37 protein-coding genes and 1 pseudogene are annotated in these 41,168 nt (G+C 72.9%); 20 read left to right on the top strand and 18 right to left on the bottom strand.

Features of this window, described 5'->3' with window-relative positions; genetic code table 11:
• Positions 1 to 471 (bottom strand): alpha/beta hydrolase (locus VIM19_19700; protein ID HEY5187068.1); only part of this gene is annotated, 471 nt, incomplete at its 3' end.
• Between the two features lie 35 nt (positions 472 to 506).
• Here VIM19_19700 and VIM19_19695 point away from each other — a divergent pair.
• Both VIM19_19695 and VIM19_19690 read left to right on the top strand, forming a co-directional pair.
• Positions 507 to 923, top strand: coding sequence for an OB-fold nucleic acid binding domain-containing protein (locus VIM19_19695; GenBank protein HEY5187067.1), 417 nt, complete (start codon positions 507 to 509; stop codon positions 921 to 923).
• The gene (locus tag VIM19_19690) at positions 920 to 1,594 is read left to right on the top strand and encodes a DUF3159 domain-containing protein (GenBank protein HEY5187066.1); all 675 of its coding nucleotides are present in this window, start codon (positions 920 to 922) and stop codon (positions 1,592 to 1,594) included. The genes VIM19_19695 and VIM19_19690 overlap by 4 nt, the downstream gene beginning before the upstream one ends.
• Here VIM19_19690 and VIM19_19685 read toward each other — a convergent pair.
• Together VIM19_19685 and VIM19_19680 are read right to left on the bottom strand one after the other, a co-directional pair.
• A complete protein-coding gene (locus VIM19_19685) occupies positions 1,575 to 2,240 on the bottom strand; it encodes a TrkA family potassium uptake protein (protein ID HEY5187065.1) in 666 nt (221 codons plus the stop codon). The two genes, VIM19_19690 and VIM19_19685, sit on opposite strands and share 20 nt — an antisense overlap.
• Entirely contained in the window at positions 2,240 to 2,908 is a 669-nt protein-coding gene (locus tag VIM19_19680) for a TrkA family potassium uptake protein (GenBank protein HEY5187064.1), read from the bottom strand. Before VIM19_19680 ends, VIM19_19685 begins: the two co-directional genes overlap by 1 nt.
• Before the next feature lie 119 nt (positions 2,909 to 3,027).
• Between VIM19_19680 and VIM19_19675 the strand changes: the two are divergent.
• Positions 3,028 to 5,033 (top strand): annotated as a pseudogene (locus tag VIM19_19675) (APC family permease).
• Complete coding sequence (locus tag VIM19_19670) at positions 5,030 to 6,259, top strand: TRAM domain-containing protein (GenBank protein HEY5187063.1); 1,230 nt, start codon at positions 5,030 to 5,032, stop codon at positions 6,257 to 6,259. Before VIM19_19675 ends, VIM19_19670 begins: the two are co-directional and overlap by 4 nt.
• On the opposite strand, the gene VIM19_19665 is transcribed toward VIM19_19670, so the two are convergent.
• Together VIM19_19665 and VIM19_19660 are read right to left on the bottom strand one after the other, a co-directional pair.
• The gene (locus tag VIM19_19665) at positions 6,226 to 8,568 is read right to left on the bottom strand and encodes an amino acid permease (GenBank protein ID HEY5187062.1); all 2,343 of its coding nucleotides are present in this window, start codon (positions 8,566 to 8,568) and stop codon (positions 6,226 to 6,228) included. The genes VIM19_19670 and VIM19_19665 overlap by 34 nt on opposite strands.
• Positions 8,569 to 9,054: 486 nt before the next feature.
• A complete protein-coding gene (locus VIM19_19660; protein HEY5187061.1) occupies positions 9,055 to 9,183 on the bottom strand; it encodes a hypothetical protein in 129 nt (42 codons plus the stop codon).
• A gap of 659 nt (positions 9,184 to 9,842) precedes the next feature.
• Between VIM19_19660 and acnA the strand changes: the two genes are divergently transcribed.
• The 8 genes from acnA to dxs all read left to right on the top strand — a co-directional run bounded on the left by acnA (position 9,843) and on the right by dxs (position 21,108).
• Positions 9,843 to 12,539: an aconitate hydratase AcnA gene (gene acnA, locus VIM19_19655; GenBank protein HEY5187060.1), complete on the top strand. Its 2,697-nt coding sequence runs from the start codon at positions 9,843 to 9,845 to the stop codon at positions 12,537 to 12,539.
• A gap of 26 nt (positions 12,540 to 12,565) precedes the next feature.
• Positions 12,566 to 13,951: an FGGY family carbohydrate kinase gene (locus VIM19_19650; GenBank protein HEY5187059.1), complete on the top strand. Its 1,386-nt coding sequence runs from the start codon at positions 12,566 to 12,568 to the stop codon at positions 13,949 to 13,951.
• Positions 13,948 to 14,313, top strand: coding sequence for a hypothetical protein (locus VIM19_19645; protein ID HEY5187058.1), 366 nt, complete (start codon positions 13,948 to 13,950; stop codon positions 14,311 to 14,313). Before VIM19_19650 ends, VIM19_19645 begins: the two co-directional genes overlap by 4 nt.
• Before the next feature lie 247 nt (positions 14,314 to 14,560).
• Entirely contained in the window at positions 14,561 to 15,676 is a 1,116-nt protein-coding gene (locus tag VIM19_19640) for a substrate-binding domain-containing protein (protein HEY5187057.1), read from the top strand.
• A gap of 100 nt (positions 15,677 to 15,776) precedes the next feature.
• The gene (locus VIM19_19635) at positions 15,777 to 16,622 is read left to right on the top strand and encodes an ATP-binding cassette domain-containing protein (GenBank protein HEY5187056.1); all 846 of its coding nucleotides are present in this window, start codon (positions 15,777 to 15,779) and stop codon (positions 16,620 to 16,622) included.
• A gap of 2 nt (positions 16,623 to 16,624) precedes the next feature.
• On the top strand, positions 16,625 to 17,884 hold the full coding sequence (locus VIM19_19630; protein HEY5187055.1) for an ABC transporter permease: 1,260 nt from the start codon (positions 16,625 to 16,627) through the stop codon (positions 17,882 to 17,884).
• Between the two features lie 25 nt (positions 17,885 to 17,909).
• On the top strand, positions 17,910 to 19,124 hold the full coding sequence (locus VIM19_19625) for an ROK family protein (protein ID HEY5187054.1): 1,215 nt from the start codon (positions 17,910 to 17,912) through the stop codon (positions 19,122 to 19,124).
• A 52-nt stretch (positions 19,125 to 19,176) separates the two neighbouring features.
• Positions 19,177 to 21,108 (top strand): 1-deoxy-D-xylulose-5-phosphate synthase, encoded by a 1,932-nt coding sequence (dxs, locus tag VIM19_19620; GenBank protein HEY5187053.1) that lies wholly within the window; start codon positions 19,177 to 19,179, stop codon positions 21,106 to 21,108.
• Between the two features lie 55 nt (positions 21,109 to 21,163).
• Here the strand turns inward: dxs and VIM19_19615 are convergent, their stop codons facing one another.
• From VIM19_19615 to VIM19_19585, 7 genes are all read right to left on the bottom strand, one after another.
• Positions 21,164 to 22,000: a hypothetical protein gene (locus VIM19_19615; GenBank protein HEY5187052.1), complete on the bottom strand. Its 837-nt coding sequence runs from the start codon at positions 21,998 to 22,000 to the stop codon at positions 21,164 to 21,166.
• Positions 22,001 to 22,078: 78 nt separating this feature from the next.
• Complete coding sequence (locus VIM19_19610) at positions 22,079 to 24,190, bottom strand: 3-hydroxyacyl-CoA dehydrogenase NAD-binding domain-containing protein (protein ID HEY5187051.1); 2,112 nt, start codon at positions 24,188 to 24,190, stop codon at positions 22,079 to 22,081.
• Entirely contained in the window at positions 24,187 to 25,389 is a 1,203-nt protein-coding gene (locus tag VIM19_19605; GenBank protein ID HEY5187050.1) for a thiolase family protein, read from the bottom strand. The genes VIM19_19610 and VIM19_19605 overlap by 4 nt, the downstream gene beginning before the upstream one ends.
• 46 nt (positions 25,390 to 25,435) lie before the next feature.
• Entirely contained in the window at positions 25,436 to 25,942 is a 507-nt protein-coding gene (locus tag VIM19_19600) for a GNAT family N-acetyltransferase (protein ID HEY5187049.1), read from the bottom strand.
• A complete protein-coding gene (locus tag VIM19_19595; protein HEY5187048.1) occupies positions 25,939 to 27,204 on the bottom strand; it encodes an HRDC domain-containing protein in 1,266 nt (421 codons plus the stop codon). Before VIM19_19595 ends, VIM19_19600 begins: the two co-directional genes overlap by 4 nt.
• Positions 27,205 to 27,255: 51 nt before the next feature.
• Positions 27,256 to 27,837 (bottom strand): response regulator transcription factor, encoded by a 582-nt coding sequence (locus VIM19_19590; GenBank protein HEY5187047.1) that lies wholly within the window; start codon positions 27,835 to 27,837, stop codon positions 27,256 to 27,258.
• A gap of 139 nt (positions 27,838 to 27,976) precedes the next feature.
• The gene (locus VIM19_19585) at positions 27,977 to 28,564 is read right to left on the bottom strand and encodes a DUF3000 domain-containing protein (GenBank protein HEY5187046.1); all 588 of its coding nucleotides are present in this window, start codon (positions 28,562 to 28,564) and stop codon (positions 27,977 to 27,979) included.
• 84 nt (positions 28,565 to 28,648) lie between these two features.
• Here VIM19_19585 and VIM19_19580 point away from each other — a divergent pair, with 84 nt between their 5' ends.
• Complete coding sequence (locus tag VIM19_19580; protein HEY5187045.1) at positions 28,649 to 29,500, top strand: DMT family transporter; 852 nt, start codon at positions 28,649 to 28,651, stop codon at positions 29,498 to 29,500.
• Positions 29,501 to 29,514: 14 nt separating this feature from the next.
• Here the strand turns inward: VIM19_19580 and VIM19_19575 are convergent, their stop codons facing one another.
• Positions 29,515 to 29,715 (bottom strand): hypothetical protein, encoded by a 201-nt coding sequence (locus tag VIM19_19575; GenBank protein HEY5187044.1) that lies wholly within the window; start codon positions 29,713 to 29,715, stop codon positions 29,515 to 29,517.
• A 90-nt stretch (positions 29,716 to 29,805) separates the two neighbouring features.
• Here VIM19_19575 and hemE point away from each other — a divergent pair, with 90 nt between their 5' ends.
• Positions 29,806 to 30,876: a uroporphyrinogen decarboxylase gene (hemE, locus tag VIM19_19570; protein ID HEY5187043.1), complete on the top strand. Its 1,071-nt coding sequence runs from the start codon at positions 29,806 to 29,808 to the stop codon at positions 30,874 to 30,876.
• Between the two features lie 87 nt (positions 30,877 to 30,963).
• Here hemE and VIM19_19565 read toward each other — a convergent pair whose 3' ends face one another.
• Positions 30,964 to 31,863 carry a DUF4349 domain-containing protein gene (locus VIM19_19565; protein ID HEY5187042.1) on the bottom strand — a complete coding sequence of 300 codons (900 nt, stop codon included), beginning with the start codon at positions 31,861 to 31,863 and terminating at the stop codon, positions 30,964 to 30,966.
• Between the two features lie 120 nt (positions 31,864 to 31,983).
• Here VIM19_19565 and hemG point away from each other — a divergent pair, with 120 nt between their 5' ends.
• Together hemG and hemQ are read left to right on the top strand one after the other, a co-directional pair.
• The gene (hemG, locus tag VIM19_19560) at positions 31,984 to 33,417 is read left to right on the top strand and encodes a protoporphyrinogen oxidase (protein ID HEY5187041.1); all 1,434 of its coding nucleotides are present in this window, start codon (positions 31,984 to 31,986) and stop codon (positions 33,415 to 33,417) included.
• Positions 33,410 to 34,123 (top strand): hydrogen peroxide-dependent heme synthase, encoded by a 714-nt coding sequence (gene hemQ, locus VIM19_19555; protein HEY5187040.1) that lies wholly within the window; start codon positions 33,410 to 33,412, stop codon positions 34,121 to 34,123. The genes hemG and hemQ overlap by 8 nt, the downstream gene beginning before the upstream one ends.
• A gap of 3 nt (positions 34,124 to 34,126) precedes the next feature.
• On the opposite strand, the gene VIM19_19550 is transcribed toward hemQ, so the two are convergent.
• From VIM19_19550 to VIM19_19540, 3 genes are read right to left on the bottom strand one after another with little or no spacing between them, the layout of a single operon-like run.
• Positions 34,127 to 34,768 (bottom strand): GerMN domain-containing protein, encoded by a 642-nt coding sequence (locus tag VIM19_19550; protein HEY5187039.1) that lies wholly within the window; start codon positions 34,766 to 34,768, stop codon positions 34,127 to 34,129.
• Positions 34,765 to 36,141: a HAMP domain-containing sensor histidine kinase gene (locus VIM19_19545; GenBank protein HEY5187038.1), complete on the bottom strand. Its 1,377-nt coding sequence runs from the start codon at positions 36,139 to 36,141 to the stop codon at positions 34,765 to 34,767. Before VIM19_19545 ends, VIM19_19550 begins: the two co-directional genes overlap by 4 nt.
• Positions 36,138 to 36,851, bottom strand: coding sequence for a response regulator transcription factor (locus VIM19_19540; protein HEY5187037.1), 714 nt, complete (start codon positions 36,849 to 36,851; stop codon positions 36,138 to 36,140). Before VIM19_19540 ends, VIM19_19545 begins: the two co-directional genes overlap by 4 nt.
• 181 nt (positions 36,852 to 37,032) lie before the next feature.
• Here VIM19_19540 and VIM19_19535 point away from each other — a divergent pair, with 181 nt between their 5' ends.
• From VIM19_19535 to VIM19_19525, 3 genes are read left to right on the top strand one after another with little or no spacing between them, the layout of a single operon-like run.
• Positions 37,033 to 37,377 carry an STAS domain-containing protein gene (locus tag VIM19_19535; GenBank protein ID HEY5187036.1) on the top strand — a complete coding sequence of 115 codons (345 nt, stop codon included), beginning with the start codon at positions 37,033 to 37,035 and terminating at the stop codon, positions 37,375 to 37,377.
• Position 37,378: 1 nt separating this feature from the next.
• Positions 37,379 to 38,044: a hypothetical protein gene (locus tag VIM19_19530; protein HEY5187035.1), complete on the top strand. Its 666-nt coding sequence runs from the start codon at positions 37,379 to 37,381 to the stop codon at positions 38,042 to 38,044.
• Positions 38,045 to 38,081: 37 nt separating this feature from the next.
• Complete coding sequence (locus VIM19_19525; GenBank protein ID HEY5187034.1) at positions 38,082 to 39,473, top strand: FAD-linked oxidase C-terminal domain-containing protein; 1,392 nt, start codon at positions 38,082 to 38,084, stop codon at positions 39,471 to 39,473.
• A gap of 3 nt (positions 39,474 to 39,476) precedes the next feature.
• Here VIM19_19525 and msrB read toward each other — a convergent pair whose 3' ends face one another.
• Positions 39,477 to 39,890, bottom strand: coding sequence for a peptide-methionine (R)-S-oxide reductase MsrB (gene msrB, locus VIM19_19520; GenBank protein ID HEY5187033.1), 414 nt, complete (start codon positions 39,888 to 39,890; stop codon positions 39,477 to 39,479).
• A 61-nt stretch (positions 39,891 to 39,951) separates the two neighbouring features.
• On the opposite strand from msrB, the gene ligD reads away from it, so the two are divergent.
• On the top strand, positions 39,952 to 40,992 hold the full coding sequence (gene ligD, locus VIM19_19515) for a non-homologous end-joining DNA ligase (GenBank protein ID HEY5187032.1): 1,041 nt from the start codon (positions 39,952 to 39,954) through the stop codon (positions 40,990 to 40,992).
• Positions 40,993 to 41,168: the final 176 nt, after the last annotated feature.

Here is a 41,168-nt window from a genome sequence, read left to right as displayed (position 1 = left end):
CCCCGGCGAGCGGGCCGTCGCGCGCAGCGCCTGCACCAGGGCCGCCTGGCCGTACCCCGGCCAGGCGGCGGCCAGCTCGACGCCGACCCAGCCCTGGCCGGCCACCCGTGCGACCGCCGCCGCCAGCCCCTGCTGCTCGATCTCATGGGCGGCCAGGTCGGACAGCCGCGCCACGGCGTCCGGCGGGCCGGTCCAGGCGGGCAGCAGGAGCAGGACGCCGGCCAGGTCGGCCCGTTCCGCCGCGAGCAGGGCCGCTGCGTGCGCCCCGAGCGACACCCCACCGACCAGGGCGGCGGAGGTCGACTTCACGGCGGTGCGCAGCCCGGCGAGCACGACCGACACGTCACCGGACCGCTCGTCGAGGGCGACCAGCTCGAAGCCGGCTTCGTCCAACGCCTGGCCGAGCGCACGCCGGACGAAGTCGGTGGAGGAGCCGGAGCCGTGAGCGATCACAGCGGAGGGGCGCGGCACCCGCACCATGCTTCCACCACAGGTAGCCTTCGGGGATGGCCCAGGACGCGACCGGCGGCCCGGCCGGGGCGGCAGAGGTCGGGCCCGACGCGTCGCCCGGCCGGCTGCGTCGCGCGCTGTCCCGGTTCACCACCACCAGCCAGGAGCTGCACGACCGTGAGCTGCGCGAGGAGCACCGGGCCAGCGGCGCCACGCCCATCGGCGAGAGCCAGGTCGGCGAGCGCACGACGGTGGCGGGCACCGTGCGGAGCATGATGCTGCGCCCTCGCGGCGGTGTCCCCGCCCTGGAGGCCGAGCTGTACGACGGGAGCGGGTCGGTCACCTTGATCTTCCTGGGGCGGCGGCAGATCCAGGGCATCGACTGCGGGCGGCGGATGACGGCCAGCGGCCGGGTCACCTCGGTGGCCGGCCGTCCGGTGATCTTCAACCCATCCTACGAGCTGCGCCCGTGAGCGGCGGCGTGCGGGACCGGATGCCCTCCGACGAGGAGGGACTGCTCGAGCTGCTCGGCGGCCCACGCGGGCTGATCGACGCCGGCGTCCCCGGGGCGGTGTTCGCGCTGGCCTTCTCGCTGACCGGGCGACAGCTCGGGGTCTCGTTGGCCGCGGCGGTGGGGTCGGCCGCCGTGCTGTTCGTGCTCGCCCTGATCCAGCGGCGCTCGGTCCAGCAGGCCGTGGTGGGGCTGCTCGGCATCGCGGTGATGGCCGCGTTCGCGGCCCTGACCGGTCAGGCGAAGAACTTCTTCCTCCCCTCGGTGCTCAAGAACGGTGCCTACGCCGCGGTCTACCTGGTGTCGGTGCTGGTCCGCTGGCCGCTGCTGGGGGTCATGGTGGGCCCGCTGTTCGGCGAGGGGTTCGCCTGGCGCGACGACCCGCCGCGGATGCGGGCGTACTCGATGGCCAGCCTGGTGTGGGCCGGGATGTTCGCGAGCCGGCTGCTCGTCCAGCTGCCGCTGTACCTCGCCGGCCAGGTGGGCGCGCTCGGTGCCGTGGCCATCCCGCTCGGCCTGCCGTTGTTCCTGCCCACGCTGTGGATCACCTTCGCGATCCTGCGCCGGACTCCGCCGACCCGTCAGCAGCCGGCGGGGGAGCCAGTGCCGCCCGCTATCCCGGATGCGGACTGAGCAGCTGCTGCAGGAGCTCCTCGGACTCCGAAGCCGCGACGAACAACAGCTCGTCACCGGCCTCCAGCGGGTCGTCCGGCGCCGGTGAGATGACCCGACCGTCGCGCAGAATCGCCACCAGGGCTGAGTCCACCGGCCACGGCACGTCCGTCACCCGGTCCCCGACGTGCGGCGACCCGGTCGGCAGGGTGATCTCGACCAGGTTGGCGTCGCCCTGGCGGAAGGTGAACAGCCGCACTAGGTCGCCGACGCTGACCGCCTCCTCGACCAGCGCGGACAGCATGCGCGGGGTGGACACGGCGACGTCGACGCCCCAGGCCTCGTTGAACAACCACTCGTTCTTGGGATGGTTGACCCGGGCCACGACACGCGGGACGCCGAACTCGGTCTTGGCCAGCAGGGCCACCACCAGGTTGACCTTGTCGTCACCGGTTGCGGCGATCACCGCCTGGCAGGTGCTCAGCCCGGCCTTCTCCAGCACGGTGAGCTCGCAGGCGTCGGCGACCAGCCACTCGGCCCGGGGCAGGCTCTCCGGGCGGATGCACTCCCGGTCCCTGTCGATGAGCAGCACCTCGTGGCCGTTCTCGGTGAGCTCCGCGGCGATGGAGCGGCCGACCTTGCCGGCCCCAGCGATAGCGACCCGCATCAGTGCTCCTCCGTGGGCGGCGGTCTGTCGAGCTTCGCCTGGGCCGCCTGCAGCTGGTCGTCGCGGACCAGCACGTGCACCACGTCTCCCTGTTGCAGCACGCCGTCCTCCGAGGGCAGCATGCCCTCGCCGAGCCGGTTCACGAAGGCGATCCTGGCCGGGGTGGAGCGCTCGATGCGGCGCAGCGGCTGGCCGATCCAGGACGGGTCGACGTGCACCTGGGCCAGCCGGATCTGCCCGCTGGAGTCGAGCCACTCGGGCTGGGCGCCCTGGGGCAGCAGGCGGCGCATGATCTGGTCCGCCGTCCAGCGGACCGTGGCGACGGTGGGGATCCCGAGCCGCTCGTAGACCGCGGCGCGACGCTGGTCGTAGATGCGCGCGGCCACGTTCTCCACGCCGAAGGTCTCCCGGGCCACCCGGGCCGCGATGATGTTGGAGTTGTCGCCGCTGCTCACGGCCGCGAAGGCGGAGGCGCGGTCGGTGCCGGCCTCCTGGAGCACCTCGCGGTCGAAGCCGATCCCGGTCACGGTGCGGCCACCGAAGTCGGAGGACAGCCGGCGGAAGGCCTGCGTGTCGGCGTCGATGACGGACACGGAGTGCCCGGCAGTGTCGAGGGCCTCGGCGAGGGTGGACCCCACCCGCCCGCACCCCATGATCACGATGTGCACGGCGTCCAGCGTGCCACATCTGGCATGGGCTCTGCGCACGGCCACGTGCCTGGGCCCTAGCATCGTGGCCCGTGACGGCTCTCGGCGACTCGTTCAAGCGGATCCTGGTCGGCCGAGCCATGCGCTCGGACCGGCTGGCCGAGACGCTGCTGCCGAAGCGCATCGCCCTCCCGGTGTTCGCCAGCGACGCGCTGTCCTCGGTGGCCTATGCCCCCGACGAGATCTTCCTGACCCTCTCGGTGGCCGGCCTGACGGCCTACGCGTTCTCCTGGCAGATCGGGCTCGCGGTCGTCGTCATGCTCACCGTGGTCGCTTCGTACCGGCAGACCGTGCACGCCTACCCGAGCGGGGTCGGGGACTACGAGGTGGCCACGGTCAACCTCGGCCGTAACTCCGGGCTGGTGGTGGCCAGCGCCTTGCTCGTGGACTACGTCCTGACGGTGGCGGTGTCCGGGTCGTCCGGGGTGCAGAACGCGGCGGCCGCCGTCCCCTGGGTGCAGGGTCGCGAGGTCTACGTCGCCGTGGTCTTGGTGCTGCTGCTCATGGCGGCCAACTTGCGGGGTGTGCGCGAGTCCGGCGCCCTCTTCGCCATCCCGACGTACGCGTTCATGGTCGGGGTCATCGGGATGGCGCTGTACGGGCTGTTCCGGGACTTCCGCGGCGACCTGCCGCTGGCGGAGAGCCCGATCTACACGCTTAAGCCCGAAGCGGTGCTGAGCAACGGGTTCACCGGCTTCGCCGCCGCGTTCCTGCTCATGCGCGCGTTCTCGTCCGGCTGCGCAGCCCTCACTGGCGTCGAGGCGATCAGCAACGGGTCCCGGCCTTCCGGCGGCCGAAGAGCAAGAACGCGGCGACCACGCTGATGCTGCTGGGCGTGATCGCGGTGTCCATGCTCATGGCGATCATCGAGCTGGCCAACCGGATGCAGCTGCGGTTCGCCGAGGACCCGGCCAGCCAGCTGCTGCTGTCCGGCAAGCCGGTCGGCGACTCGTACACGCAGAACACAGTGATCGGACAGCTGTCCAAGGCGGTGTTCACCGGGTTCCCGATCGGCTTCTACTGGGTGACCGCGGTGATCGCGATCATCCTGGTGCTCGCCGCGAAGACGGCGTTCAACGGGTTCCCGGTGCTGGGGTCGGTGCTGGCCCGCGACGGCTACCTGCCGCGCCAGCTGCACACCCGCGGCGACCGGCTGGCCTTCAGCAACGGCATCATCCTGCTGGCCGGGTTCGCGCTCGTGCTCATCGTCGCCTTCGACGCGCAGCTGACCCGGCTCATCCAGCTGTACATCGGCGGCGTCTTCGTGTTGTTCTCGCTCAGCCAGCTGGGCATGGTCCGGCACTGGAACCGGCTGCTGCGGACCGAGACCCACGAGGCGGCCCGGCGGCACATGGTGCGCGCACGGGCCATCAACGCGTTCGGCCTGGTCATGACCGGCACCGTGCTCATCGCCGTGCTGGCCACCAAGTTCGTCCGGGGCGCCTGGATCGCGATCCTCGCGATGGCCGTCATCTTCGTGCTGATGCAGGGCATCCGGCGGCACTACGTCCTGGTGGCGGAGGAGCTCGCGCTGACCGAGGACGAGACGACGGCGCTGCCCAGCCGTATCCATGCCGTCGTCCTGGTGTCCAAGCTGCACAAGCCGGCCATGCGGTCGCTGGCGTACGCGCGCGCTTCGCGGCCGGCCACACTCGAGGCGCTGACCGTCAACGTGGAGCCGGCCGAGACCGCCGCGCTGCAGGGGGAGTGGGAGCGCCGGCAGATCCCGGTGCCGCTGCGGGTCCTCGACTCGCCGTACCGGGAGGTCACCCGCCCGATCGTCGACTACGTCCGCGGGATCCGCCGGCAAAGCCCGCGCCACATCGTCGACGTGGACGTGCCCGAGTACGTCGTGGGCCGCTGGTGGGAGACCCTGCTGGCCAACCAGAGCGCGCTGCGGCTGAAGATCAGGCTGCGGTTCACCCCGGGTGTCGTCGTCTCGGTGCCGTACCAGCTGCGCTCGTCCGCAGCGGCGGCGGCCCGGCCGGAGGACTTCGGCGCGGGCGCGGTGCGTCGGGGCGAGCCGCCCGCCGCCGTGGCCGAGCAGACGCTCGAGGACGTCGTGGAGCGGGAGAGCCAGCCCTGAGCGGCACCGATGACCTGGCCGGAGCCGAGCTGACGCTCGACGTCGGCCCGGTCGCCCACGGCGGGCACTGCGTGGCCCGGCACGACGGCCGGGTGGTGTTCGTCCGGCACGCGCTGCCCGGTGAACGGGTGCGGGCCGTGGTCACCGATGGTGGTGCGTCCTCGCGGTTCCTGCGGGCGGACGCGGTGGAGGTGCTCGTGGCCTCTCCCGACCGGGTCGCCCCCCGGTGCCCGCACGCCGGGCCGGGCGGCTGCGGCGGCTGCGACTTCCAGCACGTCTCGGTGGCTGCCCAGCGCAGGCTCAAGGCCGCGGTCGTGGCGGAGCAGCTGCAGCGGCTGGCCGGGATCGATCGGGCCGTCGCGGTGGAGCCGGTCACCGGGGACGACGACGGGCTCGGCTGGCGGACCCGGGAGCGGTTCGCCATCGACCCCGCCGGCCGGGCCGGGCTGCGCCGGCACCGCTCGCACGAGGTGCTGCCGCTCGGCTCCTGCCCGCTGTGCCATCCGCTGGTGGCCGAGACCGGGGTGCTGGACCGAACCTGGCCGGGCGTGGCTGAGCTCGAGGTCGCCGTCTCGGTGTCGACGGGGGAGCAGCTGGTGCTCGCCGACGGAGCCCCGACCGGGCGCGGCCGGCTGACCGAGCGGGCCGCCGGCCGGGACTGGCGGGTCACCGGGGGCGGCTTCTGGCAGGTCCACCCGGGGGCGGCCGACGCCCTCGTGGGCGCGGTCCGGTCCCTGGCCGCGCCGGCCGCGGGGGAGCGCGTCGTCGACCTGTACGCCGGCGTGGGCCTGTTCGCCGGGGCGCTGGCCGAGGGCGTCGGTCCCGGCGGCCGGGTCGATGCCGTGGAGTCCGCGCTGGGTGCCGTTCGGGACGCCCGCCGCAACCTGCACGACCTGCCCACCGTGCGGCTGCACCACGACCGGGTGGACGGCTGGCTGCGGCGCGGAGAGGTCAGTCGGTGCGACGTCGTCGTCCTCGACCCGCCGCGGACCGGCGCCAAGCGGGACGTGGTCGAGCGCATCGCCCGGCTGCTCCCCCGCGCGGTCGTCTACGTGGCGTGCGACCCGGCTGCGCTGGCCCGGGACGTGGAGACGTTCGGCCGGCTGGGCTGGCAGCTGGCCGGGCTGCGGGCGTTCGACCTGTTCCCGATGACGCACCACGTCGAGTGTGTCGCGCTGCTGACGCGGGACGGTCAGCGCGGCGGTGGGCCGGCCAGCAGCTCGTAGCTGGGGTTGGCCATGGCCAGGTGCCCGTCGGCCTCGCCGACCATCCCCTCGAGCTCCACCTTGGACCCCGGGGCGATCCCCGCGATGCTGCGTCGTCCGTAGAACAGCACGGTGATGCCGCCGGTGCCGTCCCAGACCTCGACGGCGAGAGCGGGCGCGCCGGAGAGCGGGGTCACCCGCACCGACCGCACCCGGCCCTGGATCCGGGCCCGCTGCCGCCAGGTCAGCTCGACGATCGGGGTGATGCCGTCCCCGTCGCGTCGCGGCGGGGCTGACGGCACCGGCTCCCTGGCCAGGAAGGCACCGCGGGTGCTGCTGGGCAGTGGCGAGCCCGCCGCCACGGCGACGGCGACCTCCGGTGGCTTCTGCAGCGCGCTGGCCACGTTGAACGGCACGATCGTCGCGGACACGTTGGGGACCTGGCTGACGGCCTGGGCGATGTCGTCCGCTGTCCGGTCATGCAGCAGCCGGCCGAGCAGCGGCGCGTAGCTGCGTCGCGGCATCAGCAGGGTGACCTCGGAGGTGCCGTCCGCGGCCGCTCGCAACGCCAGGGTGAGCGCCGCGTGGATCAGCCGCCGGTCGGGGCACTCGATCAGCTCGAGGGGTACCTCGGCGGCGTCGGTCTCGGTCCACACCTGGCGCAGCCGCTCGGCGTGCTGTCCGTCGATCACGAAGTGCACCGCGTGCAGCTGGGTGGGCTTGAGCGAGCGGGCGTAGCGAAGGGCCCGGATGGTCGCCAGGTCCAGGGAGTCGACGAGCACCAACACGATGTGCCGGCTGAAGTTGGCGGCGGCCGGCGCGGTCCGGGCCGCCTCGAGCGCCCTGGCCTCGGCCCGGTACTCCCGGTTCAGCCGGATCAGCACCATGGTGAGGATCGGGAAGAGCAGCACGACCAGCCAGGCGCCCTCGGTGAACTTGGTGACCACGAAGATGCCCACCACGAGCACCGACAGCGTGCCCGAGGCCAGGTTGATCGCCACCTTGCCCTTCCAGCGGCCGGTCCGCTCCCGATGGAAGTGCCTGGCCATCCCGAAGCCGGCGAAGCTGAACCCGGTGAACACGCCGATCGCGTAGAAGGCGACCAGCTTGTCGACGTGCGCCTTGGTCGCCAGCAGCAGTGCGATGGACGTCGCGGCCAGCACGATGATCCCGTTGGAGAACGCCAGCCGGTGCCCGCGCTTGGTGAGCTGGCGGGGCAGGAACGAGTCCTCGGCCACGAAGCTGGTGAGGAACGGGAAGCCGTTGAACGAGGTGTTCGCCCCGGTGTACAGGATGAGCATGGTGGCCAGCTGGACCACGAAGTACATCGCGTGGCCGAGCGGCCCGCCGCCCAGGGCGGCGTGGGCCACCTGTGAGATCACGGTGGGTGTCCCCTTGCGGTACGGCATGGCGTGCGTGTAGTGCGCCAGCCAGGAGACCCCGAGTACCAGGCTGCCCAGGATGGTGCTCATCACCACGAGGGTCCGGCGGGCGTTCGGCCCCTCGGGGCTGCGGAAGGCGCCGACCCCGTTCGAGATCGCCTCCAACCCGGTGAGGGACGAGCCGCCGTTGGCGAACGCGCGCAGCAGGTAGAAGACGCCGAGCAGCGAGAGCAGCGCCGTCGTGCTGCTGACCGACACCATGCCCGGCTCGTTGGTCGGGTTGCGGGGCAGCTGGCCGAGCAGTTCGCGGGTCAGTCCCACGATGATCACCACGGCCATCGAGCCGGCGAAGAAGTAGGTCGGGAACGCGAAGGCACGACCGGCCTCGCGGATCCCTCGCAAGTTGCCGTAGAAGATGAGCAAGACGACGCCCACGGTGATCTCGACGGTCCAGCGGGCGAGCGACGGAACCGCCGAGGCCAGCGCCGCGGTACCCGCCGCGGACTGCACCGCCACCGTGACGATGTAGTCGAGCATGAGCGCGACCGCGGCGACCTGGGCCACGGTAGGACCGAAGTTGTCCCGCGCCACGACGTACGAGCCACCGGCCTTGGTGTAGACCATGACGACCTCGCGGTACGACAGGGTCACCAGCAGGAGCACGCCGAGGATCACGCCGGTGAGCGGCATCAGAATGGTGAACGCCGCGATTCCGAAGATCGGCAGCAGCACGATGAGCATCTCCTCGGAGCCGTACGCCGAGGATGAGATGCAGTCCGAGGACAGCACGCCGAGGGCCAGGGGCTTGGACAGCCGCTCCTCGTTCAGCTGCTCGTTCACGAGCGGCTGGCCCAGCAGCAGGCACTTGGCCCGGTAGCTCCACGACTCCCGGACGACGGACTGGGTGGCGCTTTGAAGGGGGAGGACCGCCTGCGGTTCCGGGCTCATAGGCGCAAGCCTAGGTTCGCCCCCCTCCCCCTCCTGCATGAAGGTGCCCTTCTGTGCGCACTGCCGCACAAAGCCACCCTTCATCCCGCCCACGCAGTGCCCAGCCGGCCGCCGCTGCCCGGCGCCGAGGGGTTGTCGTCGTCCATGAAGGGTGGACATGTGCGGCCACACGCGCAGAAGGGCATTCCTGACGGAGCTCAGTGAGTCAAGACTGTTGGCCACGTTTGGGTTTGGCCGGTGGGGGCGGCTTCTGGGCGCGTCGAGCTAGGGGGCGGGGTCGACACGGAGCGCCCGGAGCCCGAAGGGCGAGGACGAACGGTGTTGACGCTGTCCCTGCTCGGCGCAGACTCAATGAGCCGGCACCGGTCGATGCGGGTGGTGTGTCTCGCTCCAACGATGAGTCTTCTGGATCGGGGCACCCGGGTGGGTGCCAGGCATTCGTTCGCCCCGAGCGGAGTTCCCTGGTGGCATGGAGCGATGCGGCGGTCACGACGTGCGCGGGGTCAATCTGACGGTGACGCTGTAGTCGGCGTCGTGCCGCTCCGCGGCCTCGACCACCGGCCGCTGGGAGCCGGCGGAGTCGACCCGGTCCACAGCCGGCAGGAGTCCCGGCATCCGGCCGGGATCGCGGCCACGCACTCGTCGATGAACGAGCCCATCGCGCGGGCGTCGTGGGCCGAGCCCTCCCGTGCCCGCAGCGCCAGCACGTCACTGGTCTCCCCGCAGACCCCGACCAGCGGTGACAGCGACGTCTGCCCCCCAGCAGCACCTCGGTCAAGGTCCGGTAGCAGGCCCCGCCGGTGTAGCCGCCCGGCCGCAACCGACGCTGGTCGGCCTCGCCGACCACGTTGACCCGGTCCAGCAGCGGGCCCCACAGCGCCGCCCCCGCCACGCCGGTCACAACGTCGGCCGACGCCGACACCACCGGGGCCGGGACCGACCGGGCCGGACGCGCCAACACGACATCACAGGAACCTCGAACAACACCCTCGGTATCGTTCACCCCGAAGGTGCCCTTTCTTGCGGCGAATCGCGACTTCAGCAATCACGATTATCCGTTGCAGGAAGGGCACCTTCGCGTCACGACACCCTCACCCCGACCCACCCCGCTGAAAGATCAGGGTCAGACAATCCGAGAATCCTCGGATCACCCACCGAGCGGGAGGCCCGCCCCGCTCCGTCATCGCATCACCTTCATGCGGGGGAGGGGAGGTATCTTGATATCGAGATAGTCGTGCACGAGATACTGGGCGGCGCGGGTCGGCTGGGGCAGGATGGCGGCACATGGGAGACGGGAGTCTGCGGTGAGCATCGACAGCATCGACAGCTTCGGGAGCAAGGGGTCGCTGCAGGTCGGCGACGCGTCGTACGAGGTGTTCCGGCTGGCCGCCGTCCCGGGGGCGCAACGGCTGCCCTACAGCCTCAAGGTGCTGCTGGAGAACCTGCTGCGGACCGAGGACGGCGTGAACATCACCGCCGACCACGTCCGGGCGCTGGCCGCCTGGGACCCCCTCGCCGAGCCGGCCACCGAGATCCAGTTCACCCCGGCCCGGGTGATCATGCAGGACTTCACCGGCGTCCCCTGCGTCGTCGACCTGGCCACCATGCGCGAGGCGGTCCGCGACCTCGGTGGTGACCCCTCGCGGATCAACCCGCTGGCTCCGGCCGAGCTGGTCATCGACCACTCGGTCATCGCCGACGTGTTCGGCCGCGACGACGCCTTCGAGCGCAACGTCAAGCTCGAGTACGGCCGCAACCGCGAGCGCTACCAGTTCCTGCGCTGGGGGCAGGGCGCCTTCGACGAGTTCAAGGTGGTGCCGCCCGGCACCGGGATCGTGCACCAGGTCAACATCGAGTACCTGGCCCGGGTGGTCATGGTCCGCGACGGCCGGGCCTACCCCGACACCTGCGTGGGCACCGACTCGCACACCACCATGGTCAACGGCCTCGGCGTGCTCGGCTGGGGCGTCGGCGGCATCGAGGCGGAGGCGGCCATGTTGGGTCAGCCGGTTTCGATGCTGATCCCGCGGGTGGTCGGCGTCAAGCTGGCCGGCCAGCTGCCCGAGGGGACCACGGCCACCGACCTGGTGCTCACGATCACCGAGATGCTGCGCCAGCACGGGGTGGTCGGCAAGTTCGTCGAGTTCTACGGCAGCGGCGTCGGCGCCGTGCCGCTGGCGAACCGGGCCACCGTCGGCAACATGAGCCCCGAGTACGGCTCGACCGCCGCGATCTTCCCGATCGACGACGAGACCTTGCGGTACTTGCGGCTCACCGGCCGGTCCGCGGAGCAGGTCGCGCTCATCGAGGCGTACGCCCGCGAGCAGGGGCTGTGGCACGACCCGGGCCACGAGCCGGACTACTCCGAGCACCTCGAGCTCGACCTGTCCACCGTCGAGCCGTCCATCGCCGGGCCGAAGCGCCCGCAGGACCGGATCCGGCTGGCCGACGCGGCCACCGCGTTCCGCGCGGCCGTCGTCGACTACACCGGCGGCGAGGTGTCCAAGCCCACCCCGGTGACGACGCCCGAGGGGGCCGCGTACGAGCTGGACCATGGCGCCGTGGTGGTCGCGGCCATCACCTCGTGCACCAACACCAGCAACCCGTCGGTCATGATCGGCGCCGCGCTGCTGGCCAAGAGGGCGGTCGAGCGCGGCCTCACCCGCAAGCCGTGGGTGAAGACCACGCTGGCGCCCGGCTCCAAGGTGGTCAGCGACTACTACGACCGGGCCGGCCTCACCCCGTACCTCGACAGGCTGGGCTTCAATCTGGTCGGCTACGGCTGCACCACCTGCATCGGCAACAGCGGCCCGCTGATCGACGAGGTCAGCGCCGCCGTCAACCAGGCCGACCTCGCGGTCACCGCGGTGCTGTCCGGCAACCGGAACTTCGAGGGCCGGATCAACCCGGACGTGAAGATGAACTACCTGGCGTCACCGCCGCTGGTGGTCGCCTACGCCATCGCCGGGACCATGAACCTCGACCTGCTCAACGACCCGCTGGCCCACGACCCGGACGGCGCGCCGGTCTACCTGCGCGACCTGTGGCCGAGCCCGCAGGAGATCCAGGACGTCATCGAGTCGGCGGTGCGGGCCGACATGTTCGCCAGCGACTACGCCGACGTCTTCGCCGGCGACGAGCGCTGGCGGTCGCTGCCCACCCCGACCGGCAACACCTTCGCCTGGGCCGACGACTCGACGTACGTGCGCAAGCCGCCCTACTTCGACGGCATGGGCCGCGAGCCGCAGCCGGTCACGGACATCGCCCGGGCCCGGGTGCTGGCCAAGCTGGGCGACTCGGTCACCACCGACCACATCAGCCCGGCCGGCGCGATCAAGGCGGACAGCCCGGCCGGTCGCTACCTCTCCGAGCACGGCGTGGATCGCAAGGACTTCAACTCCTACGGGTCCCGCCGGGGCAACCACGAGGTGATGATCCGGGGCACCTTCGCCAACATCCGGCTGCGCAACCAGCTGCTGGACGGCGTGGAGGGCGGCTTCACCCGAAACCTGCTCACCGGCGAGCAGGACACCATCTACGACGCCGCCCAGGCCTACGCCCAGGCCAGCGTCCCGCTGGTGATCCTGGCCGGCAAGGAGTACGGCTCCGGCTCCTCCCGCGACTGGGCCGCCAAGGGCACCGCGCTGCTCGGCGTGCGCGCCGTGATCGCCGAGTCGTACGAGCGGATCCACCGCAGCAACCTGATCGGCATGGGCGTGCTGCCGCTGCAGTACCCCGCCGGGCAGAGCGCCGCCAGCCTCGGGCTCGGCGGAACGGAGACCTTCTCGATCAGTGGGGTGACCGCGCTGAACGAGGGGACGACGCCCCGCACGGTGGCCGTGGAGGCGGTGGGGGCGGACGGTTCGACGGTCCGGCTCGACGCGGTGCTGCGCATCGACACGCCGGGTGAGGCCGACTACTACCGCAACGGCGGCATCCTGCAGTACGTGCTGCGCAGCCTGCTGGCCTGACGCCGTCCGGCACTAGGCTCGCCGCCGTGCCGCTCGTCGCCGGGATCGACTCGTCCACCCAGTCCGTCAAGGTCGTCGTCCGGGACGCCGCGACCGGGGCGCTTGTGCGCGCCGGTCGGGCGTGGCACCCGGACGGCACCGAGTGCCCGCCGCAGGCCTGGTGGGAGGCGCTGGCCGAGGCGTCGGCCGGGCTGCTCGACGACGTCGCCGCGGTGTCGGTCGCCGGCCAGCAGCACGGCATGGTGGTGCTGGATGCCGACGGCGAGCCGGTCCGCGCGGCGCTGCTGTGGAACGACACCCGCAGTGCCCCGGACGCAGTCGACCTGGTGGCCGAAGGCGGGGGACCGGCGGAGTGGGCGCGGGCGGTGGGCTCGGTGCCGGTCGCCAGCTTCACCGTGACCAAGCTGCGCTGGCTGGCCCGGCACGAGCCGGACCTCGCGGCCCGGGCCGAGCGCGTGCTGCTGCCGCACGACTGGCTGACCTGGCGACTGGCCGGCCGCCCCGACGAGCCGACCACCGACCGGGGCGATGCCTCGGGCACCGGCTACTGGTCGCCCGCGACGGGGGAGTACCGCCCGGACCTGCTGCGGCTGGCGTTCGGCCGCGACCTCGCGGTGCCGCGGGTCGCCGCTCCGGCCGAGGTGGTCGGCGAGCTGCCCGGCGGCGCGCTGCTGGCCCCCGGCTCCGGGGACAACATGGGCGCCGGGCTGGGGCTGGGGCTGGTCCCCGGCGACGTCGTCGTCTCGCTGGGCACCTCGGGCACCGCGTTCGCCGTCTCGGAGGTCCCGGCCGCCGACGTGTCGGGAGCCGTCGCGGGGTTCGCCGACGCCACCGGGCGGTACCTGCCCCTCGTCGCCACGCTCAACGCCGCCCGGGTGCTCGCCGCCGGGGCTCGGCTGCTCGGCGTCGACCTGGACGGGTTCGGCGACCTGGCGCTGCGTGCCGAGGCCGGCGCGGGCGGGCTGGTGCTGCTGCCGTACCTGGACGGCGAGCGGACGCCGAACCTGCCCGATGCCACCGGCAGCCTGCACGGCATCACCAGGGACAACCTCACCCCGGAGAACGTGGCCAGGGCGTGCGTCGAGGGCATGTTGTGCGGCCTCGCCGACGCGATCGACGCGCTGGTGGCGGTGGGCGCCCGGCCGCAGCGGGTGCTGCTGATCGGCGGAGCGGCGGCCTCCACCGCGGTGCGGGCGGTCGCCCCCGCGCTGTTCGGCATGCCGGTGCACGTGCCCCCGCCGAGCGAGTACGTGGCCGACGGCGCGGCGCGGCAGGCGGCCTGGGTCCTGCTCGGCTGTGAACAGCCGCCGGCCTGGCCGGTCGAGGGCACCTTGATCGTCGAGGCCGCCGCGACCCCGCAGGTGAGGGCGGCCTATGCGGCCGCCCGCGTGGCGCTGCACGGCAGGGCATGACTCGCGTCCCGCCCGGCTGGCCGGCGGAGGTCCCGCCGCCGGACGCCCCGAACTGGGAGCGTCGGGCGGCCAACTGGCTGCTCGACCTGTGCCCGCCCGAGTTCCGCGGCTACGACGTGCTGACCCGGCAGAGCCGGCTGCTCGCCTACCTGGCCGCCCACCAGGTGGACGCCGCGATCGCCGGCGTCAGGTCCGCGCTGGCCTCGGTGCGGGCGGACCTGCGCGACGTCCTGCCCCCGCCGGCCATGGTGGAGGCGATCGACGTGCTGGAACGGGAGGGGGCCCGGTTGGACGGCGTCCGCCGGTCGGTGGCGCTCGTGCAGGAGGCGCTGGCCGGCACCCGCCGGCCGCCCCGACTTTAGCCAGGTGAACGGCGCCGCCCCGGCTTTGGCCAGGTGAACGGCTCGTGACGGAATTGTTACCGGTTTGCTCCCCCGAGGTGGCTCAATCCTCTTGAACCGGCGGCTCGGGGTGCATATGTTGCGGCTGACAACATTCGTGGTGAACGGGGCCCGAACCGCGGGAACGCGATCCACACGTGCGCCCAGTACCACTCGAGCGGACCTGCCCGTCTCGGTACGAAACTCGCCAGGAAAGGATTCGGGTCAAATGCGGAAGAACTCACTCGTCGCTGTCGCCGGTCTCTCGGTCGCAGCGCTCGGACTGGCTGCCTGTGGCAGCAGCAGCAGTGGTGGCGGGGGGACCGGTGCCTCGGCCAGCAGCAGCGGCAAGGCGGCGTACGTCGGCGTGATCCTGCCCGACACCGCCTCATCCTCCCGCTGGGAGAACAACGACCGGCCGTACCTCGAGGCCGCCTTCAAGGCCGCCGGCGTGAAGTACGACATCCAGAACGCTCAGGGTGACAAGGCGAAGTTCCAGACCATCGCCGACGGCATGCTGAACGAGGGCGTCAACGTCCTCATGATCGTCAACCTGGACAGCCCCACGGGTGCGGCCGTGGAGTCGAAGGCCAAGGCGCAGGGTGTCGCCACCATCGACTACGACCGGCTCACGCTGGGCGGCACGAGGGACTACTACGTCTCGTTCGACAACGTCGCGGTCGGTACGGCTGAGGGCACCGGCCTGGTCAAGTGCATGCAAGCCCTGGGCAAGAAGAGCGGAAACGTGGTCGAGCTCAACGGCTCGCCGACCGACAACAACGCGACCCTGTTCAAGCAGGGTTACGACAAGGTCATCCGCGGCGCCGGCTACAAGGTCGTCGCTGACCAGGCGGTGCCGAACTGGGACAACACCCAGGCGGGCACGATCTTCGAGCAGATCTTCGCCGCCCAGAAGGGCGCCATCGACGGCGTTGACGCCGCGAACGACGGCCTCGGCGGCGCGGTGGTCTCCGTCCTCGCACGGAACGGCCTTGCGGGCAAGGTCCCGGTGACTGGCCAGGACGCGACCGACCCCGGTCTGCAGCGTGTGCTGCTGGGCACCCAGTGCGTGACCGTCTACAAGGCGATCAAGAAGGAGGCGGACGCGGCGTCTGCGCTGGCCATCGCGCTGGCCAAGGGCGACAAGCAGCAGGCTGACGCGCTGGCGACTGGAACGGTGCAGGACAGCACCAGCAACCAGCCGGTCAAGTCGGTGCTGCTGACCCCGGTGGGGATCTACCCGGCGACCGTGAAGGACGTCGTGGCTGACGGCTTCACCACCGCTGCGAAGCTCTGCACCACTGCGCAGCTGAAGGCGGCCTGCACGAAGTACGGGGTCTCCTGACCCGTTAGTCCGGTAGGGGTGGCCACCTGAGGGCGGCCACCCCTACCGTCGGACGTGACTGTCGGCGACTGACTGACTTGTGACTGCGAGAGGGCCCCGCATGTCCGCTGAACTGGCTGCACCGGAAGTACGCCGCACCCCTGGAAGTACCCCGCTGCTGTCGATGCGGGGGATCAACAAGAGCTTCGGCGCCGTCCATGTGCTCTATGACGTCGACTTCGACGTCTTCCCGGGCGAGGTGACCGCCCTGGTAGGCGACAACGGCGCCGGCAAGACCACCCTGATCAAGGCCGTCGCCGGGATCTACCCCGTCGACAGCGGCGAGATCATCTTCGAGGGGCACACGGTCTCCATCCATGACCCGAAGCAGGCCAGCACCCTCGGCATCGAGGTCGTCTACCAGGACCTGGCGCTGTGCGACAACCTCGACGTGGTCCACAACATGTTCCTCGGTCGGGAGCAGAAGCGGGCGGGGGTGCTCGACGAGTCGACGATGGAACTGCGAGCCCGGGACACGCTCAACGGTCTGTCCGTCCGAACACTCAAGTCGGTCCGCCAGGCGGTGGCCAGCCTGTCCGGCGGTCAGCGCCAGACCGTGGCCATCGCCCGAGCCGTGCTGTGGAACAGCAAGCTGGTCATCCTCGACGAGCCCACGGCGGCGCTCGGGGTCTCGCAGACCGAGCAGGTGCTGCACCTGGTGCGGCGACTCGCTGACAAGGGGCTGGGCGTCGTCCTCATCTCGCACAACATGAACAACGTCTTCGAAGTGGCCGACCGGATCGCCTGCCTGTACCTGGGGCGGATGGCGGCCCAGGTACAGGCCGACGAGGTCAGCCACGCGCAGGTCGTCGAGCTCATCACTGCAGGTCGAAGTGGTGAGTTCGGCATCGCGGAGGCGCTCAGCGACACAGTCACGGGCGCCGCTGCCACCACCCGGGAGGAGTAGGCATGACCACCGACACCGTCGCCCCCGAGGTCGCCGGCGAAGGGCCCGGCAACGACCTGCGGGACGCGTGGGACGACTACTGGGCCCGGATCCGCGGCGGCGACGTGGGTGCGCTGCCCGCGGTGCTCGGGCTGGTCACGCTCGTCATCCTCTTCTCGGCCATGAGGAGCTCGACGTTCCCCACGACGTTCAACTTCGCCAACCTGATCAACCAGAGCGCCGCGGTGATCGTCATCGCGATGGGTCTGGTGTTCGTGCTGCTGCTCGGCGAGATCGACCTGTCGGTGGGCTTCGCCGCCGGCACCAGCGCGGCGGTGATCGGCGTCACGTTGACGCTGCACAACTGGCCCTGGGAGCTCGCGGTTGTCGCAGCCCTGCTCACGGGTGTCGCCATCGGCCTCATGATCGGCCTGCTGGTGGCCAGGCTCAGGATTCCCAGCTTCGTGGTCAGCCTCGCGTTCTTCCTCGGCCTCCAGGGCGTCATGCTGCTGGTCATCGGCGAGGGCGGCACGATCAGGATCTCGAACTCCCAGATCCTCGCGTTGATGAACAACAACCTCACGCCGATCCAGGGCTGGGTGCTGTTTGCACTCGTAGTCATCGGCTACGCGTTCGTCACCTACCGGGGAATCCTCGCCCGCAGGAAGTCCGGTCTGCCCACCCAGTCGATCATCGTCTGGGGCGTCAAGCTCGCCGCCCTCGCGGTCGTGCTCGGAATCGCGACCTTCCTGCTCAACCAGGAGCGCAGCCGCAACCCCACGGTGGCCTCGATCAAGGGCGTACCCGTGATCGTCCCAGTACTCCTGATCCTGCTGGTCGGTCTGACCTTCCTGCTGTCGCGCACGGCTCTCGGCCGGCACATCTACGCCGTCGGCGGCAACGCCGAGGCGGCCCGGCGTGCCGGCATCAACGTGGCACAGGTGCGGATCTTCTGCTTCGTCGTGTGTTCGACGCTGGCGGCCTTCGCCGGGATCCTGCTGGCCTCCCGTGACAACTCCGCGTCGCCGTCGACCGGTGGGTCGATCACCACCCTCAGCGCGGTCGCGGCGGCGGTCATCGGCGGCACCAGCCTCTTCGGCGGACGCGGCAAGATCCGGGACGCGATCCTCGGCGGCCTGGTCCTCGCGGTCATCAACAACGCACTGCCGTTGATCACGCAGCAGTCCGGCATCACGTTCATCGTGACCGGGCTCGTGCTGCTGTTCGCGGCGAGCGTCGACGCCATCTCGCGCCGACGAGCAGCCGCGTCCGGGATCGGCTAGCCGCGGATCGCCACGGAGCCACTCCATGGCCGCCACGCTGGCAGGTGCCACCCAGGACGAGGTGCGCCGACACAACCTCGGCGGCCTGCTGCGGATTCTGCACGTGCGTGGTGCGATCTCGCGGTCCGACCTGACGGCGCTCACCGGGCTCAACCGCAGCACGGTGGGGGCGCTCACCGGCGAGCTGGCTCTCGCCGGGCTGGTCCGTGAGGTCGCGCCGGTCGGGCGTGGTGGGGCCGGGCGGCCCTCGATCGTGGTCGAGCCGGCGAGCGACCGGGTCTTCGTGCTTGCTCTGGACGTGGGCGCGCACCGGTTGGCGGCGGCCCGGGTGGGGCTGGGCGGACAGATCCTCGACCGTCGTGAGCTGCGCCAGCACGAGGCCGACTACGGCATCAGCCGGACGCTGCGGCGGGTGCGCAAGCTCACCGCGGAGGTGCTCAAGGGCGCACCCGGGGGGGCCACCTGCGTCGGGGTCGGCGTCGGGGTGTGCGGCGTCGTCCGGCACGACGACGGGCTGGTCCGGTTCGCCCCCAATCTGGGCTGGGTGGACGTGCCATTCGGCCACCTCCTCGCAGATCTGCTGCCCGGCCACCTCCCGATCGCGGTGGGCAACGACGCGGACCTCGGCGCCATCGCCGAGCACGTCCGTGGCGCGGCCGTCGGCGCCGACAACGTTGTCTACCTGGCGGCCGAGGCCGGGGTCGGTGGCGGCATCATTTTGGACGGCGTCCCGCTCGGCGGGGCCGGGGGGTACGGCGGCGAGGTCGGCCACATGATCGTGAACCCGCGGGGACGGCGCTGCCGGTGCGGTGCGCGGGGCTGCTGGGAGACCGAGATCGGCGAGGACGCGCTCCTGCTGGCGGCCGGTATCGTGCCGGGCGGCACCGCGGACGCGTCCGGGGTCATCGCGGCCGCCGAAGCGGGAAACCCACGGGCTCGCACCGCGCTTCGGCGGGTCGGCGGATGGCTGGGGATCGGGGTGGCCAACCTGGTCAACCTGTTCAACCCCGAGGTGGTGGTCTTCGGTGGCGTGCTCAGGGACGTCTTCCCGGAGGTCCGCGCTCAGGTGGAGCAGGCTCTGCGGCTGGCCCTGACTGCACCCCGGGAGCAGGTGCGGCTGGTGCTGCCGGCACTCGGCGCGGACTCGGTCATCATCGGGGCCGCCGAGGTCGCCTTCGGGCCGCTGCTGGACGACCCGCTCGGCGGGTTCGGCCGGGCCGTCGAGCGGCAGCTCGCCTGACCGGCCGTCCGGACGACGGGCCGAAGCGCCGCCCGACCCGTAGACTCAAGGGGTGCTCGAGCAGGTGCGAGGTCCCCGCGACCTCGACGCGCTGACCCCGGAGCAGCTGGCGGCCCTGGCCGCCGAGATCCGCTCCTTCCTGGTCGAGAACGTGGCCCGCACCGGCGGCCACCTGGGTCCCAACCTGGGCGCCGTCGAGCTGACCCTCGCGCTGCACCGGGTCTTCGACTCGCCCAAGGACACCATCCTGTGGGACACCGGGCACCAGGCGTACGTACACAAGATCCTCACCGGTCGGCAGGCCGGCTTCGCCCACCTGAGGCAGCGCGGCGGGCTGTCCGGGTACCCCAGTCGCGCCGAGTCCGAGCACGACGTGATCGAGAACAGCCACGCCTCCACATCGCTGTCCTGGGCGGACGGGCTGGCCAAGGCCAGGGCCCTGAGCGGCGAGCTGGACAGCAGGGCCGTCGTCGCGGTGATCGGCGACGGCGCGCTGACCGGTGGCATGGCCTGGGAGGCGCTCAACAACATCGCGGCCGCCCCGGACCGGCCGGTGATCATCGTCGTCAACGACAACGAGCGGTCCTACGCGCCGACCATCGGGGGGCTGGCCAACCACCTGGCGACACTGCGCACGACCCGGGGGTACGAGGCCTTCCTGCGCTGGGGCAAGCAGGTGCTCGGTCGGACCCCGGTCGTGGGCACCCCGCTGTACGAGACGTTGCACGGCATGAAAAAGGGGCTGAAGGACATCGTCGCCCCGCAGGGGATGTTCGAGGACCTCGGGCTGAAGTACGTGGGCCCGGTCGACGGCCACGACGTGCTGGCGGTCGAGCACGCGCTGCGCCGGGCGCAGGGGTACCGCGGCCCGGTGATCGTGCACGTGCTCACCCACAAGGGGCTGGGCTACGCCCCAGCGGAGAACGACGAGGCGGACCAGTTCCACGCGGTCGGCGTGATCGACCCGGAGACCGGGCAGCCGCTCGCCCCGAGCGGCACCTCCTGGACGGCGGTGTTCGCCGACGAGATGGTGGCGGTCGGCGCTGAGCGGCCGGACGCCGTCGGGATCACCGCGGCCATGCTCCAGCCGGTCGGGCTGGACGGCTTCGCCCGGGCCTACCCGGACCGGGTCTTCGACGTGGGCATCGCCGAGCAGCATGCCGTCACCTCGGCCGCCGGCATGGCCTACGGCGGGCTGCACCCGGTGGTCGCCGTCTACTCCACGTTCCTCAACCGGGCCTTCGACCAGGTGCTCATGGACGTCGCCCTGCACCGGGCGGGGGTCACCTTCGTGCTGGACCGGGCCGGAGTCACCGGCGACGACGGGCCGTCGCACAACGGCATGTGGGACGTGTCGATCCTGCAGGTCGTACCCGGGCTGCGGCTGGCCGAGCCGCGCGACGCGGCGACCCTGCGCGAGGAGCTGCGGGAGGCGCTGACGGTCGCCGACGCGCCGACCGTGCTGCGCTTCCCCAAGGGCGCGGTCCCCGACGACATCCCGGCGCTGACCCGCATCGGCGGGGTGGACGTGCTGCGCCGCTCCGGCCAGCCGGACGTGCTGCTGGTCGCCGTGGGGTCCATGGCCGGCACCGGGCTCGAGGTCGCGGCCCGGCTGACCGCCCAGGGCATCGGCTGCCAGGTGGTCGACCCGCGGTGGGTCAAACCGGTCGACCCGGAGCTGGTCGCGATGGTCGCGGCCCACCGGCTGGTCGTGACGGTCGAGGACTCAGGTCGGGTCGGCGGCGTGGGGACCGCCCTGGCCCAGGCGCTACGCGACGCCGGCGTGAGCACCCCGCTGCGTGACTTCGGCATCCCGGCCCAGTTCCTCGACCAGGGCAAGCGGGCCGAGGTGCTGGCCGAGATCGGGCTCACGGCTCAGGCGATCTCCCGGGCGGTCGTGGAGGCCATGGCCCGGCTGGACGGGATCGAGCTGGACGCTACGTCGTCCGCGCCATCGTCGCAGCCCTCCGAACCCCCCGCCTGAAGGGTGGGTTTGTGCGGCTGTGGCTACTGAAGGGACCCTTCTTGCAGAAAGGGGGTCAGCGGTAGCGGACGGCGGGCAGCACGGGGTCCGGTGCGGCCGCATCGCGCAGCGCCTCCAGCGCCGGGTCGCCGCCGGGGCGGGCCAGCACCACCTCGTCGATCGTGAGCAGCAGCGGGCGCTCGAACCCGCGCTCGTCGTCGCCGGCCAGGCTAGCCGCGGCCAGGGCGAACGCCGGGTCGATGCGGGACAGGTCCAGCCACCCGCGGCTTCGGGTCGGGACCGCGGCGGCCCGCATCCCGTCGGTGCCGACCAGCTCCTGCCGTAGCCGCGCCGACCCGAGCAGGGTGGCCACGTCGCAGTCGCCCATGGGGCGCAGCGGCTGGCGGGGGTCACGCCGGTAGCGGACGGCGGCTAGCTCGCCCATCCGGTCCAGGTAGTCGCGGCAGTCCGGCCACCACCCGGCGTCGTCGTGCCCGCAGGCCGCCAGGACGCCGGCCGGCGCCACGATCACGGCGTCCGGGTCGCTGCCCACCCCGACCAGGCCGACCCCGAGGTCCAAGGCCCCGCCGAGGACCGGCTCACGCACCCACGCCGGCCCCGGGTGGTGGACGTGCCCGACCGGCAGCCCCACCGGGCGGGCCCGGGACGCCAGGTCCTGCGGCGAGCGCCAGGCCAGCGCCGTGACCGCACGCAGCCAGGTGGCCAGCCGGACCCGGGCCACGGGGGACACGGGGTCGGTGCCGCGCAGGCCGGCGCGCAGCGCGGACCATGGCAGCACCCGGCCGCTGGCGATCCGGACGCCGTCATCGGCCGGCTCGAGGTCCAGGTTGTTGAGCACCGAGACCGCGAGCACGCACTGGCGCAGCGCCACCTGGTCCGGCAGCGACTCCATACGTCGACGGTACCGGCTGAGGGCCGCCCGCTCAGCGGCCCTCAGGGTGAGATCCGCTCACCGACGGTCACCATTTGGCTACGTAAGGCTGGCCACTCCCTTGGGCAGGAACCGACGGCCGGTGACTCGCTCGGAGACGCCCTCGCGGTCCAGGTACGGCGTGATGCCGCCGTTCCAGAACGCCCAGCCGCCGCCGAGGAGCAGGCACAGGTCGATGTCCTCGGGGGCCGCGACCACCCCTTCGTCGAGCATCAGCCGGATCTCCTCGGCCAGCGCCGACCGGGCGCTGTCGAGGACCTGGTCGGCCGTGGGCGCCACCGGTGCACCCGCCCGGGGCGCGAACATGGCCGCCACCTCGGGGTCGACCTGCTGCTGGCCGCCGTCCCAGGTGTAGACCGAGGCCTTCCCCGTGGCCACCAGAGTCCGGAACCCGGGGGAGACGCCGTACCGGTCTGGGAACGCCTCGTGCAGGCTCTCCGCGGTGTGCAGCGCGACCGCGGGGCCGACCAGGCCGAGCAGCATCATCGGGCTCATCGGCATGCCCAGCGGCTCGACCGCGGCGTCGGCCACCTCGATCGGGGTCCCGGCGTCCATGGCCGCGGTGACTGCCCCGAGTGCCCGGGTGATCAGCCGGTTGAAGACGAACGCCGGGGCGTCCTTGACCAGCACGGACGACTTCTTCAGCTGCTTGCCGACGGCGAACGCCGTGGCGAGCGTCGCGCCGTCGGTCCGCTGGCCGCGGACGATCTCCAGCAGCGGCAGCACGGCGACCGGGTTGAAGAAGTGGAACCCGACCACCCGCTCCGGGTGGGCCAGGTCCTCGGCCATCTCGCTGACCGAGAGCGAGGAGGTGTTGGTCGCCAGCACGCAGCTGTCGGAGACCACCGCCTCCACCTCGGCGAACACCTGCTGCTTGACCTTCATCTCCTCGAACACGGCCTCGAGCACCCAGTCGGCGTCCGCGAAGCCGTCCTTGGACGTCGAGCCGGTGACCAGCGCCTTGAGCCGGTTGGCCGTGTCGGGAGTGACCCGCTTCTTGGCCAGCAGCTTGTCGATCTCGCCCTGGACATAGACCAGGCCCTTGTCCACCCGAGCCTGGTCGAGGTCGGTCATGAGGACCGGCACCTCGAGCCGCTGCGCGAACAGCAGCGCCAGCTGGCTGGCCATCAGCCCGGCACCGACGATGCCGACCTTGGTGACCGGGCGGGCCAGCTTCTTGTCCGGCGCGCCGGCCGGCTTCTTGGCCCGCTTCTGCACCAGGTCGAAGGCGTACAGCCCGGCCCGGAGCTCCTCGCTCATCACCAGGTCGGCGAGCGCCTCGTCCTCGGCCGCGAACGCCTCGTCGCGGGTCGCCGTCCTGGCGCCGTCGAGCAGGGCCAGCGCGCGGTACGGCGCCGGCGCGTGGCCGTGGGTCTTGGCGTCGGCGATGGCCCGGCCCCGGGCCATCGCGGCCGCCCACACCCCGGGTGAGCGATCCACCTCGGCCCGTTCGACGGTCTCGGCTGCAACGAGCACCCGGGCCGCCCACGCGATCGACTCCTCCAAGAAGTCGGCGGCGTCGTACATCCGGTCGAACAGCCCCAGCTCGAGGGCCTGCTTCGGCTTCAGCTGCCGGTTGTTGTTCAGCGGGTTGTCGATGACGACGGTGACCGCACGGTCGGCGCCGACCAGGTTGGGCAGCAGGTAGACCCCGCCCCAGCCGGGCACCAATCCGAGGAAGCACTCGGGCAGGCTGAGCGCGGCCGCGCTCGACGACACCGTGCGGTAGGTGCAGTGCAGCGCCACCTCCAGGCCACCACCCATGGCGGCGCCGTTGACGAACGCGAACGACGGCATCGGCAGCTCGCCGAGCCGGCGGAACACCCGGTGGCCGAGCCGGCCGGTCTCCAGGGCCTGCTCACGCGAGGTCTGCTGGGGGACCCCGGAGAGGTCGGCACCCACCGCGAAGATGAACGGCTTGCCGGTCACCATCACCGCAGCGAGCGGTGAGCGGTCGTGCTCCTCGAGCACGACGTTGAGGGTGCTGTTCAGGTACTCCAGGCCGCCCGGACCGAACGTGCTCGGGCGGGTGTGGTCGTGCGCGTTGTCCAGGGTGATGAGCGCGGCGCGCCCTGCGCCGTGGGGCAGGTCGACGTAGGTGAGCAGGGCTCGGGTGATGACCTCGTCGAACTCGGTCTCGGTGGTGCTCACTTGGTGTCCTCCGTCGCGCAGTTCTCCCAGATGACCGTGCCGCCCATGCCGAGCCCGATGCACATGGTGGTCAGCCCGTAGCGGACCTCCGGGTGCTCCTCGAACTCGCGGGCCAGGTTGATCATCAGCCGGACGCCGGACGACGCCAGCGGGTGGCCGACCGCGATCGCGCCACCGCGCGGGTTCACCCGCGGGTCGTCGTCGGCGAGGCCGAAGTGGTCGAGGAAGGCGAGCACCTGGACGGCGAACGCCTCGTTGACCTCGAACCGGCCGATGTCGTCGATGGTCAGGCCGGCCTTGGCCAGCGCCTTCTCGGTGGACGGCACTGGCCCCACGCCCATAACCTCGGGCGCGACGCCGGCGAAGGCGTAGGAGACCAGCCGCATCCGCTTGGGCAGGCCGAGCTCGTCGGCGACATCCTCGGCGGCCAGCAGGCAGGCGGTGGCGCCGTCGTTGAGGCCGGCCGCGTTGCCCGCGGTGACCCGGCCGTGCGGGCGGAACGGGGTCTTCAGCCCGGCCAGCCCCTCCACGGTGGTGCCGGGACGCGGCGGCTCGTCGACGGTGGCGTAGCCCCAGGCGCCCTCGGCGCTGCGGATCGCCATCGGGACGAGGTCGGGCTGGAGCTTGCCGTCGGCGTACGCCTTGGCGGTCTTGTCCTGGCTGGCGACCGAGTAGGTGTCGGCCCGCTCCTTGGTCAGCTGCGGGAACCGGTCGTGCAGGTTCTCCGCGGTGTTGCCCATGACCAGGGCGCTGGGGTCGACGATGCGCTCGGCCAGGAACCGCGGGTTCGGGTCCACCCCGGAGCCCATCGGGTGGTGGCCCATGTGCTCGACGCCGCCGGCGATCGTGATGTCGTAGGCACCGAAGGCGATGCCGCCCGCGGTCGTAGTGACCGCGGTCATGGCGCCCGCGCACATCCGGTCGATGGCGTAGCCGGGCACCGACTTCGGCAGCCCGGACAGTAGGGCGGCCGTCCGGCCGATGGTCAGGCCCTGGTCGCCGGTCTGGGTGGTGGCCGCGACGGCCACGTCGTCGACCCGCTCGGGCGGCAGCTGCGGGTTGCGGCGCATCAGCTCACGGATCAGTCGCACGATCAGGTCGTCTGCGCGGGTCTGCGCGTAGATCCCGTTGGGACCGGCCTTGCCGAAGGGGGTACGGACGCCGTCCACGAACACGACGTCACGGGAGGGACGAGCCACGTTGAACTCCTCGCACGAGGGACCACTGACCCTGACCCGACAGATGCTACTCGCCAGTAACCACTCGAGCTGTCCGGGTGAGGACGAGGTAGGGACCGTCCTCACCCTGACAGGTGAAGCCGGTGCGCTCGAGGGCGCGGCGGGACGGCAGGTTGCCCGGCAGCACCTCGGCGCGGACCGTGCCGCAGCCCGGCTGGCGCAGTGCCCAGGCCGCCAGCGCGCCGACCAGCTCGGTGCCCAGCCCCCGCCCGCGCACCGAAGCGGCCAGCCCGTAGCCGATCTCGGCGGTGCCGTCGGCGCCCGGGGCGCCCTTCCAGCCGGCGTCCCCGATGGCCTGCCCGGTCGCGGTGAGGAACACGAGGAAGCCGGTCTCGTCGTCCGCGGTGGCGTGCTCGGCCGCCATCCGGACGGCGTCGAGGGTGTCGGCGTGCGGCCAGCCGGCCGCCGGGTCGAGCCCGGCCAGGTCACCTGCGGCCAGCCGGCGTGCCCTGGCCACCCCGAGCCGCTCGAACCGCAGCCGCGGCGAGCCGGGCAAGTCAGCCGCGTCGCTCACGCCTCGGCCTTGCGCAAGGCGCGCTGCAGCGCCCTGGACAACACCCCCGCCGTCAGGGTCACCTGCCACGCGCGGGCCCCATGGCCGCGCAGCACCTCGGCCACGGACTCCGCCGACAGGTCGTCCGGCGGTGTCCAGCACAGCCGGCGCACCGCGTCGGGGGCCAGCAGGTTCTCCACGGGCACGCCGTGCTCGTCGGCGATGGCCGCGACGGCCGGCCGGGCGGCGGCCAGCCGCTCGGCGGCGGCCGGGTCCCGCTCCGACCAGGCCCGGGCCGGCGGCGGGGCGTCCCCGCCCAGGGACACCGCCGGCAGCTGGTCGTCCGGCACCGCCGCCGCGCGCTCGAGGGCGGCCCAGAAGTACGGCACGTGGCGCCGGGTCCGCTGCCCGTTGAACGGCGGGATCTTGCCCAGCTCCTGCACGCTGCGCGGCGCTGCGGTCACGGCGGCCACGATGGCGGTGTCCGGCAGCACCCGGCCCGGAGCGAGGTCCCGCTTGCGGGCCAGCTCGTCACGGGCCTCCCACAGCGCCTGCGCGGCGGCGAGCGCCCGGCGGCCACGCACCCGGTGCAGCCCGGACAGCCGCCGCCACGGGTCGACCCGCGGCGGGCCCGGCGGCGCGGCCGCGATCGCGGCGAACTCCTCCAGGGCCCAGTCCAGCTTGCCCTGGTCGCGCAGCACCGCCTCGAGGGAGTCCCGCAGCTCGACGAGCACCTCGACGTCGAGGGCGGCGTAGCGCAGCCAGGGCTCGGGCAGCGGGCGGGTGGACCAGTCGGCGGCCCCGTGGCCCTTCTCCAGCGCCAGGCCCAGCACCGCGGCGACCAGCGGGCCCAGGCCCACCCGCGGGTAGCCGCCCAGCCGTCCGGCCAGCTCGGTGTCGAACAGGGCGGACGGACGCATGCCGACCTCGTCGAGGCACGGCAGGTCCTGGGACGCCGCGTGCAGCACCCACTCCACGCCGTCCAGGGCGACGGACAGCCCGCTGAGGTCGGGGCACTCCACCGGGTCGATCAGCGCCGTGCCCGCGCCGGCGCGCCGCAGCTGCACCAGGTACGCCCGCTGGCCGTAGCGGTAGCCGGAGGCCCGCTCCGCATCGATGGCGACCGGCCCGCTGCCTGCGGTGAACGCGGCCACCGTGGCGGCCAGCGCCTCGGGGGTGCGCACGACCTCCGGGACGCCGTCGCGGGGCTCGAGCAGCGGAAGCGGCTGCTCCTCGACCGGCTCGGCGGCCTCCGGGGTGGACTGCAGGCCGTCGTCGATCACGTGGCCCACGGTACGCGGGAACGCCGCGCGGGCGGCGCTGGCGCGCGGCGGTCAGTCGATGATGCGGGCCCGCATGGACACCGCAACCATCTCAGCCCGGTCCCCGGTGCCGAGCTTGCGGGCGATACGTGCCAGGTGGCTCTTCACGGTGAGCGCGGACAGGTGCAGCGTCGTGCCGATCTCCCGGTTGGACTGCCCGTCCGCCACGAGTCGCAGCACCTCGATCTCGCGCGCCGACAGCGAGTGGACGCCGGTGGTGCCGCGCGGCGTCAGCTGGGCCGGGTCGGACCGGGCCGTCGACCGGCCCGAGGCACCCACCACGAACCCACGGACCCCCGCCGCGAGCGCGCCACGGACCGAGAACGGGTCACCGTCGGCGGCGATGACGATGCAGCGCTGCCAGCCGGAGGCGCGCAGCGAGTTGATCAGGGAGACCCCGGTCCCGTCGGAGAGCATCGTCTCGACGACCAGCAGGTCGCTTGGCGGGGCGGTCCGGGTGCGCGCCTGCGCCTCGGCGATGCTGGCCGCCTCGGTGACCTCGGCCGCGCCGAGCCCGTGCAGGCTGCGGACGACGTCCCCGCGCAGCCCCGCGTCGGAGACCGCGACGAGCGCGGTGAAGCGCGGCGAGCGCATGGCGTAGCTGACGCCGCGCTGCTCGACGAGAGCGCTCACCCTTCCTCCTGCCGCCGGTGCTGATGTCGGATGCTGACATCCACTGCATCGGCCGCCGTGCGGAGGTTCTGTAGCGCGGGGTCCGGCCTCCGGACGACGGTCAGCGGGCCCGACGGTCGCGCGGTCGCGGCATGGTGAGCACGCCCGGGGCGACGGGGGGCAGCCCCGCGGCGGTGCACAGGACGTCGGCCCAGGCCTCCAGGTGCGGGCCGAGGCCCGGGTCCAGCGCCGTCCACGACGCGCGGATCTCGATCTCGGCGGTGGGCTCGCGGTCGGCCATGGTGCCGAACGCCTCCGAGGTCACCCGGGTCACCGTGCCGCTGAGCGCCGTGCAGGTAAGCCGTCGGGAGTCCATGGCCTCCTCCAGCCAGGCCCAGCCCACCGACGGCAGCATCGGGTCGACCGCCAGCTCGAGCTCGAGCTCGGCCCGGACGAACGTCACCACCCGGAAGCTGCCCTGCCAGGTGTCGTGCCCTGCGGGGTCGTGCAGGAGCACGAAGCGTCCGGTGGCCAGCTCGTCGTCGCCGTCCTCCACGTCGCCGGTGAGCGCCACGGCGAACGGCGCCAGCCGCTGCGGTGCGGGCGCCTCCTCGAGCAGCACCTCCGGGCGCAGCCGAGTCGACCGCAGCGCCTCGACCGCGCGACGGAACGGCTCGGGGGCCGGGTCCGGCCCACCGCGGTCTGCCATGCCCGCAGGGTACGTGCGCCGCGGTCCCTCGTCCGGCAGCCGCGCGCGGGACCGGCGTGTCCGACGGCTACCGTGGGTCACGACATGACCGCCCTGCTTGCCCTGGCCTCCAGCCTGCTCTGGGGCGGCGCCGACTTCCTGGGCGGCACCTTGTCCCGACGGGTGCACCCGTTCGCCGTGGTCGGCTCATCCCAGACCGTGGGGCTGATCGGCGTCCTGCTGGTGGCGCTGCCGCTCGGCGCCGCCAACGACCCCGGGGGGTACCTGCCCTGGGCGATCGGTGCGGGCGCGATCGGCATGCTGTCGCTCGTCGTCTTCTACTCGGCGCTGGCCATCGGCACGATGGGCGTGGTCGCTCCGGTGGCGGCCACCGGCGTTATCGTCCCGGTGCTTGCGGGGCTGCTGTCGGGTGAGCGCCCCAGCGGGCTGCAGCTGGCCGGGATAGCGCTGGCCATCGCCGGAGTCGTGCTGGCCAGCGGCCCGGAGTTCCGCGCGGCGGAGGGCGTACGGGTACCCGGCGGGGCGCGGGCGCTGGTGCTGGCGCTGGTCTCGGCGGTCGGGTTCGGCCTGGTGCTGTGGTTCCTCTCCAAGGGCAGCCAGTACAGCGTGGGCATGACACTGGTCGTGCAGCGGACGACGGCGGTCAGTCTGGTCGCGCTCGCCGCGCTGGGGCTGCGCCGGCTCGGCGGCCTGACCGCGCGGGACCTGCCGATCGTCGCGGCGGCCGGCACGGGCGATGTCCTGGCGAACGGGATGTACGCGCTGGCCACCCAGTCCGGGCTGCTCAGCCTGGTGTCGGTGCTGGGCTCGCTCTACCCGGTCATGACCGTGCTGCTGGCCCGGCTGCTGCACGGCGAGCGGATGCAGCGGGTGCAGAACGTGGGGGTGGCGGCCTCGCTGCTCGGGGTGGTGCTGATCGGCGCCGGCGGGGTCTGAGCGACGGCGAGTGGTCAGCCGGCCCGCCGCGCCGCCGGCGTTCCGGACGGCGCCCGGACGGCCGCGACGGCGACCTCGAACGGCCCGATGAGGGCCCAGCCGCAGATCACGCAGGCCAGCTCGGGGCAGTCGGCCCCGTGCTCGGCGCAGGTGGGGGTCTCGAACTCGCGCTCGGTCGCGCAGCCGGGGCAGTGGCGCAGCACGCTGATCCGCATGGCTTCCACGGTGCCACGGACGGCCGACGGCACCGGCTCGCCACGCGGGCGGCGAGCGCACTGGTCGCGGCCGTGCGACGATGCCGTCCCGTGAGCCCTGCTGCTGCGTCGTCGTCCGCCGTCCACGACTCCGCGTTCCTGCGGGCCTGCCGCCGGGAGTCGGTTCCGCACACGCCGGTGTGGTTCATGCGGCAGGCGGGTCGGTCGCTGCCGGAGTACCGCCGGCTGCGCGAGGGCGTCGGGATGCTCGAGTCCTGCCTGCGGCCGGACCTGGTTACCGAGATCACCCTGCAGCCGGTGCGGCGGTACGGCGTGGACGCCGCGATCCTGTTCAGCGACATCGTGCTGCCGCTGAAGACGGTCGGCGTCGACCTCGACATCGTGGCCGGGGTGGGCCCAGTGGTCGCCCAGCCGGTCCGGTCGGCGGCCGACGTGCTGCGGCTGCGGCCGCTGGAGCCGGACGACGTCGAGCCGGTGACGCAGGCCGTGCGGCAGCTGGTGGGCGAACTGGGCGGGACGCCGCTCATCGGCTTCGCCGGCGCGCCGTTCACGCTGGCCAGCTACCTGGTCGAGGGCGGGCCCAGCCGCAACCACGAGCACACCAAGGCGCTGATGTACGGGGACGAGGCGCTGTGGCACCAGCTGCTGGACCGGCTGGCCGGGATCGCGGCGGAGTTCCTGCGGCTGCAGGTGGCCGCGGGGGCGTCGGCCGTCCAGCTGTTCGACTCGTGGGTGGGCGCGCTGCCGGCCGCCGACTACGTCCGCTACGTGCAGCCGCACTCGGCGAAGGTGCTGGCCGCGGTGGCGGACCTCGGGGTGCCGCGGATCCACTTCGGGGTGGGTACCGGGGAGCTGCTCGGGCTCATGGGCGAGGCCGGGGCGGACGTCGTCGGGGTCGACTTCCGGGTGCCGCTGGACGAGGCGGCCCGGCGGGTCGGTCCGGGGAAGGCGCTGCAGGGCAACCTGGACCCGGCCGTCGCCTTCGCACCGTGGGACGCCGTGGAGCAGCGGGTCTGCCAGGTCCTCGCCGACGCGGCCGGGCTGGAGGGGCACCTGTTCAACCTGGGCCACGGGGTGCTGCCCGGCACCGACCCTGACGTGCTGTCCCGCATCGTTTCCCTCGTGCATGAAGGGTCCCTTCTGTGCGCACCACCGCAATGACGCGCCCTTCATCCGGCCGAGCCGGGTAGCCGCCGGACGCCGTGAAGGGTGGGTTTGTGCGGCAGCACGCACAGAAGGGTGGTCCCTTCATGCGGGAGGAGTGGGGGCCTGGGTGGGGCGCCGGCGGCGGACGGCGACAACCACGAGAGCGCCGAGCCCCGCGAGCAGCAGGAACGGCAGCGCCGCCCCCACCGCGGTGAGCAGCCAGGTCCCGGCCGCGGTGAACGCGTGCCAGCCGGCGGCCAGCCCGGCCAGGAAGCCGGCCGGCCTGGGCTCGACCGGTGCCGGGGTGTCCGGGCCGACCAGGGTCACGGTGACCGTGGCCAGCGAGGTCTGGTCGGCCAGCTGCTTGACCTGCGCCTCGAGGGACTCCAGGTCGGCCTCCCGGCGGGCCAGTTCGCCCTCGATCTGCACGACGTCCCCGATCGTGGTGGCCCGCGCGAGCAGGGCCCGCACCCGTTCCACGCTGGCCCGCTGAGAGGCCAGCCGGGCGTTGAGGTCCACCACCTGGCCGGTGACGTCGGTGGCGTCCTGACGTTGCTGCAGCAGGGCGCCGAGCGCACCGAGCTGGTCCAGTACCGAGCCCAGCCGCGCGTTCGGCACCCGCAGCACCAGCTCGGAGACCGTCTTGGTGGGGTGCGCGGGGTCGCTGGCGGTGTTCTCCCCGGACACGAACCCGCCCGCTGCCTGCGCGATCGACGCCGCCTGACGCGAGGCCACCAGCACCTCGCCGTCGGTCCGGACCTGCAGGCTGGCAGTGCGCACCACGGACCGGTCGGCTGCCTGGCTGGCCGGTCCGGTGGCCGCCTTCTCGGCCGTCCCGGAGGCGGCGTCCCGGGGCGCGGTCGCTGTGTCGACGCCGGTGATGGACGCCGGCCCACCGCTGCTGCCGGTCACGTCCCGTGCCGTGCCGCCGCAGCCGGCCACCGTGACGGCCACGGCGAGCACCAGCACCCCCAGGCCCATCCGTCGAGTTCCGATACCCATGGCCGGTTCCCTTCGACGTGGAGCCACGCGCTCCCGGCACCGCGTTCGACGCAGGCACCCGTCGGCCCGGTTCCGCGGGTCCAGGCGGCTATCCCGCGGCGAGTCTGGGATCCTGGGGACATGGACGAGGAGACCCGCCCGCACGTCGCCGTCGTCGGCGGCGGCATCGCCGGGCTGGCCGCGGCCTGGCACCTCAACGCGATGTCCGGAGGCGCGGTCCGGGTCACCGTGTTCGAGGGCTCGGACGCCATCGGCGGCAAGCTGCGCACCAGCGAGGTCGGTGGGCTCATCCTCGACGAGGGTGCCGAGTCCATGCTGCTGCGCCGGCACGAGGCGGTCACCCTCACCCATGCGGTCGGGCTCGGCCCGGACGTCGTGCACGCGAGCACCGCCGGTGCGGCGCTGTGGATCGGCAACCGGCTGCGCCCGCTGCCACCTGGCCAGCTCATGGGCATCCCGGGGGACCTCCGCGCCCTGGCCGCCAGCGGGGTGCTGTCGGTGCCCGCGTTGGCCCGCATCCCGCTGGACCATCTGCTGCCGAGCACCCCGGTGCGTGCGGACGTCTCGCTCGGCCGGTTCGTCGCGGCCCGCGTGGGCCGGGAGGTCGTCGACCGGCTGGTCGAGCCGATCCTCGGCGGGGTGTACGCCGGCCACGCGGACGACATCTCGCTGGACGCCGCCCTGCCACAGCTGTCCGGCGCGGTGCGGGTCGAGCGCTCGCTGCTGCGCGGCGTGCGGCAGGTGCTCGGCAACGGCCGCAGGCGAAGCATCGGCCGGCCGGCCTTCGCGTCGCTGCGGGGCGGGCTGGGCCGGCTGCCAATCGCGGTGGCGGCCGGCTCGGGAGCACACATCCGCACCCGCGCGACCGTGCGCGAGCTGCGGCGCAGTCCCGGTGGCTGGCGGCTGACCGTCGGGTCGGCCCGGGCGCCGGAGTCCGTGTTCGCCGATGCGGTGGTGCTGGCCACCCCGGCCACGCCGACCAGCCGGCTGCTGCGGGACGTGGTGCCGACCGCGGCGACCGAGCTCGCCGCCATCGAGTACGCCAGCGTCGGGGTGGTGACCTTCGTGTTCCCCCGCGCGGCGCTGCCGCACGGCCTGGACGGGACCGGCTTCCTGGTCCCGCCGTCCGAGCAGCGGGTGATCAAGGCGGCCACCTTCTCCACCTCGAAGTGGGGCTGGCTGGCCGAGCAGCACCCCGACCTGATCGCGGTCCGGATCTCGGTCGGCCGGCACCGCGAGGAGCATGACCTGCAGCGCGACGACGCCGACCTGGCCTGGGTGGCGCAGTCCGAGCTGGCCGCCGCCACCGGGATCCTGGACGCCCCGATCGACACGAGGGTTACCCGGTGGGGCGGCGCGCTGCCGCAGTACGCGGTCGGCCACCTGGACCGGGTGGACCGGATCCGCCGGGCCGTCGCGGCCCAGCCCGGCCTGGCCGTGTGCGGCGCCGCCTACGAGGGCGTGGGCATCCCGGCCTGCATCCAAAGCGGCGAACGGGCCGCGACCCGCGTCCTCGCCGAGGTCGCGCAGGGTCAACAATGGGTCCATGCCTGACAGCCAGCCTGACACCCCGCGTCGCAGGGCCCGCGACCTGAACGCGATCGTCCGGTACACCATGTGGTCGGTGTTCCGGGTGGAGCGTCCGCTCGGTGACACCCGGCGCGAGCCGCTCGCGACCGAGGTCGAGGCCCTGTTCGAGCAGCTGGCCGCCAAGGACGTCGTCGTCCGCGGGGTCTACGACGTCGCCGGGCTGCGGGCCGACGCCGACTTCATGGTCTGGTGGCACGCCGAGTCCGCGGACGCCCTGCAGGAGGCGTACCAGCGGCTGCGCCGCACCGGGCTGGGACGGGCGTGCAGCCCGGTGTGGTCGGTGGCGGCCCTGCACCGCCCGGCCGAGTTCAACAAGAGCCACGTGCCGGCCTTCCTCGCCGAGGAGGAGGCCCGTGCCTACGTGTGCGTGTACCCGTTCGTGCGCTCCTACGACTGGTACCTGCTGCCGGACGACGAACGCCGGGCCATGCTCGCCGAGCACGGGCAGATGGCGCGCGGCTACCCGGATGTGCGGGCCAACACGGTGTCCGCGTTCGCGCTGGGCGACTACGAGTGGGTGCTGGCGTTCGAGGCCGACGAGCTGCACCGCATCGTGGACCTGATGCGCCACCTGCGCGCCTCCCGGGCCCGGCTGCACGTGCGCGAGGAGGTGCCTTTCTACACCGGACGTCGCCGTCCGGTCACCGAGCTGGTCGCCGACCTGCCCTGAGCGTCAGCCGGACGGCGAGGACGACGCCGACGTCGGGGCGAGCAGCGAGCTGTAGTCCGTCGCGGTGAGCGGCAGACCGGTGATCGACCCGTCCGCGACGGGCAGCTGCAGCTGCTGGCCGTTGCTGGTGAGCAGGACCTGGTCCACGCCGGGCACCGAGGTCGCGCTGAGCACGATCTGCCCGGCGAACTGTGGCTGCTCGGCCACCGGCGGGTTCGCGAAGTCGCCGGACATGTCGATGGTGGCCGTGCCGTTCGACAGCTGGGCCACCGTCAGCACCGCCCCCGGAGGCACCGCGCTGGTCAGGCCGAGCGCACGGTCGTCGGCGTTGGGGCCCTGCGCGAGGTCGAGCAGCACCACCTGAAGCGCCCCCACCGAGTCAGTCGGCAGCTCGCCCGAGCGGGAGCGGGGGACCAGGTAGGTCGTGGGCCGGGTCGCGTCCACCAGGTACACCGTGGGTGCGTTGACGGCCGTGGTCGGTGACGGGCTGGCCGTCTCCGAGCTCGGCCCCGCGTCGCTGAGCCCGAACGGCACGCTGCTCGGGTCGATCGGGGACGGCGCCACTTCGACCGGCACCCCGCAGCCGGCCAGAGCCAGCACCCCCGCCAGCAGGCCGGTGACCAGCCGCAGCCGTCGGACGTTCACCGGGCCGCCCTCGGCAGGGACAGCACGAACCGGGCGCCCCCGCCCGGCCGGTCCACGCACCGGACCGCCCCGCCGTGCAGCCGTGCGGTCTCGTCGACCAGCGCCAGCCCGAGACCAGCCCCCGGCGACTTCCGGGTCCCTCCCGGACCCCTGGCGAAGCGCTCGAAGATCCGCTCCCGTTCCTCGGCCGGAACCCCCGCGCCCGCGTCGTCGACCAGCACCAGCGCCCGGGCGCCGGAGGTCCGCACCGAGACGGCGACCACCCCGTCGCCGTGCCGGTCGGCGTTGTCCAGAAGGTTCAGCACGGCCCGCTCCAGCCGACGCTTGTCGGCGCGCACCACCACCGGCGACACCACCTGCAGCAGGTCGGTCGAGCGGCCGCTGCCCAGCAGCGTCTGTCGGACCAGCTCGTCCAGGGACACCAGCCCCAGCTCCTTGTCGTCCAGCCCCGCCTCGGACCGGGCCAGCTCGAGCAGGTCGTCCAGGGTCCGGCGGAACCGGTCCAGCTCGGCGTGCACGAGGTCCAGGGCCCGCTGCGACCGCTCGGGCAGCTCGTCCCTGCGCCCCTGCAGGACGTCGACCGAGGTGACCAGGGTAGTGAGCGGGGACCGCAGCTCGTGGCTCACGTCGCCCACGAACCGGGCCTCCCGCTCGATGCGCTGCTGCAGCGCGTCGACCATGCTGTTGAACGAGCCGACGATGGTGGCCAGGTCGGGGTCGTTGGTCGGCGGCAGCCGGGTGTCCAGGCCGCCGGAGGCGATCTCGGCGGCGGTTCCGGCCACCGCGTCGAGGGGTTGCAGGGCCAGCCGGCTGAGCCGACGGCCGAGGAAGGTCCCGAGCCCGGTGGTCACGGCGGCTGCGAGCAGCAGGACGCCGCTGAGCACCCGCAGCGCGCTGTCCAACTCGGTCAGCTGCGACACCTCGTAGTAGTCCGCACCGACGCTCGGGATGGGCACCCCGATCACGAAGGCCGGCACACCCCCGACCGTGGTGCGCTGGTGGGCTGGCGTGCCGGCTTGCACGAGGTCCCGCAGGGCGCTGGGCAGCGCCTCCGGGCCGATGGCCAGTGCCGACGTGAACCACTGGCTGGAGCTGCTGATCAAGGCGAACGACTGGCTGGGCGGGTTCAGCGCCGCCAGCACGCCGGGGACCGTCGTGTCCGAGCCGGTCAGCCGGTCCCGCACGAAGTTCGCGTCGACGTACGCCTGTCGGGTCGCCGTCCCCTCCCGCTGGTCGATGAGGATCGTCCTCGCTGCGAGGTAGGTGGACCCGGCGAGCACCACGGAGATCAGGAACGCGGCGAGGCTGAACGCAAGCGTGACCCGGTCCCGCAGGCCCCGGGGCCTGCGTAGGTGCCAGCGGGGCTCGGTCACGCCCGGTCGAGCCGGTATCCGAGACCGCGCACCGTCATGACGAAGCGGGGGTTGCCAGGGTCGGGCTCCATCTTGGTGCGCAGCCGCCGGACGTGGACGTCGACGATCCGTTCGTCGCCGAAGAAGCCGCGGTCCCACACACGTGTGAGCAGGCTGGCCCGGCTGAACACGCGTCCCGGCGCGGAGGCGAGCTCGCACAGCAGCCGGAACTCGGTGAGGGTGAGGTGCACCTCCTCGCCGCCGCGCAGCAGGGCGCCGCGCCCCGGCGCCAGCACGAGCGGCGGGTGGTCGCCCGACCCCGGGTCGATGACGACCTCGTCGTCCCCGCCAGGATCGGCGCCGCCCCGCGTCCGGCGCAGCAGTGCCCGCAGCCGGGCGCTGATCTCCTTGACCTGGAACGGCTTGGTCACGTAGTCGTCGGCGCCCGCCTCCAGCCCGGCCACGATGTCGTGGGTGTCGGCGCGGGCGCTCACCACGACGATGGGGACGTCGCTGGACCGGCGGATCTCCCGGATGAAGCTGAACCCGTCCATGCCGCCGAGCATGAGGTCGACGAGCATGACGTCGGCCGGGGTCTGGCCGGCCACGACCAGGCCGTCCTCTCCGCTGGCCGCCTCGACGACCTCGTAACCCTCGTCCTCGAGGGCCAGCCTCAGGGCGGCTCGGATGTGGTCGTCGTCCTCGACGACGAGCAGGCGTGGTGGCGACACCCCTTCATGCTGCCAGGAGTCGACCCCGACCTCGGCGTCCCCAGCACCCTCGGGTGCGGCCCGTCATGAAACCGCAAAGAGACGGGAGGTTCGACTGTCACCTGTCCGGGGCAGGGTGGGGTGCAGGGTTCGGTGGCCACCGGGACCGGACCCGCCGGTCTGACTCGCATCGGGAGGAACCATGCAGAGCGCTCCGCGCTTCGACGGCATCACCGATGAGGCTGTCCTCGAGCTGACCGACGACATGGTTGCGGACGGGGTCGCGACCCTGCGCTGGGAGCTGCACGACCTGGTGCTGGCTGGCGCCCGGGTGCTCATCGTGGACGTGTCGCAGGTGGAGCAGCTGTCGTCGACGGCGGTGGCCGCGCTGCTGTGGACGCACCGGGCCTGCCGGGTCCGTGGGGGCGGGGTGGTGCTGCGCCGGCCCAACCGGCGCACCCTGGAGCTGCTGCACCGGACCGGCCTGTGGCGGGTGCTGCAGATCGAGCAGTCGGCCCCGGCCGGCGTGTCGGCTGCCGTCTCCTGACATGAGCATCGCGCCGGCGCTGAGCACCGCGCCGCTCGACACCAGCCTGCGGCTGCACGCCTCCGGCCCGCTCGCGCCGTGGGACGGCTGCGGCGGCGGTGTCCACGGGGGCATCGCGCTCGCGGCCCGCTCCCATGACCGGCTCCGGATGGTCGTCGGCGAGGTGGCCGCACGGCCCGCCGTGCGGCGGGAGCTGCCCGACCTGCTGCCGCGGCTGGTGCTGCGCGAGACGCTCGCGGCCGCCCCGCTCAGCGGGGTGGCCGAGCTGCTCGACCGGACCGTCCGGCGCAGCGACCCGTCGGCCGGCTTCTCGGCCACGCTGGTCGACCTGTTCCCCGACGGCCGGGTGACCTCCTGCCTGCTCGCGTCCCCGGCACCGGCCGTGGCCCATGACGCCGGTAACGTCGTCCCGCTCATGCCGGGGGCTGACGGCCTCGTCACTGGGACCCTCGACCCCGGCCACCTGCTGCTGGTGTTCTCGGCCGGGTTCCTGGAGAACACCGTCCCGGGTGCCCTCGGCGCGGCCCCACGCCAGTACCGGCTGCACCACTCGGTCGACGCGGTGTGGGCCGGCCTGATGCCGGCGGCCGAGCCCCCCCAGCCGGTGGAGACCTCCGGGGCGGCGCTGGCCGTGCTCCGCCGGGCGGTGCTGGTCCCCAGCGGCTGACCGGCGCGGTTGGATGGGGCCGCGCTAGGTTCCTCGGGTGGACCTCCCAGCGTCATCCGACCTCGTCGAGCTGCTCGGGAACGCCCTGCCGGACGGCGCCATGGTGACCGACCCGGACCGGGTGCCCTCCTACACGCACGACCGCTCCACCGGGACGCCGTCCGGGCAGCCGCTGGCGGTGGTCTTCGCCCGCAGCACCGGGCAGGTGCAGACCGTGCTGCGGGCCGCACACGCCCTGCGCGTGCCGGTGGTGCCCCGGGGCGCCGGCTCCGGCCTGGCCGGCGGGTCGAACGCCGTCGACGGCGGGATCGTGCTGAGCCTGGAGAAGATGGACGAGGTCACCCGGGTGCACGAGCACGACGGGTTCGCCGACGTCCAGCCGGGCGTGCTCAACACCCAGCTGCGGGACCACGTCCGGCCTTACGGGCTCTGGTACGCGCCCGACCCGGCGTCGAAGGACTTCTGCTCGATCGGCGGCAACGTCAACACCAACGCCGGCGGGCTGTGCTGTGTGAAGTACGGGGTGACCCGCGACTCGGTGCTGGGCCTGGAGGTGGTGCTGGCCGACGGCCGGGTCACCCACCTGGGGCGGCGCAGCGTCAAGGGAGTGGCCGGCTACGACCTGCTCGGGCTGATGGTGGGCAGCGAGGGCACCCTCGGCGTCGTCACGCAGGCACGGCTGCGGCTGCGGCCGCTGCCGCCACCCCCCACGACAGTGGTCGGTCTGTTCGACGACGTGGTGGCCGCGGGGCGCGCCGTCCAGACGATCCTGGCCACGACCACGCCGTCCCTGCTCGAGCTCATGGACCGGACCACGGTGCGTGCGGTGGAGGCATTCCAGCCGATGGGGCTGGACACCGACGCGGCCGCTCTGCTGCTGGCCCAGAGCGACCTGCCCGGCGCGGCTGGCGAGGCCGAGGCCGACGCCATGCTGGCCGCCTGCGAGACGGCCGGCGCCGTCGAGGGGCACCGGTCGACCGACCCGGTGGAGGCCGAGCAGCTGCTCGGCGCGCGCCGGATGGCGATCCACGCGCTGGAGTGGCTCGGCGACTGGCTGCTGGACGACATCGCGGTGCCCCGGTCCCGGCTGGCCGAGGCGATCGCCCGGATCGAGGACGTCGCCGACCGCCGCGGGCTCACCATCGGGACGTTCGGGCATGCCGGTGACGGCAACCTGCACCCCACCGTGATCTACCCGCGCGGCGACGAGGAGGCAGCGCAGCGGGCGCTGCTGGCCTTCGACGACCTGCTCGTGCTGGCCCTCGAACTGGGCGGCACGGTGACTGGGGAGCACGGGGTGGGGCTGATGAAGCGGCGTCGCCTGGACGACGAGCTGGACGACGCCGCGGTCTCGCTGCACCACGCGGTGAAGCGGGCCTGGGACCCGGCCGGGATCCTCAACCCCGGCAAGGCGCTGCCGCTGCGCTGACGGTCAGGCCGTCGGATCCTTGGGGACCAGTCGCAGGCTGACCGAGTTGATGCACCACCGCTGGTCGGTCGGCACCGGGTAGCCCTCGCCCTCGAAGACGTGCCCGAGGTGGCTGCCGCAGCTCGCGCAGCGCGCCTCGACCCGGTCCATCCCCAGCGAGTGGTCCTCGACGAGCTCGACGGCGTCCGTATCGGTCGGCTGGTAGAACGACGGCCAGCCACAGCGGCTCTCGAACTTCGCGGCCGAGCGGAACAGCTCGGCCCCGCAGGCTCGGCAGGTGTAGACGCCGGTCGTGTCCGTCTCGACGTACTCGCCGGTGAACGCGCGCTCGGTCGCGGCCTCCCGCAGCACCCGGTACTCCTCACGGGTGAGCTGTTGGCGCCACTCCTTTTCGGACTTCTCCACACGGTGCGACATGATCCGACACTACGACGAAGTCGCGCTCGCCACTTGGCGGAGTCCCCGGTAGCGTCAGGGGATGGCCCCGATCCCCGCCATCGAGCTCCAGGTCGGGCAGCGCACGGTCCGGGTGAGCAACCCGGACAAGGTCTACTTCCCGCAGCTGGGCCAGGCGGCTGGCACCAAGCGGCACCTCGTCGAGTACTACGTGTCCGTCGGGGACGGGGTGCTGCGTGGGCTGCGCTCCCGCCCCACCTACCTGCAGCGGTTCCCGGATGGCGTGACGGGGGAGGAGATCTATCAGAAGCGGCTGCCGACGCACGCGCCGGACTGGATCCCCACCTGCCGGGTGGCGTTCCCGTCCGGACGGCACGCGGACGCCCTGCGGGTGGAGGAGGTCGCCGCGGTGGCCTGGGCGGCCAACCTGGGCACCGTCACGTTCCACCCCTGGCACGCCCGGTGCACCGACGTGGACCATCCGGACGAGCTGCGCATCGACCTCGACCCGCAGCCGGGCACCGGGTTCGTCGACGCCCGCCGGGTGGCCACGAACCTCGTGCACCCGATCATGGACCAGCTGGGCTGGGTCGGCTTTCCGAAGACCTCCGGCAACCGAGGGGTGCACGTCTACGTCCGGATTCAGCCGCGCTGGACGTTCACGCAGGTGCGGCAGGCCGCCATCGCGTTCGCCCGAGAGGTGGAGCGCCGGGCACCGATGGAGGTCACCACCCGCTGGTGGAAGGAGGAGCGGGGGGCGCAGGTGTTCGTCGACTACAACCAGAACGCCCGGGACCGGACGATCGCCAGCGCCTACAGCGCCCGGCGCCGCGCGGACGGTCTGGTCTCCGCGCCGGTCACCTGGGCCGAGCTGCCCGACGTCGAGGCGGAGGACTTCACGGTGGTGACCATGCCGGGCCGGTTCGCCGAGCTGGGGGACTTGCACGCCGCTATCGACGACGTCGCGCACGACATCACGCCGCTGCTGGAGTGGTACGAGCGGGACGAGCGGCAGCGGGGACTCACGGACCTGCCCTACCCGCCGAACTACCCGAAGATGCCGGGCGAGCCGAAGCGGGTGCAGCCGTCCCGGGCCCGCGCCGAGGACCAGCCCCGGCGCTAAGCCCGGATCCACCGCATTGCCCGGGGATGGCGGCGTTGATGTCGGTGTGGTGAGTCGCCTGCGTGTGGGCGTGGTGATGCCGCCGGGTGCTCCGGCTCTTCCACGTTTGGGTTTCCGGTCGGGTCCTGTCGGACGGGTGGACGGGTCAGGTCGTGAGCGGTGGTCCGGTGCTGGCG

The organism is Actinomycetes bacterium (assembly GCA_036510875.1).
GTDB lineage: Bacteria > Actinomycetota > Actinomycetes > Prado026 > Prado026 > DATCDE01.
The sequence above is the reverse complement of the archived record's forward strand: the minus strand, read 5'-3'. Positions and strand labels throughout refer to the sequence as shown.

Coding starts and splice junctions, on each gene's coding strand:
- VIM19_19695 (HEY5187067.1), top strand. CDS start 507: ATGGCCCAGGACGCGACCGGCGGCCCGGCCGGGGCGGCAGAGGTCGGG.
- VIM19_19685 (HEY5187065.1), bottom strand. CDS start 2,240: ATGCGGGTCGCTATCGCTGGGGCCGGCAAGGTCGGCCGCTCCATCGCC.
- VIM19_19665 (HEY5187062.1), bottom strand. CDS start 8,568: ATGAGCCCGGAACCGCAGGCGGTCCTCCCCCTTCAAAGCGCCACCCAG.
- VIM19_19660 (HEY5187061.1), bottom strand. CDS start 9,183: ATGCCGGGACTCCTGCCGGCTGTGGACCGGGTCGACTCCGCCGGCTCC.
- acnA (HEY5187060.1), top strand. CDS start 9,843: ATGGCGGCACATGGGAGACGGGAGTCTGCGGTGAGCATCGACAGCATC.
- VIM19_19645 (HEY5187058.1), top strand. CDS start 13,948: ATGACTCGCGTCCCGCCCGGCTGGCCGGCGGAGGTCCCGCCGCCGGAC.
- VIM19_19640 (HEY5187057.1), top strand. CDS start 14,561: ATGCGGAAGAACTCACTCGTCGCTGTCGCCGGTCTCTCGGTCGCAGCG.
- VIM19_19635 (HEY5187056.1), top strand. CDS start 15,777: ATGTCCGCTGAACTGGCTGCACCGGAAGTACGCCGCACCCCTGGAAGT.
- VIM19_19630 (HEY5187055.1), top strand. CDS start 16,625: ATGACCACCGACACCGTCGCCCCCGAGGTCGCCGGCGAAGGGCCCGGC.
- VIM19_19625 (HEY5187054.1), top strand. CDS start 17,910: ATGGCCGCCACGCTGGCAGGTGCCACCCAGGACGAGGTGCGCCGACAC.
- VIM19_19615 (HEY5187052.1), bottom strand. CDS start 22,000: ATGGAGTCGCTGCCGGACCAGGTGGCGCTGCGCCAGTGCGTGCTCGCG.
- VIM19_19590 (HEY5187047.1), bottom strand. CDS start 27,837: ATGCGCTCGCCGCGCTTCACCGCGCTCGTCGCGGTCTCCGACGCGGGG.
- VIM19_19585 (HEY5187046.1), bottom strand. CDS start 28,564: ATGGCAGACCGCGGTGGGCCGGACCCGGCCCCCGAGCCGTTCCGTCGC.
- VIM19_19580 (HEY5187045.1), top strand. CDS start 28,649: ATGACCGCCCTGCTTGCCCTGGCCTCCAGCCTGCTCTGGGGCGGCGCC.
- VIM19_19575 (HEY5187044.1), bottom strand. CDS start 29,715: ATGCGGATCAGCGTGCTGCGCCACTGCCCCGGCTGCGCGACCGAGCGC.
- VIM19_19565 (HEY5187042.1), bottom strand. CDS start 31,863: ATGGGTATCGGAACTCGACGGATGGGCCTGGGGGTGCTGGTGCTCGCC.
- hemG (HEY5187041.1), top strand. CDS start 31,984: ATGGACGAGGAGACCCGCCCGCACGTCGCCGTCGTCGGCGGCGGCATC.
- hemQ (HEY5187040.1), top strand. CDS start 33,410: ATGCCTGACAGCCAGCCTGACACCCCGCGTCGCAGGGCCCGCGACCTG.
- VIM19_19535 (HEY5187036.1), top strand. CDS start 37,033: ATGCAGAGCGCTCCGCGCTTCGACGGCATCACCGATGAGGCTGTCCTC.
- VIM19_19530 (HEY5187035.1), top strand. CDS start 37,379: ATGAGCATCGCGCCGGCGCTGAGCACCGCGCCGCTCGACACCAGCCTG.
- msrB (HEY5187033.1), bottom strand. CDS start 39,890: ATGTCGCACCGTGTGGAGAAGTCCGAAAAGGAGTGGCGCCAACAGCTC.
- ligD (HEY5187032.1), top strand. CDS start 39,952: ATGGCCCCGATCCCCGCCATCGAGCTCCAGGTCGGGCAGCGCACGGTC.